Origin of the sequence: Cryobacterium fucosi (genome assembly GCF_004403515.1) — a bacterium.
In the GTDB taxonomy this organism is placed as follows: Bacteria; Actinomycetota; Actinomycetes; order Actinomycetales; family Microbacteriaceae; genus Cryobacterium; species Cryobacterium fucosi.
Genome location: NZ_SOHH01000038.1, coordinates 1 through 57292, shown reverse-complemented (window position 1 = coordinate 57292; position 57292 = coordinate 1). Strand labels below are relative to the sequence as shown.

Below are 57292 nucleotides of genomic sequence, written 5' to 3'. Positions count from 1 at the left end.
CTGCGTGTGGTGACCGCGCCGACCTTGTCCGCGATGTGGCTCGCGCCGAACGTGACGGGATCCTCGGCCCAGGCGAGGGTGGGAACGGCCAGGGCGGGAACGGAGACGGCGAACAGGGCCGCCACTGCGACAGGGATCAACCACCGTGACCGCATGGGCACACATCCTCACAAGACCGTCGATACGCTGGTGTTTCTCGTGCCGAGCATAGAACGGTCAGGTGCGACGCGTCCAGGAACCGGCGGCCCCACTTTCGGCGGGCAGGGCAGGCGGCCGATGCGCCGCCGGCGGGCACCCCGGTCCGCACTGTTTCGCACTGTTACGGGTCCGCTGGCGGGATCTCGGTCCAGTCTCCAGACTGGGGAAACCACAACAACCGGGGCGGAGGCGAACATGACCAGGCACTTCTCACCGCCGCAGCTCGCCGCCACGACCCCTGTGGCCTTCGCGCCCGAGCATGGCTCCACCGCGGACCTGCCCCGCCTCGCCGTCGTCGAGGTGACCCGCCACCGCCCGGACCGCCCGGCGTACCACGCCAAGGTCCAGGTGCTCAATGCCTCCGCGGTCTCCGCCGGTGAGCGGGGCGGCTGGCGAGTCACGCGTCTCGCGGCCGCCGACATGACCCCGGCCGAATTGCTCGAGGCGACGGATGACTGCGACGCCATCCTGATCATGGGCGGCGAGGACATCACGCCCCGGTTCTACGGCGGCGCAGACGGCTACGAGGGTGAAACCCGCCACTACGACGCCGCCGACGAGGGGCAGATCGCCCTCGTGCACCGCGCCGTGGCGAGGGACACCCCGCTCCTCGGAATCTGCCGCGGACTGCAGGTCATCAACGTCGCCCTCGGCGGCGGCATCGTGCAGCACATCGAAGACGGCATCCACCGCACTGTGGACGTTCCGGTCGACCAGACCCTGCGCGAGCACCCCGTCGAGCTCCTCGACGGCACCGGGCTGCTCGACAGCCTCGGCTCCGTCGCCGTCTCGGTGCAGAGCGCCCACCACCAGAGCGTCGGCCGGCTCGGCGCCGGTCTGGTTCCCGCGGCTATCGCCCCGGACGGCCTGGTCGAGGCGGTCGAACACGAGTCGGCGCCGATCACCGGAGTGCAGTGGCACCCCGAGGCGCCGGATGCCCCGGCCGAGCAGTTGCCGCTCCTCCTCTCGGCGTTGCAGCGTCAGGTCGCCGACGCACGCGTCGCCGACCTCGTCGCGGCCTGACCGCAGACTCGCATCGAGCGCACCGGCCCGAACCCGGACGAGTTCAACTACATCCCGTAACGGCTCCCGATCCCGTATCGGCTCACGGGAACGTCGCGGCGAGGGCGGCGGAGAGGTCGGCGACGAGGTCGTCGGCGTCTTCCAGCCCCACCGAGAGCCGCAGGTGCCCGAACTCCCGGAACGCCGGCGGGTAGGCCGCCACCCGCGGGCCGGAGGCGTCGACGTGCACGATCAGGGTCTCGTCGTGCCCGAGCGACACGGCGGAGGTGATCACCCGCAGGTTCGACACGAACCGGTTCTGGGTGGCCGCGTCGCCGGCGACCGCGAACGCCATCATGCCGCCGAACCCCTGGCCGAACTGGCGCGCCGCGACGGCGTGCTGCGGATGCGACTCCAGCCCCGGGTAGGCGACGTAGGCCACCCGCGGGTCGGCCTCGAGGAACTCCGCGATCGCCTGCGCCGAGGCGCAGTGCTGGCGCAGGCGAAGGGGCAGGGTGACCGAGCCGCGCATGATCAGCCAGGCGTTGAAGGGGCTGATCACTCCGCCGACATCCACCATGGCGTCGAGCTTGATCCGACGGATCAGGTCGGCGCGGCCGATGACGGCGCCGCCCATCGCGTCGCCGTGCCCGTTGATGTACTTCGTCAGGGAGTGCACGACCAGGTCGGCGCCCAGCGCGAGAGGGCGGAACAGCGGCGGGGGAGTGAAGGTGTTGTCGATCGAGAGAAGGGCTCCGGCCTCGTGGGCGATGCGGGCGATCGCCGCGACATCCGTCACCTTGGTGGTCGGGTTGCCGACCGACTCGATGTGCACCAGCCGGGTTTCCGGGCGGATGGCTGCCCGCACGGCGTCCGGGTCGGTCGGGTCGACGAAGCTGGCCTGGATGCCGTATTTCTCCGGCAGCAGCTCGGTGAAGAGCCGGAAGACCGCCTCGTAGGTCACATCCGCGACGACGACGTGGTCACCGGTTCGCAGGAGCGTGAAGAAGACCGCGTGCAGGGCAGCGACGCCGCTCGCGAGGGCGACGGCATCCTCACCGCCCTCGAGCACGGCGAGCTTGCGCTGCAGTCCCAGCTGATTGGACCCGCTGTTGCGGGTGTACAGGGGAACGTCGGTGCCCGACCAGCTCAAGGCCGCCGGGTCGTCGGGGAGCGCGTAGGAATTCGCCATCACGATGGGCGTGCGGAGCGCACCGGACCCGGCGTCGACCTGATTCCCGGCGTGCACCGACTGGGTGGCGAACCCGAGGCTCTGCGGGTCGTGCTTGTCGGGTCTGGGCAGGGTGCGCGGCGAGGTCATGCTTCCAACCTACGGTCGGATGCCGCGGCGCGCCGGAACGTTACGCTCGTCTACATGGGCCAGGGCAGATCACGCAGCACACCGGGGCGCCGGAACCAGAGCCGCCGGTCGGCCTCGCCGGGGTCGGGCTCAGGCGCGGGCGCGTACCTGGCGATTCCGGCGTTTGTCGCTCTCTGCCTGGTGCTGAACGCGATCCGGCCGCTGTCGGTCTGGGTCGCGGCCGTCTATCTGGCCGCGAGTGCGTGCTGCTTCGTGGCCTACGCGGTGGACAAGTCGGCGGCGACAGCGGGCCGCTGGCGAGTACCGGAGAGCACCCTGCTCGTCTGGGGTGCCGTGGGTGGCTGGCCCGGTGCCATCGTCGCCCAGCAGACTCTTCGTCACAAGACGAAGAAGGCGAGCTTTCGTTCGGCCTTCTGGGGGACCGTGGTGCTGAATGTGGTTGCCTTCGTGGGGCTGACCTCGCTGCTGCTGTCCGGAGGGATGGCCGGATAACGGTTCGCGCGTGATTTCGACGGGCTCAATCACCGCCCGGTGGTCGAGCGTGTCTCCGGTGGTCGAGCGTGTCTCCGGTGGTCGAGCTTGTCGAGACCCGGCCGATTTCGACGGGCTCATTCACCGCCCGGTGGTCGAGCGTGTCCCCGGTGGTCGAGCTTGTCGAGACCCGGTGCGCCGGTCAGATCAGCGGGAGCAAGTCCGCGGTGCTGGTGACCGTGGCGAACCCGCCGGCGGCCAGGTTCAGCGCCGTCATGCGCATGACCTCATCGGCCGTGGCCGACAGAGTGGTCCCGTTCCGTGGTGCCACTTCGACCAGTCCGAAGGTGCGGGTGGCGTCCAGGGGAACGATCACGTCGTAGCCGAGGTTGCCGCCCATCCGGGCCGTGGTTTCCACGCACATATTGGTCTGGATGCCGCACATCACGAGCTGACGGATGCCCTGCCGGCCCAGCCACTGGTGCAGGTCCGGGTCGCCGATGAAGGCGGAGTTGACGTTCTTGGTCACCAACAGGCTGGCCGGGAGCGCGGCGACGCTCGGTTTGAGCGCATTGCCGGGCTGCCCCGGATGGAGCGACGATCCCGCATTCTTACTGTCGTGGCGCACGACGACGATCGGTCGGCCGGTCGAGACCCAGGCCGCGGCGAGGGCGTCGATGTTGTCCTCACAGCCGGGATTGGTAGTGGAGCCCCATTCGGATTCGTCGAAACCCTGCTGCACATCGATGATGACGAGTGCCGCGTTCTTGTCAATGCTGGTCATTCCTCAATCAAACCCCCTTTTGCCTGCACCGCGCGCCGTGGCGGGCATCCGTTTTGGACACGGAGGACGCGCAGGCCGATCGATGTCGTGATTGGCTCCCGCTGCCCGCCGGAGTGCACGATGTCCGAACCGTCGACGGTGAGCTGGCTTGCGTGGCAGCGGAGGGCAGCGGTCACGGTGGCCAGGTGCCGGTCGAGGGCGAACCACTCGCCGTCGTCGGCGCGGTCGTGCAGGATCTCCGCGAGGGGCGTGCCGACGATGCCGCACGCGGCGAGGGCGGCCACGTGCGTCCGGACATGGTCTGGGTGGCCGTAGCCCCCGCCGCTGTCGTAGCTGATGACGAGCGCCGGCCGCAGCGCCAGGATGAGGGCGGCGACATCCGCCACCACCTCGTGCAGGGGTGCGATCGCGAGGGCGTCGTCGTCGACGTCGTCCGCCGGTCCGGCCAGGCCCGGGCGGATCCAGGTCATGCCCGAGTCCCGGTAGCGGCGCGGAGCCAGACCGGCTGCCCGCGCGGGGGGCTCGCCGAGCCAGAACCGTTCCGAGACTCCGAGCGCGGCCGCGGCCCGCTGCAACTCTTCTTCCCGCGCCGTGGTGAGCGCGGCGGTGCCCTCGAGGCCCGAGAGCGGCCCGGGAACGACCTCGCCACGCTCGCCGCGGGAGGCGGTGAGCAGCGAAACCCGGATGCCTCGCTCGATCATTTCCGCGATCAGCGCCCCCGTTGAGATCGTCTCATCGTCGGGGTGGGCGTGCACGAGGAGCACGGATGCGCCCAAGTCGAGCAGGCTCACGCGATCGCGAGGTGCTGGTGGTGGTCGGCGCCGGGGCCGGCGAGAGCACGGTAGACGACCAGCAGGCCGGCCGCTGACCGGGGCCAGTCCAGGTCTTCCGCATGCTCGCGCCCCGCGACGGACAGGCGCCTGGCCAGTCCGGGGTTCGACAGGATCGTCGTGATGGCTCCGGCCCAGGCCGCCGGGTCGCGCGACTCGAGCACCACGCCGGTGTCGCCGTGCAGCACGGCCTCGCGCAGGCCGCCGGATGCCGCGGCGACCACGGGCACGCCGCTCGCCGCGCCCTCGAGGGCGACCAGGCCGAAGGTCTCCGAGTGGGAGGGGATGAGCACCACGCGTGCCCCGCGCAGCAGGGCGGCCAGGGCGACCCGGGACTGCGGTCCGACGAACCGCACCCCGGCTTCGATCCCGTGCCGGGACGCGAGTGCCTTCAGCTCGTCGACGTAGCCGTCGAAGTCGGCCGAGGCATCCCCCGCGATGACCAGGTCGGGGCGCACCGCTTCCGGCACCGCCGCGATGGCCTCGATCGCCAGGTCCAGGCCCTTCAGCGGCTGCAGGCGCGCGGCCACGATCGCATAGCCGCGGCCAGCGCCGGGTTCCGGCGTGGTCGGACGGAAGAGGCTCCCGTCGACGCCGGGCGGCACGATCGCGACGCGATCCGGTGAACCGCCGAGGCGCTCCACCACGGTGTCGGCCTCGGCCGCGCTGATCGCCACGACGGCGTCGGATTCGCGGGCCAGCCAGGCCTCGCCGGCCATTCGACCCGGGGATTCCGGGCGTTCACCGGCCGACAGCGGGGTGGACTCGTCGGCCGCGATGCTGTGGAAGCTCTGCACGTGCGGCACCCCGCGGAGACGGGCGAGAGGCAGGGCGGCCATCCCGGAGAACCAGTGGTGGGAGTGGTAGACGTCGTACGGGCCGAGGGCGCTCATCCGCAGCCGGAACTCGTCGATGAAAGCCTCGTGGTCGCCCTTCGCCACGGGCTCCGCCGGGCCGGCGTCGAGGAACCGCAGGGTGACCCCCGGGGTGAGCTGCACGTTGCCGGCCAGCTCGAACGACGAGCGCCGGGTCAGGATGTCGACGGTGTGGCCTGCCGCCGCCAGGGCTTCCGCCTGCTGGCGGACCACGACATTCATGCCTCCGGCGTCACCCGAACCTGGCTCCGCGCCCGGCGAGGTGTGCAGGCAGACGAGGGCGATGTGGAGGGGAGGCAACGGGTGAGGCACCAGAAGAGCGTAGCCCAGCAGATTCGGCGTTCTCTGGGAGGCCTGCCCGGCGAGCGCGCCAACTTCGCCGCTGCGCGCCAGGCACGCCGGGCGCGCAGCGGCGCTTCGGGCGCGCTCGAGGCGAGCGGGCCCCGAAAAAAGGTCAGGTCATTGGCCAGTTGCCCGGCCTACGGCCTCGTCGCGCAGGTCCGGGAAGCGGGCGCACGTTCTGCCGTGCGCCCGCTTCTCAAACCTGCGCCGCGAGCCGGGTCCAGCCGCCGCGAACTCGATGACAAGCCGCCTCACCGTCGGCATCGAGCGCAAGGACGGCCACTGGGCCCGGGTCTATGCCGCGGCAGCAAGCCCTGCCGCGAGCGGAGTCGTCGGCCTGCCGATGAGGCGGGCAAGGTCACCGCTGGTCTCGGCGAGCAGGCCGTCACGGATGTTGGCGTCGAGCCCGACGATGAAGCCCACCGTGCCCTCGTCCAGCCCGAAGCCCGCGAGCATATTCGAATGCTCCGACGGTGTGAGGTTGCGGAAGGTCACGTCCCTGCCGATCAGCGTTCCGATCGTCGCCGCGAGTTCGTCGAAGTCCCAGGCGTGGTCGCCCGAGAGCTCGAGAGTGCGGCCCGCGAGGGAGTCGTCCAGGAGGGCGATCGCCGCGGCATCCGCATAGTCGGCCCGGCTGGCGCTGGCGACCCTGCCGGAACCGACGCTCGCGACGATCTCCCCTGACTGGCGCGCCTTCTCGATCTCCCCGGTGTAGTTCTCGGTGTACCAGCCGTTGCGCAGGATCGTGAACGGAACCCCGGACGCCACCAGGAACTCCTCGGTCGCCTTGTGCTCGGGGGCCAGCAGCAGGCCTGAGGTGGTGGCCTTGGGCGCGCTGGTGTAGACGATGCGGCTCGCGCCGGCGTCTGTGGCCGCCGTGATCACGGTGGAGTGTTGGAGGAAGCGCCGGCCGAGCTCGGAGCCCGACACCAGGGCGATCACGTCGCCGGGCGTGACGACCGTGGTCACCGTCTCGGGCCTCGCGTAGTCGAGCACGGCCGTCCTCACGCCGAGTTCGGCCAGAGCCGGGAGCTTGTTCGCATTGCGGGCCGTGGCGATGATGTCGGCGGGAGCCGCGCCGCGTGCGAGCAGGGACTCGACGATGAGACGGCCGAGGTGGCCGGTGGTGGCCGTGACGATGTATGACATGTGATGCCCTTTCGGTTGCTTGCCGGTGTCAACGACAGGCCAGCGCCATTACTTCCCCAACGCAGGTACCCACTTTTTGGTAAGCTACCCCCATGAAGGTAAGTTTCGAGGTTTCCCGCGCGCGGCCCGGCGCGGTCGGCGGCCTGTATCCGGCGAAGTGCGCCACCCGAACGGTGCTTGACCATGTGACCAGCAAGTGGGGCGTGCTGGTGCTGCTGGCGCTCGAGCAGGAGTCCCTGCGCTGGGGCGAGCTGCGGCGGTCCATCGAGGGAATCAGTGAGAAGATGCTCGCGTCGACCTTGCGCACGCTCGAGGCGGACGGTTTCGTCAACCGGGAGGCGCAGGCATCCATCCCGCCGCGTGTCGACTATGAGCTGACGGAGCGGGGCCGCGAACTCACCCGCCGCCTGTTACCCCTGATGGACTGGATCGCCGACAACGCGGATGAGATCGTGGCGCCGTGACAGCGAAGCGACTCAGCGGGTCGTGACGGTGCCGCCGAGTGAGGCGACGGCGCGCAGCAGGCGGGGGCCGGCGGCGAACCAGGCCACGACCATCACGGCCAGCGACGCGGCGAAGATCCAGAACCCGGTCCAGCCGTCGCCGCTCGTCGCCGCGTACATGTGGTTCAGATTGCGGAGGGCGCCGGTCGCGAGGACCAGCGTGACGTGCACCGCGATGAAGACAAGGAAGAAGACCATCACGCCGACATGAACGACCCTGGTCGGGGCGAGCGGGATCAGTTTGCTGAGTCTGCGCGAGGTCCAGAGCGGAGACAGCCGGATGCCGGTGGCCAGGGCGAGGGGGGCGGCCACGAACACGATGCTGAAGTAACTCAGCGTCTGCAAGGCGTTGTAGTTCACCCAGCCGTCGCCGACGGGCCAGCCCAGTGACGCGTACTGGATCGCGGCGGAGACGGCGTTCGGGACGATGTCCCAGCTGACCGGCACGATTCGCACCCACTGGCCGGTGGCGAAGAGCAGCACGTAGAAGACCAGCCCGTTGAGCACCCAGAGGAGGTCGACGGTGAGGTGCAGCCAGAGATTGATTCCCATCCGGGTCGGTGCCCGCCTGGTGCGCAGGGCGCCGGTGTTCCGCCGGGTCCAGAACGTGGTCGGCCGCCCGGCCGTGCGAACCTGCCAGCCCGAGCGCACGATGAACAGGATGAAGAAGACATTGAGGCCGTGCTGCCAGGCGAGCCAGGCGGGAAACCCGACGGGCGCCCAGGCCGGCAGCGGTGAGGCGCCCGGATAGTCGACCAGGAAGGACTCGACCGCGGGCAGGGCGCGAATGCCCTTCGCGGCGAGCACGGCCCCGGCAAGGGCAAGGACCGCGACTGGGACGGCCCAGGCCAGCGTGAACCAGATGCTCCGGCCCGGGCCGAAGAGCCGGGAGCTCTCCGCGGTCACCGTTCACCCCGCCGGGCGATCGCGTTGTGCGGCATGAGGTTGGGTCTTCCTGGTCAGGCGGAAACGCTCGGCAGGCCGGCGCGGAGTGCCGACTATGCCATCATCGACCATTTCGCCATCGCTGGTGCGGTGCGCCGTAAAGCAACGAAACCTCGTGCCAGCCGGGCCATGCCGCGCCCGGTGTAGATCACCTGCACCTGGCGGGAGTCTTCGCCACTCAGGGCGCCAGTCGTCGTCCCGGCAGGCGACGATTTCGGTCGGCCGGAACTCGGAGGCCAGCCGGGTGATGATGTCGAGCAGCCCGCGGACGGCGTTCACGGTGATCGGTCACGCGGGCATGCTCCCACAACAGGGTCGGAACGCCGAGCTCCGGTGATCGAGCCTGTCGAGATCGCGTCCCGGTGATCGAGCCTGTCGAGATCGCGCCCCGGTGATCGAGCCTGTCGAGATCCCCGCGTCTCGACAGGCTCGACGACCGGTCCGGGCTCGGCACCGTCGGTGATCGAGCCTGTCGAGATCCCCGTCTCGCCCTCCAAGATTTCGCACAGCGCGGCATACATCGCTGCTAGCTTGACGACGTGGGCACAGTACCCGCGGCCACCCTGGGGCGGCACGGAGTCGGGCAGGGCTCAACAGACAGAGGGGAATCGACGATGTCACGTATGTTGACGCCGGTGCGGGGATTCTGGGTCGGGGCGGTTCTCACCGTCCTCGGCCTGGCCGTCGGAACGTTCCTCATCACCGTGATGTTCGGCCTCGGCGGCGGGCAGGAGCTGGCATCGAATGAAGCTGTCCGATTCGTGGTCTATTTCTTCGCCGGTGCACTGCTGCCACTGGGGCTGACGTTGATGGCCTTGTCCCTGGTTGCCAGGGCACTCGTCCACCCGCCCAGTATCAGCGAGACGGGCCTCACCGAGGATCGTGAGGATGCGCCGTCGGTTCCCCCGCGAGTCAACTCTCGAATCGCCGTGGCGATCGGGCTGGCGCTTTTGGTCCTGGGCCTGGCGAGCCAGCTCTATTTGGAGCAATGGACGTTCGCAATCCAGGGCGATGCGACCTTCTTCAGAGATTTCGTGGTCTATCTCGCACCGTTGTTGAACGCGGTCATGCTTCCGCTTGGCGTGCTGCTGATTGCCTGCGCGTGGATTCTCCGGATCGTGGAGGAGCGTCGAATCTTCAACGCGTAGGGACGCAAGTCCGGGCCGGTTCTGCGCCTCAGTGTCGGTCGGCGACGACGTCCTCGAGGATGCGGGCTGCGATTTCGGCCGGCGTGCGCCCGGATGTGTCGATCACGGTGGTTTCCGTCGCAAGCCACGGCAGCGCGTCCTGAAAGGCCGGGATTCGGGCGAGACGCCAGTCCACCGCGCTGGGCTCCTTGGCGTCCCGAGCGATGCGTTTCTCGAGTTCCTCGGGTTGCGCGGTGAGAGTGAATGCGCGCATTTCGACGTCGGCGGAGGCGAATCCGGTGGTCAATTCGTGCCAATAGGCGTGTGTGAACACGGATTGAGGGATCACGAGATCGCACTCGAGGCATGCCACCAACTCGATGGCAGTGGCAACGACCAGGGCGCGCCATGCAGGCCAATCCTGGAAGTCGGTGACTGGGCGCTTGGCGTTGAGCGCGTGACGCAGCATCTGGCCGACTTCTTCGGTATCGAAGAGGACCCTGGACTCATCACGCTCACACAGCGATCGAGCGACAGCCGTCTTGCCTCCGCCGAACGGTCCGTTGAGCCAGATGATCACGTTCAGACTCTATAGCTGGAAGAGCCTGTCGCCGGGAGCGGGGCATCCGTCGGGAACCTGTATCGACTGTGGGTCGAGGCGTGCGCCGCCCGCGGTCGCCGGAGTGGCCGAGCGGGCTCGGCCGAAGTTCGACCGTGCAGAATGCTGGATCACTGCCGAGGATCCGGCCACCGGGATCCTCGGGTTCGTGCTGGCGACGAGACCACGCAGCGGGTGGGCTCTCGACGGGCTCGACCACCGGCGGGTGGGGTCTCGACGGGCTCGACCACCGGCGGGTGGGGTCTCGACGGGCTCGACCACCGGCGGGTGGGGTCTCGACGGGCTCGACCACCGGCGGGTGGGCTCTCGACGGGCTCGACCACCGGTTGACCGCCTCGGCCACCGGGTGAGCGGCTCGACCACCGGCTGACGGACTCGACCACCGGCTTGCGGGCTCAAACGCCGCCCGTTCGCTCGACCACCGGCGGACCGGCAGACTCATCAGGTGCCCCCAGGCAGATTCGAACTGCCGCCCCTGCCTCCGGAGGGCAGTGCTCTATCCCCTGAGCTATGGGGGCCAAGGAAAACACTAGGTTATCAGCATCCTGGGGCCCGGTGGTTCGCTTCGACCGCGATCTGCCGGTCGCACGTCGCCGCAGAGGGGCGGCGACGGCGACCTTCCGGCTACTGGAGGTGCGAGAGTGCAGCCGACATGAGCTGCTCGGCGTCGCCCGGCTCGCCGAAAACGGGGGAGCTGAAGGTGACCCAGTACTTCTCGGTGAAGACCTGAGCCTCGCCGTTCCCGCCCTTGGTGGTGAAGAACCCGGAGACGGGCGTGGCGCCGTAGGTGGGAACGGGGTTGCTGGAGGCGATGGCCTTGTCGGTCAGCGTGGTCATCAGAACCGGGTTGGGCAGGGCCACCGAGATCTCGATGATCTCGCCGCTGGTCTGGTTGAGCAGACCGCAGGCGAGGCCCTGGTAGGACAGCGCCGTCTTGGCGGTCGCCGACGTTGCCGTGAAGCCGGGCGCGGTGCCGTAGTTCGGGTTGAACGCGTAAACGTCGTCCGGGGTGAGCAACTGGTCGCAGGTCAGCGTGACCGCGGCTCCGGCCGGGGTGGGCGTGGGCGTCGGAGTCGCGGTGGGGCTCGCGCTCGCCGAGGCGCTCGGCGTGCTGCTGCCCGAGGCCGACGGCGTTGCCGCGGGGGAGCATCCGGTGAGCGCGGCGAGGGCGAGGCTGGCGGTCGCGAGGACAAGGCCGGCACGCAGGCGCCGGCTGCGGAGGAGGGAGCGCGAGAAGGAGTCAGTCACGGGTTGACCCTACCAAGCAGGGGGCCGATAACCGGGCCGGTAAGCTTGGTTTCCGTGACTCCCGCCGAGCTTTCCGAATCCCTGTTCGCCCTGATCCAGCAGTTGGGCGAGCGCCGACGCCAGTCGGGAAGCGAAACCACCCTCGATCTGACCCCCGCCGACGTCACCCTCGAGCGCCCGCGCAACCGCGACCACGGCGACTGGTCCTCCAGCATCGCGATGAAGATCGCCAAGCCGCTCGGCTCGACGCCCCGGGCGGTCGCCGCGCAACTCGCCGAGGGGCTCGAGGCCCTCCCCGACGTCGCCTCCGTCGAAATCGCCGGCCCCGGCTTCGTCAACATCCGCCTCGAGGCCGCCGCCGCCGGCGCGCTCGCGAAGACCATCGTCGACGCCGGGCCGGGCTACGGCACCGGCCACCTCTATGACGGCATCAAGATCAACCTCGAGTTCGTCTCGGCCAACCCCACCGGCCCGATCCACATGGGCGGGGTGCGCTGGGCGGCCGTCGGTGACAGCCTGGCCCGGGTGCTCAAGGCCGAGGGCGCGGATGTCACGCGCGAGTATTACTTCAACGACCACGGATCTCAGATCGACCGGTTCGCCCGCAGCGTGCTGGCCGCCTACCTCGGCGAGCCCACCCCGGAAGACGGCTACGGCGGCGCCTACATCGGCGACATCGCCGACCAGGTCGTCGCGGAATTCGACGGCGACATCGCGTCGCTGCCCAGGGACGAGCAGCAGGAGGTCTTCCGGCAGATCGGCGTGGACCTCATGTTCACCGAGATCAAGGACAAGCTGCACGGCTTCGGCGTGGACTTCGACGTGTACTTCCACGAGGACTCCCTGCACGAGTCCGGCGCCGTCAACCGCGCCATCGCGCGGCTCCGCGAGCAGGGCCACATCTTCGAATCGGACGGCGCCATCTGGCTGCGCACGACAACGTTCGGCGACGACCGCGACCGGGTCATCATCCGTTCCAACGGCGAACCGGCCTACATCTCCGGCGACCTCGGCTACTACCTCGACAAGCGCGAACGCGGCTTCGACCAGAACCTGATCATGCTCGGCGCCGACCACCACGGCTATATCGGCCGGATGATGGCCATGGTCGAGGCGTTCGGCGACGTGCCAGGGGTCAACCTACAGATCCTGATCGGCCAGATGGTCAACCTCGTCAAAGACGGCGAACCGATGCGGATGTCGAAGCGCAACGGCACCATCGTGACCCTCGACGACCTGGTCGACGCCGTCGGCGTGGACGCCGGCCGCTACTCCCTCGTGCGCTCGAGCAGCGACTCGCAGCTGGACATCGACCTCGACCTGCTCGGCAAGCGCACCAACGAGAACCCCGTCTTCTACGTGCAGTACGCGCACGCCCGCACCCGGTCCGTCGCCCGCAACGCGGTCGCCGCCGGCGTGGACCGCTCGGCGTTCTCCCCGGAGCTGCTCACGCATGACAGCGAGTCGGCCCTGCTCGGCGTGCTCCAGGAGTATCCGCGCGTCGTCGGCCAGGCCGCCGAACTGCGGGAGCCCCATCGCATCGCCCGCTACATCGAAGAGGTCGCCGGCTACTACCACCGCTGGTACGACAACTGCCGGGTCATCCCGCTCGGCGACGAACCGGTGACCGACCTGCACCGCACCCGGCTGTGGCTGAACGACGCCACCGGCCAGGTCATCCGCAACGGCCTCGACCTGCTCGGCGTCTCCGCCCCGGAGCGCATGTAATGGCGGACAGGGCAGCACGAACCCGCCGTCGCCGCGGGATGAGCGCGATCGTCATCGCCAGCCTCACGGTGCTGGGACTCATCGCCGCGTTCTTCATCGTCGACGCGGGAGCCCGTAGCTACGCCGAAGGGCGGGTCAAGCAGGAAATCGCCGACAACCTCCCCGACACCGTCACCGGTGACGTCGGCGTGTCCATCGGCGGCATCTCGGTGATCGCCCAATACCTGGCCGGCAGCTTCGACCGGGTCGCACTGACCGCGCCGGCCCTCACCGTCGACGGCGTGGCGGCATCCGTGCGGGTCGTGGCCACCCAGGTCCCCGTCGACCAGGGCAAGCCCGTCGGCGACGTTCGCGGCCTGGTCGACCTGGACCAGACTGCGCTGAACACCCTGCTGCGCAGCTCGCTGGCGGCGGATGCCCCCGACGCCCAACTCGTGCTGGGCGCCGGTGAGGTGAGCTACGCCGGCAGCGTCTCCGTGCTCGGGTTCCCCATCGGCTACGAGGCCACCGCCACCCCGACCGCCGTCGCCGATTCGCTGCTGTTCGCGCCGAAAAGCGCCAAGGTCACCACCGGCTCCGGAAGCATCGACGCGGACCAGCTCCTGCCGCTGATCGTCGGCCAGCAACCGGTCAGGGTGTGCGTGGCGAAGTACCTGCCGGAGGGCGTCAGCCTGGCCGGAGTGAACGTCACGCCGGAGCGGGCGCGGATCACGCTCGAGTCCAGCAGCCTGCTGCTCACCCGCAAGTCGCTCACCACGCTCGGCACCTGCGACGCCGGCTGAGCCGGCACCGCTCGCCGGCACCGCTCGCCGGTTCCGGCTCTGGGCAAGCGGCACGAGGGCGCCGAATCGCGGCGTAACACCGATTCGGCGCATCCCGCACCCGGTCGCTAGAATTGCCGCAGGTCCCCGCTCTCCCAGCGGCGGCATCTTCACTGGCTTCAGGGACCAACCCGGGTTCGCTCGCCACTCAGTGAGACACCCACTCGACTTTCCCGTGAGGTTTTCACCCGTGGCCACCAACCCGCTCGCCCCCGACTGGCTCGGCCTGCCCGGCGACGCCAACGCGCTCGCCGCAGGCCTCTGGCCCGTCTCCGCCACTCGCGACGGCAACGGCGAACTCGTCATCGGCGGCTGCAGCGCCGGCTCCCTAGCCGCACGGTTCGGCACTCCGCTCTACGTCGTCGACGAAACGGATGCCCGCACCCGCGCGGCCGAGCTCCGCACCGCCTTCGAGGCCGAGTTCGCCCGCATCGGCACCAGCGTGCGCATCTACTACGCGGGCAAGGCGTTCCTCTCCACCGAGTTCGCCCGCTGGATGGTCGGCGAGGGGCTGAACATCGACATCTGCAGCGGCGGCGAACTCGCCGTGGCGCTCGCGGCCGGTACCCCGCCGCACCGGCTCGGCTTCCACGGCAACAACAAGTCCCCCGCCGAGATCGACGACGCCTGCCGGCTCGGCGTCGGCACGATCGTGATCGACTCGCCGCTCGAAATCGGCCGGGTCGCCGAGGCCGCGGCCCGGCACGGCATCGTGCAGGCGGTGCGCCTCCGGGTCAACAGCGGAGTGCACGCGCACACCCACGAGTTCCTGGCCACCTCCCACGAGGACCAGAAATTCGGCGTCGTGCTCGAGGACGCCTCCGCGCTGGTCGCCCGCATCCGTGCGGAGGCGAGCCTTCGTTTCGTCGGCCTGCACTGCCACATCGGCTCGCAGATCTTCGGCGCCGACGGTTTCGCCGAGTCCGCGTCCCGCCTGCTGGCCGTGCACGCCGCCCTGCTCGCCGGCGGCCCGGTGCCCGAGCTCAACCTCGGCGGCGGCTTCGGGATCGCCTACACCTCCGCCGACCGGCCCACCCCGGTGGCCGAGCTGGCCGCCCGCCTGGCCGACATCGTCGCCGCGGAGTGCGCCGATCGCGGCATCCCCGTTCCCGTGGTCGCGTTCGAGCCGGGCCGCTACATCGCCGGCCCCGCCGGGATCACCCTGTACGAGGTGGGCACCGTCAAGGCCGTCGACGTGTCGGGCAGCACCCGCTTTTACGTGAGCGTCGACGGCGGGATGAGCGACAACGCCCGCTTCGCCCTCTACGGCGCCGACTACTCCGTGCGGCTGGCCGGCCGTGCCTCCACCGCCGAACCCGTGCTCGTGCGCATCGCCGGCAAGCACTGCGAGAGCGGCGACATCGTCGTGGACGCCGACTACCTTCCCGGCGACGTCGCACCGGGCGACCTGGTCGCCGTGGCCGCGACCGGCGCCTATTGCTGGTCGCTGGCCAGCAACTACAACTTCGTCGGCCGACCGGCGGTGGTCGCCGTGCGTGACGGCGAGGCGCGGATTCTCGTGCGCGGCGAGAGCATCGCCGACCTCCTGGCGCGCGATGGCGGGGTCTCGACAGGCTCGGTCTCGACAGGCTCGACCACCGGCGGCGGGGTCTCGACGGGCTCGGTCTCGACAGGCTCGACCACCGGGGGCTCGACCACTGGCGGCTCGACCAGCGGGGGCGGGGTCTCGACAGGCCCGACCACCGATCAACCGAAGGAATCCATCCGATGATCGAATACCGCAATCTGCGCGTCGCCCTGCTGGGCGGCGGCTCCGTCGGCGCGCAGGTGGCCCGACTCCTTCTCGAACAGAAGGAGGAGCTTGCGAACCGGGTGGGAGCGAGCCTCGAACTGGTCGGCATCCTCGTGCGCGACGTCGATGCGGAGCGCACCGTCGACCTGCCGCGCGAACTGTTCACCACCGACGCCGAGTCGCTGATCCTCGGCGCCGACGTCGTGATCGAGCTGATGGGCGGCCTGGAACCGGCCCGCAGCTACATCCTGATGGCGATCAACTCCGGCGCGGATGTCGTCACCGCCAACAAGGCACTGTTGGCCACGCACGGCCCCGAACTGTTCGCGGCCGCCGACCAGGTCGGCGCCCAGCTGAACTATGAGGCCGCCGTCGCCGGCGCCATCCCGATCGTGCGCCCGCTGCGGGACAGCCTCGGCGGCGACCAGGTCAACCGCATCCTCGGCATCGTGAACGGCACCACCAACTTCATCCTCGACCGGATGGACACCGACGGGGACACCCTGGAGGAAGCCCTCCGGCTCGCCACAGACCTCGGCTACGCCGAGGCCGACCCGACCGCCGACATCGGCGGCTATGACGCCGCGCAGAAGGCGGCCATCCTGGCCAGCCTCGCGTTCCACACCAACGTGCCGCTCGAATCCGTGTATCGCGAGGGAATCACCTCCGTCACCCCGGCCCAGATCGAATCGGCCCGGAAGGCCGGCTACGTCGTGAAACTGCTCGCGATCTGTGAGCGGCTCGTCGACGCCGCGACCGGCAGGGAGGGCGTCTCCGCCCGGGTCTACCCGGCCATGGTGCACCGCAGCCACCCGCTCGCGTCGGTGCACGGCGCCAACAACGCGGTCTTCGTCGAGGCGGAGGCGGCCGGCAGCCTGATGTTCTACGGGGCAGGCGCGGGGGGAGTGGAGACGGCCTCCGCCGTGCTCGGCGACCTCGTTTCGCTGGCCAGGCGCCACATCGCCGGCGGCCCCGGGGTTGCCGCGTCCAGCCACGCCGATCTGCCCGTGTTCTCGATCGACAGCATCACCACCCGGTATGCGGTCACGCTCGAGGTCACCGACGAACCAGGCGTGCTCGCCACGCTCGCCGGGGTGTTCAGCGACCACGGCGTCTCGCTCGCCTTGGTCGAGCAGTCGATGACCCCCGCCCAGCCGGGCACGGCCAGTAACGCGGCCGTGTCGTCCACGGCTACCCTTGTCATCGGAACGCACGAGGCAACGGAAGCGGCACTCGCCGCCACCGTGAAAGACCTCGCCGGGAACAAATTCGTCACCAATGTCGCATCCGTTTTGAGAGTTGAAGGAGTCTGATGTCCAGCGAACGAGAGTCCCTGCTGCAGCCGGCCGTGAAGACACTGTCCCGGCAGTGGCGCGGAGTGCTGCGCGAATACGCGGACCGCCTGAACATCACGTCTGAAACGCCCATCATCACCCTCGGCGAGGGTGGCACCCCGCTCATCCCCGCCCCCGCGCTGTCCGCCCGCACGGGTGCGCAGGTCTGGGTCAAGTACGAGGGCATGAACCCCACCGGGTCCTTCAAGGACCGCGGCATGACCATGGCCATCTCCAAGGCCATGGAAGACGGCGCCAAGGCCGTCATCTGCGCGTCCACCGGCAACACCTCCGCCTCGGCCGCCGCGTATGCGACCCACGCCGGCATCCAGGCAGTCGTGCTCGTGCCGGAGGGCAAGATCGCCATGGGCAAGCTCAGCCAGGCCATCGCGCACAACGCGCAGCTCCTGCAGGTGCAGGGCAACTTCGACGACTGCCTCGACATCGCCCGCGATCTGTCGGCGAACTATCCCGTTCACCTCGTGAACTCGGTCAATCCCGACCGCATCGAGGGCCAGAAGACGGCGGCGTTCGAGGTCGTCGAGGTTCTCGGCGACGCCCCTGACATTCACATCGTCCCGGTCGGAAACGCCGGGAACTACACCGCGTACACCCGCGGCTACACGGAAGAACTCGAACGCGGCGCCACCACGAGGATGCCCCGGATGTTCGGCTTCCAGGCCGCAGGCAGCGCCCCGATCGTGCTCGGCCACCGCGTCGACCACCCCGAGACCATCGCCAGCGCGATCCGGATCGGCAACCCGGCGTCGTGGGACCTCGCCCTCGCGGCGCAGAAGTTCACGAACGGGTACTTCGGCGCCATCACCGACGAGAAGATCCTCGAGGCGTACCGCATCCTCTCCGCCGAGGTTGGCATCTTCGTCGAGCCCGCCTCCGCGATCAGCGTCGCGGGCCTGCTCGAGCGCGCCGAAGCCGGGCTCATTCCCGCCGGCGCCACCGTCGTTCTCACGGTGACCGGCCACGGCCTGAAAGACCCGCAGTGGGCCCTCCGCACCGCTGACGGCTCCGACGTGAAGCCGACCATCGTGCCGGTCGACACCGCCGAGGTCGCCAGCGTGCTCGGGCTGGTCCACAAGTGACCATCGCCGAGGCCCTCTCCGGCCGCTCGGTGCTCTCCGGGCGCTCCGTCACGGTCCAGGTCCCCGCGACGACGGCGAATCTCGGCCCCGGCTTCGACACCCTCGGCCTCGCGCTCGCCCACTACGACCACCTCGACGTTGCCGTTCGCGACGGATCAGGGGTCACGGTCGAGGTGCACGGCGTGGGCGAGGGAGAGGTGCCGACCGACGAGTCCAACCTCGTCGTGCGCGCCATCATCCACACCTTCGCCGCCTACGGCCAGCCGCTTCCCGGTCTGGAGCTCGTTGCGCACAACGTCATCCCGCACGGTCGGGGCATGGGCTCCTCCGGTGCCGCCATCGTTTCCGGCATCATGGCCGCGAAGGGCCTGCTCGAAGGCGTCGTCGACATCGACGCCGAGGCTCTCCTCTCCCTCGCCACGGAGATGGAAGGGCACCCGGACAACGTGGCGCCCGCCCTGTTCGGCGGTCTGACGATCGCCTGGATGACGCCGGAGGGTCCCCGGCACAAGAAGCTGATGGTGCACCGCGGCGTGAAGCCGCTCGTCTTCGTGCCGGACCACGCCATGTCGACCGCGCTCGCCCGCAGCCTTCAGCCGGAGTCGGTGCCGCACGAAGACGCCGTCTTCAACGTGTCCCGCTCCGCCCTGCTCATCGCCGCGTTGATCCAAAGCCCCGAACTGCTGCTGGCCGCCACCGAGGACAAACTGCACCAGAGCTACCGCGCCGCCGCCATGCCGGAGACCAACCGGCTGATCACCCTGCTTCGGGAGCACGGCTTCGCGGCCGTTGTCTCCGGCGCCGGCCCGTCGATCCTCGTGCTCGCCAGCGACCCCGGCCAGCGGCTCGTCGCCGCCGAGCTCGTTGCCGCGGAGTCCGAGACTCCCTGGCAGGCGCTCATGCTCGCCGTCGACTTCATGGGAGCGACGGTCACCCGCACCGACGTCTGACCGTGGCGGCCGGACCGCCGCCGAGGCGACCCGGCCTCTGGGGCCCGCCGGCCCAGCGGCGGATGTGCCCCGGGTGGGGGCGTCTTCAGCGTCCGAACGTTCTGCTAGGGTTGAGGCGTACCCGATGGAACCGCCTAACGAACGGATCCCTTCTCCGGTGCATTCCCTGTAACTCACTGCTATCGCCTCATCTGTGCGTAGCTGTGTGTGTTCACTCCAGTCCACATCACTTCAGGACTGGACCACCCGCAGCGCGTGAGACGCTGCACACAGCTTCCCTGGCCCACCTTTTTCACGCCAGGGGAAAGGACAATTTTTCGTGACTGACGTCAACCTCCGCACCACTGCTGCGGATTCATCGCACCTGGCCACCCTCCGCGTCGCCGAGCTTCAGGCTCTGGCGCTCGAGCTGGGCATCCCGGGCGCATCCAAACTACGCAAGGGGGAACTCGTGGAGGCAATCACCGCGGACCAGGCCAGGACCAACTCCACGGGTGACACCGCGGACAACGCTCCCGCCGCCGCGGAGACCCTCGAGGTCCCGGCAGCCGAGGCCCCCGTCGCCGACACCGCCGTCGCCCCGGCCACAGCACCCCGCAAGCGCGCTCCGCGCCGTGCCACCACCGCGACCGCGGCTCCCGCGCTCGCCCACGTCAACGCTGACGGCGACGTCGGACTGGGCATCATCCTTCCGGATGCCGCCCCGACCACCCGCAGGACCACCGCCCCGGCCACGTACGCCGGCGCATCCGCCGACGGCACGACCTCCGAGACCGTCGCGGCCCTCGATAAGCCGGTTCGCCAGGCCCGCAAGCGCGCCACCTCGGTCACCGTGAAGGCGGCGGCAGCCCTTGAGGCCGCCGCGGCCGAAGCGACCGTCGAGCTGCCCACCGCCGAGGTGTCCGTTGCCGAGGCCGCCCCCGTCTCCGCCGAGGCCACAAACCCCGACGCCGAAGCCGACGCGATCGTCGAGCCCACCTCCGGACGCTCCCGCCGCGGAAGTGCCCGCGGCAACGCCCGCAACGGCACCGCCCGCAACAGCATCGACGCCCGCAGCAGCATCGACGCGCGCAACAACGCCGACGCCCAGGCCGACGCGGATGCCGCGACCATCCCGGTACCGACGTCCGAAAGCCCGGACGCCGAGGCCGAGACCACGGTCGAGCCCGCCGAGCAGGGCGACGCCGAGCAGGCCGAGCAGGCCGAGCAGACCGAGCAGGCGGAGCAGGCCGAGCAGCCTCGCCAGGGCCGCAACCGCAACCGCAGCCGCGGCGGCGACCGCAACCAGGCCGGCGACGACACCTCGCGCCAGCAGAACCAGCGCCAGGCCGGTCGCAACCAGAACCAGAACCAGAACCAGAACCAGAACCAGAACCAGAACCAGAACCAGAACCAGAACCAGAACCAGAANAACCAGAACCAGAACCAGAACCAGAACCAGAACCAGAACCAGAACCAGAACCAGAACCAGAACCAGAACCAGAACCAGAACCAGAACCAGAACCAGAACCAGGACGCCCAGGGTGACCGCGGTCAGGACCGTCAGGCCCAGGACCGCAACCAGGGTCAGGACCGCAACCAGGGCCAGGACCGTCAGGACCGCAACCAGGACCGCCAGGCCCAGGACCGCCAGGCTCAGGACCGCAACCTCGGCCAGGACCGCAACGGGCCGGACGACGACCTCGGCAGCCGCAGCAACCGCAACCGTTTCCGTGACCGCAAGCGTCGCGGCGTCACCGCCGGCGACGACTTCGAGCCGGAGCTGGGCGACGACGACGTGCTGATCCCGGTTGCCGGCATCCTCGACGTTCTCGACAACTATGCCTTCGTGCGCACCTCCGGCTACCTGCCGGGACCGAGCGACGTGTATGTCTCGCTCGGCCAGGTCAAGAAGTACAACCTGCGCAAGGGCGACGCCGTCGTCGGCTCGATCCGCCAGCCGCACGAGGGCGACCAGAACGGCCGCCAGAAGTACAACGCCATCGTCAAGGTCGACTCGATCAACGGCCTGACCGTCGAGGAAGCCGCCACCCGGGTCGAATTCCAGAAGCTCACCCCGCTCTACCCGCAGGAACGCCTCCGCCTCGAGACCGAGCCCGGCAAGCTGACCCAGCGCATCATCGATCTCGTCGCCCCGATCGGCAAGGGTCAGCGCGGCCTGATCGTCGCACCGCCGAAGGCCGGCAAGACCATCGTCATGCAGCAGATCGCGAACGCCATCGCCACCAACAACCCCGAGGTCCACCTCATGGTCGTGCTGGTCGACGAGCGTCCGGAAGAGGTCACCGACATGCAGCGCACGGTGAAGGGCGAGGTCATCGCCTCCACCTTCGACCGTCCGGCCGAAGACCACACCACGGTCGCCGAACTGGCCATCGAGCGGGCCAAACGTCTCGTCGAGCTCGGCCACGACGTCGTCGTGCTGCTCGACTCGATCACCCGCCTCGGCCGCGCCTACAACCTGACTGCGCCGCCGTCGGGCCGCATCCTCTCCGGTGGTGTCGACGCCTCGGCGCTCTACCCGCCGAAGCGCTTCTTCGGTGCGGCACGCAACATCGAGAACGGTGGCTCGCTCACCATCCTCGCCTCGGCGCTCGTCGAGACCGGATCCAAAATGGACGAGGTCATCTTCGAAGAGTTCAAGGGCACCGGCAACATGGAACTGCGCCTGTCACGCCAGCTGGCCGACAAGCGCATCTTCCCGGCGGTCGACGTGAACGCATCCGGCACCCGCCGTGAAGAAATGCTGATGAGCGCCGATGAGGTCAAGATCACCTGGAAGCTGCGCCGCGCCCTCGCCGGCCTCGAGCAGCAGCAGGCCCTCGAGGTCATCCTCGGCCGTCTCAAGGAGACGTCCTCCAACGTCGAATTCCTGATGCAGGTCCAGAAGTCGATGCCGACCCTGAACGGGTCAGACAAGGACCACTGATGTTCGAGTCCGTTCTGACTCTGCTGGCTGAGCACGATGAGCTGCAGTCCCAGCTGGCGGATCCGGAACTGCACGCGAATCCGGCCCGCTCGAAGAAGGTGAACCGGCGCTACGCCGAGCTCAGCCGCATCATCGCGGCCTGGAACGAGTGGAAGGAGATTGGCGACAACCTCGAGGCCGCCCAAGAACTCGCCGACGAAGACGCCGACTTCGCCGCGGAGATCCCCGGGTTGACGGAACAGCTGGAAACCGCGGCCGAAAAGCTGCGGCGCCTGCTGATCCCACGCGACCCGCTCGACGCGCGCGACGTGATCATGGAGATCAAGATGGGGGAGGGCGGTGCGGAGTCCGCGCTGTTCGCCGCCGACCTGCTCCGGATGTACCTGCACTACGCCGAGTCGAAGCGCTGGAAGACCGAGATCATCGAGCAGACCACGAGCGACCTCGGCGGGATCAAGGACATCCAGCTTGCGATCAAGGGCTCGTCGAGCGACCCCGCCGAGGGCGTCTGGGCGCACCTGAAGTACGAGGGTGGAGTGCACCGCGTTCAGCGTGTGCCCGCGACCGAGTCCCAGGGCCGCATCCACACCTCGGCGGCCGGCGTGCTGGTCTTCCCCGAGGTTGACGAGCCCGAAGAAGTCGAGATCAACGCCAACGACCTCAAGATCGACGTGTACCGGTCCAGTGGGCCCGGAGGGCAGTCGGTCAACACCACCGACTCCGCCGTGCGGATCACCCACCTCCCGACCGGCATCGTCGTGGCCATGCAGAACGAGAAGAGCCAGCTCCAGAACAAGGAAGCGGGCATGCGAGTGCTGCGCGCCCGGGTGCTCGCCCGCCAGCAGGAAGAGATCGACGCGGCCGCGTCGCTCGTGCGCAAGGGCCAGATCCGCACCATGGACCGGTCCGAGCGCATCCGCACCTATAACTTCCCGGAGAACCGGATCGCCGACCATCGCACCGGCTACAAGGCCTACAACCTGGACACCGTCATGAACGGCGCCCTCGACGCCGTGATCGACTCCTGCATCACCGCCGACGAGGCAACCCGCCTGGCCGAGATCGGCGACCACGACTAGCAGCCCCTCGAGTTCGACCCTTCCGGTCGAGGTCGCCCGGTGCGCGGGTCGACCTCGACCGGAAAGGTCTATCTCGGCGAGGGATGCCGTGGGGCGGCTCAGTCGCCGGTGAGGGGGAGGCCGCGGGCGGCCTCGATCGTTTCCGTTTTGACGTGTTGGATCACTGCGGGGATGCCCAGGAGCAGCGACTTGGCCGGGGCATCCTTCGTGACGACGGCGTTGGCGCCGATCGTGCTCCATGCCCCGATCGTGACGGGCCCCAGGATCTTCGCGCCGGCGCCGACGGTCACGCCGTCCCGCAGGGTCGGATGGCGTTTCTCGCCGCGCACCACGCCGTGGCGGGTCTTTCCGCCGAGGGTGACACCGTGGTAGAGCATGACGTCGTCGCCGATTTCGGCCGTCTCGCCGATCACGACGCCCATGCCGTGGTCGATGAACAGGCGTCGGCCGATCGTGGCGCCCGGGTGGATCTCAATCCCCGTCAAAAACCGGGTGAATTGGGAAACCAGCCGGGCAGGCAGCCGGAGGCCCGACGTCCAGAGCCGGTGCGAGAGACGGTACGACCAGACCGCGTGCAGGCCGCTGTAGGCGAGGAAGACCTCGATGTTGCTGCGCGCGGCCGGGTCGTGGGCGCGCGCCATCGCAATGTCCTCGCGGATGGTGGAGATGACGCCCATTGTCGGCTTCGGCCTGCCCTGTTTCCCGGCCTAGTCCAGCAGGTCTTCGTAGAGAACGGTGGAGAGGTACCGTTCGCCGAAGCTCGGCAGGATCGCCACGATGACCTTGCCGGCGTTCTCCGGCCGCTTCGCCTGTTCGATCGCGGCCCAGACCGCCGATCCGCCGGAGATGCCGGAGAGGATGCCCTCGTCGGTGGCGAGGCTGCGTGCCGTGGCGAGCGAGTCGGCGAGGGTCACATCCGTCACCTCGTCGTAGACGTGGGTGTCGAGGACCGCGGGCACGAAGTTGGGGCCGATGCCCTGGATCTTGTGCGGGCCAGGCTTGCCGCCGGTGAGGATGGGGGAGTCGATCGGTTCGACGGCGATCACCCGCACGGAGCTCTTGCGCTCCTTGAGCAGTTGTCCGGCGCCCGTGATGGTGCCGCCGGTCCCGATGCCCGCGACGAGGATGTCGACGGCGCCGTCGGTGTCGTCCCAGATCTCCACGCCGGTGGTCGCGCGGTGGATGGCGGGGTTGGCGGGGTTGTCGAACTGGCGGGCGAGGACGGCGCCCGGCGTGTTCGCGGCGATTTCCTCCGCCTTCGTGACGGCGCCGCGCATGCCCTCGGCGCCGGGGGTCAGCACGATCTCGGCGCCGTAGGCGCGGAGCAGCAGGCGACGCTCCTTGCTCATGGTGTCCGGCATGGCCAGGATGACCTTGTAGCCGCGGGCCGCGCCGACCATCGCGAGGGCGATGCCGGTGTTGCCGCTGGTGCCTTCGACGATGGTTCCGCCGGGGGCCAGCTCTCCCGAGGCCTCGGCCGCGTCGACGATCGCGATCCCGATCCGGTCCTTCACACTGCCCGAGGGATTGTAGAATTCGAGCTTCACCAGCACGGTCGCGTCGAGGCCGACGGTGAGGCGGTTCAGCTTGACCAGCGGCGTCCCGCCAACAGCAGCGGTAATGTCGGAGTGGATCTTTGCGGGCATCGGGGAGCCTTTCAATCGGGGTCTGGGACCTCGCCTAGCCTACGGCCACGGCATTGGGCGTGCGAGTGCATTACATTCCAAAGAGTGACAACTCCGCCGAGCGACCATTCCATTCCCGCCACCGTCGACGAAATCCGGCAGTGGGCGATCGAAACACTCGGCCGGGCCGGTATCGGCGACCCGCACGTCGACGCCGACCTGCTGATCGGACACGTGCTCGGCCAGAGCCGCGGCCAGGTGCAGGCCGCCGGCATCCTGCGCACCGGCCTGACCGAGACGGATGCCTCCGCCATCCTGGCGCTCGTGCGGCGCCGTGCGTTGCGCGAACCGCTCCAGCACATCACCGGCCGGGCGCCGTTCCGCGGGATCGAACTGCTGGTCGGCCCCGGGGTCTTCGTGCCCCGGCCGGAGACCGAACAGGTGGCCCAGTTCGCGATCGACGCGCTGCGGGCGATGCCCGACCCGGAGCCGATCGCGGTGGACCTCGGCACCGGCAGTGGCGCCATCGCGCTGGCGATGGCCGTCGAGGTGCCGCACGCGCGGGTCTTCGCGGTGGAGAACTCGCCGGAGGCGTTCCCGTGGACCACCCGCAACTTCGCCCAGGTCGGAGCGGGCAATGCCACCCTCGTCTTCGGAGACCTGGCCGACGCCTTCGCCGAGCTCGACGGCATGGTCGCCGTTGTCATCTCCAACCCGCCGTACATCCCGGCCGACGCGATCCCGCGCGACCCGGAGGTGCGCCTCTTCGACCCGGCCCACGCCCTGTTCGGCGGGCCGGACGGTCTCGACGTGGTGCGCCGCGTCTCCCGCACCGCGCTGCGCCTGCTCCGGCCCGGCGGGGTACTCGTGATCGAGCACGGCGAGTTGCAGGGGACGGAGATCAGGGCGCTCCTCGGCGCCGACGGCTGGCGTTCCCCGGCCACCCACCGCGACTACACCACGCGCGACCGCGCGACCACCGCCCTCGCCCCTGCCTCCCTCACACCTGCCGCCCTCGCCCCTGCCGCGCCCCACTGACCGCCGCGCGGGAGGACGGCCGCGCCGCTCATCGACGGGGCCCAAGCCAGCGACGGTGGCCGACGCATCCGTGGCCAACTCAGGAGATCCGTCCGGGGTTCCCGAGCGGGCCGCACTGGTCCGCGGAGTTGGCGGAGCCTCCGCGGGAAATCTCCTGAATTAGCCACGTCGGCGGGCGGGCAGCCCGGGTGGGAGACGGATGCGGCGCCGGGCTTCCGCCTGGGCGCCCACAGCGTCGCACAGCCGGAGATTTTCGCAACACGCCGCGAGCGCCGCCCGCAGGGTCGGTGTGTCGCGAAAATCTCCGCCACGGCGGAAGCGATGGATCGAATCAGACGACGTCAACCGACTGATTCCGCGGCGTCGCAATGGCGGCCGCACACCTGGTTCGGCGGATGCCGGGCGAGGGCGGACAGGGCGGGCTGCCAGCCCTCGGGAGGGCGGCTGCGCTAGAATCGGTCGAAATGACACGCATCTACGACTGCTCGGTCGACACTGAATACGCGGCCGGCATGAGACTCGCACGCTCGGCCATCGGTCGCGGCGCGCTCGTCGTCATCCCCACCGACACGGTCTACGGTGTCGCGGCGGACGCCTTCAGCCCCGAGGCGGTGCAACGCCTGCTGGACGCCAAGGGCCGCGACCGCACATCGCCGCCGCCCGTGCTCATCCCCGGCATCCCCACGCTCGACGCGCTCGCCCAGGACGTGCCCCCACCGGTGCGGGACCTCGTGGCGGCCTTCTGGCCGGGCGGCCTCACCGTCGTGCTCAACGCCCAGCCGTCGCTGGTCTGGGACCTCGGCGACACCAAGGGCACCGTGGCACTGCGGATGCCGCGCAACAAGGTCGCCCTCGACCTGCTGGCCGAGACCGGGCCGCTGGCCGTGTCCTCCGCCAACTCCAGCGGCCTCCCGTCGGCGATCGACGCGATCGGCGCGGAAGACATGCTCGGTTCCAGCGTCGCCGTGTACCTCGACGGGGGAGTGGCCGGCAGCGACTACGAGCCGATCGGCGACCGCCCGGGCGACACCTCGTCGACGATCGTGGATGCCACCAGGTTCGCTACGAACGGCGGCAAGCTCGTCATCGTGCGCAATGGCGTCATCTCCCGCGAGGCCATCGCCGGAGTGATCGGCGACGCCCTCGCGCCGGCCGGTTTCATCGCCGAGGAGCCGGAGCCTGAGCCTGAGCCTGAGCCTGAGCCTGAGCAGGCAGAACCCGGGCCGGCCGATACCGCGACGGATGCCGACCGGCCATGACCATATTCGTCATCCTGGCCTTCGTCTCCGCCATCGTCACCTTCGGATGCTCCTTCGTCGTGCTCCGGCTCAGCCACCGCTACCGGCTCTACCCGAAGATCCGGGACCGCGATGTGCACACCCGCCCGACGCCCCGGCTCGGCGGGATCGCCATCTTCGTCGGCGTCGTCGCGGCCTTCGGCGTCTCGTACCTGATCGCGGGGCAGTTCGCACCGCTCCGGCTGATCTTCTCCGACCCCCAGCAGATCCTCGCGATCCTCGGGGCGGCCCTCCTGATCGTGCTGCTCGGTGTGGCCGACGACCTCTGGGACCTGGACTGGATGACCAAGCTGGCCGGGCAGTTCATCGCCGCCGGCCTGGTGGCCTGGCAGGGGGTGCAGGTGTTGTCGCTGCCGATCGGCGGCCTCACCGTCGGGTCGTCCTGGATGTCGATCCTGATCACGGTGATCACGATCGTGATCGTGATGAACATGATCAACTTCATCGACGGTCTCGACGGGCTGGTCGCCGGGGTGGCCCTCATCGCCAACGGCGTGTTCTTCCTCTACAGCTACCTCCTCGTGCGGGACACCTCCCCGAGCAACTACTTCAACCTGGCCTCGCTGATCGCGGCCATCCTCGTCGGCGCCTGCCTCGGCTTCCTGCCGCTGAACTGGCGCCCGGCGAAGCTCTTCATGGGCGACGCCGGGGCTCTCCTGGTCGGCCTGCTGATGGCGACCTCCGCGATCGCCATCACCGGCCAGGTCGACCCGACCGCCGTGAACCGGTCCCAGCTTTTCCCCGCGTTCATCCCGATCATCCTGCCGGTCGCGATCCTGATCATCCCGCTGCTCGACTTCGGGCTGGCCGTGTTCCGCCGGGTGCGGGCAGGCAAGTCACCGTTCAGCGCCGACCGCAAGCACCTGCATCACCGCCTCCTGGACATGGGCCACTCCCACCTCCACGCCGTGCTCATCTTCTACGGCTGGACCGCGGCCGCGGCCGTCGGCTGCCTGCTCTACTTCGTGCTGCCCGTCTACTTCGGGCTGCCGACCTGGTACGCCACGATCTTCCTGGTCGTCGCACTGATCGTGTGCGCGCTGGTGACGCTCGCGCCGCTGAGCCGCCGCAAGGCCGTCGAGGCCGCCAGCCAGCTCGCCCGCCCGATCGACCAACCCGAAATCGCCAGGCTGGACCCTCTCGACGAGGCGTCGGCCACGGCAGAGGAGAACGCATGAGCATCACGCCGCCCCGGTCCACCCAGCCGACCTCGGTCCCCGTTTTCCGGCGCATCCTCGTGCTCGGCGGGTTCCTCGCCGGCGGCATCGGCGTGGTCGGGGCCGTGGTCGGCGGTCTCGTCGCCGGCGGCACCGGTGTCGTGAGCGCCCTGATCGGCACCGGGATGTCCGTGGTCTTCATGGGCATCACGGCCGGCAGCATCCTGCTCGCCAACCGCTTCGCCGGCAGCCAGGGGGCCATCGGCGCGTTCTTCGCGATCGTCCTCGGGGGCTGGCTGGTGAAGTTCGTCGTCTTCCTCGTGCTCGTGGTGCTGCTCAAGGATCAGCCCTGGATCCAGCCCGTGGTGCTGTTCCTCAGCATCATCGCCGGGGTGATCGGTTCCCTCGTCGTCGACGCGATCGTGGTTCTGAAGAGCCGGATGAGCTATGTGAGCGACGTGACCCTGCCCGGCGCGTCCACCGAGGACTGAAATGTCACTTCACGATTCGCCCGCCGGGCCCATTCCTTGGTAGGGTAATGACCGGTTCGCCCCGCGTTGCTCGTGCCTTCGTGCCGGGCAGCCCAGCCCACTATTCGTCATCGCGAGAGCAGAGCTCCCCGCCCCGAACCAGGAGAAAGCGCTGCTAGAAACCGCCGTAAGCCTGATGCTCCCGTCTGCCACCGAGGACGGCCAGTTCAAGGGTCCGTCGATCAACGAATTCTTCCCTGAAGCTATTCTCTTCGCGGGCTCACCGTTCGAAATCAACCGCATCATGCTCATCCGCTTTCTCGCGGTGGCCGTGCTGCTGCTCGTCTTCTGGCTCGGCACCCGCCGGATGCAGGTCATCCCGACTCGCTTCCAGAGCATCGTGGAACTGGGGCTCAACTTCGCCCGGGTCAACATCGCCGAAGACATCCTCGGCAAGAAGGACGGCAAGCGATTCCTGCCGTTGATCACGACGATCTTCTTCATGGTGCTGTTCCTGAACATCACCGGCCCGCTGCCGTTCCTGAACATCGCCGGAACCAGCGTGATCGGCGTGCCGCTCGTGCTCGCCGTCATCGCCTACGTCGCGTTCATCTACGCCGGCGTCAAGAAGAACCCGGGCAACTTCTTCCGCAACGCCCTCTTCCCCCCAGGCGTGCCCCCATTCCTGTACATCATCGTGACCCCGATCGAGTTCATCTCGACCTTCCTGGTCCGCCCGGTCACACTGACCCTGCGACTGCTGATGAACATGATCGTCGGCCACCTCCTTCTGGTGCTCTTCTTCAGCGCCACCCAGTTCTTCTTTTTCACCGCAGACGGCGGCTTCAAGCTCTTCGGAGCCGGCACCCTTGTCTTCGGGTTCGCGTTCACGCTCTTCGAAGTGCTGATCGCCCTCCTCCAGGCTTACATTTTCGCCCTGCTCACCGCTGTCTACATCCAGCTCGCGCTGGCTGAGGAACACTAAACCCGAATTCGGCACTCGCTGTCTTTGGCACTACGGAAGGAAAAATACGTGGACGCAACATCCGTTCTCGCGGCAATCAACGGAAACATCGCGACCGTCGGTTATGGCCTCGCGGCCATCGGCCCGGCAATCGGCGTCGGCATCGTCGTCGGCAAGACCATCGAGGGTGTCGCTCGTCAGCCCGAACTGGCCGGCCAGCTTCAGGTCCTGATGTACATCGGTATCGCCTTCACCGAGGCGCTTGCCTTCATCGGTATCGCGACCTACTTCATCTTCGTTTAGTCCTCTTTTCTCTCTAGTCAGGAGGCACGATGTTTAACGCAGTGATTGCAGCTGCAGCGGAGGGCGAGGCCCGCAACCCGCTCCTGCCGGAAATCTACGACATTGTCTGGTCGTCGGTCATTTTCGTGGTCATTCTGTTCTTCTTCTGGAAGCTCGTGCTTCCGAGAATGCAGAAGCTCCTCGACGAGCGCGCCGAAGCCATCGAAGGCAACATCGCCAAGGCCGACGACGCCCAGCGAAAGGCCGAAGCCGCTCTCGAGCAGTACACGGCCCAGCTTGCCGACGCCCGCGCCGAGGCAGGCAAGATCCGCGAGGTCGCCCGAGCGGACGGCCAGAAGATCGTCGCCGAGCACCGGGAACAGGCCGTTGCCGAAGCCGCCCGCGTCACCGCGAGCGCCAAGGTCCAGATCGAAGCAGAGCGTCAGGCGGCCGTCGTGTCCCTGCGCTCCGAAGTCGGCACCCTGGCCATCGACCTTGCATCGGGTGTCATCGGCGAGAGCCTGACCGACGATGCGAAGGCCAGCGCCATTGTCGACCGTTTCCTGGCCGACCTTGAGGCCTCGGAGAAAGCAGCTAAGTAATGGGAAGCGCCACCAGAGAAGCTTTGGCCTCGTCGCGAGCGGCACTGGCCGCCCACGGCGGCACGGCCGATCTGGCGACCGGGGAAAGCCTGCTCAGCGCGGGCCGGGTGATCGGCGAGTCCTCGCAGCTCCTGTCGGCCCTCGTCGACCCGGCAGCGGATGCCGCACCCAAGGCGGTCCTCATCGCCAAGGTGTTCGGCCCCGCCGTCACGCCCTTCGCACTCGACCTGCTGCAGGCAGTGACCGCGGCGCGCTGGTCGAGCCACACCGACCTGCTCGCGGGGATCGAAGACCTGGGCCTGCGTTGTGCCGCATCCTCGGCCGCCGTTGCCGGAGTGGTCGAGGCCGAACTCTTCTCGTTCGGTGCGACCGTCGCCGGGAACGCGGAACTCGAGCTGGCTCTCGCGAGCAAGCTCGGCTTGCCCCAGGCCAAGGTCGGACTCGTCGACGCCATCCTCACCGGCAAGGTGACCGACCAGACCCTCGTGATCGTGCGGCACCTCGTGCAGCAGCCGCGCGGGCGCCGGATCGGTGAATTGTTGCGCTACGCGGCATCCGTGGTGGCCGACCAATCGGGCACCAGGGTCGCGACCGTCACATCGGCGTCGTCGCTGGCGCCGGCCCAGCTCGATCGGCTGCGTACCAACCTGTCCGCGCGTTACGGGCGCAGGCTCACGATCAACCTGGTCGTTGACCCGTCGCTCGTCGGCGGAGTGCGCGTGCAGATCGGCGACGATGTCATCGACGGCAGCATCGCCACCCGCCTCAAGGATTTGAGACTCCAGCTTGCCGGCTGACCTACGGTCAACCGGAACGACAACCTCGAAGCGGCAACGTTTCGTTTCAGACAGAACCTGTACACCCCGTACGGGAAAGGGAAGATGATGGCAGAACTAACGATCAGCCCCGATGAGATCCGCGACGCTCTCCAGGACTTCGTCAAGTCCTACGAGCCGAGCAAGACCGCAACCACCGAGGTCGGCTACGTCACCACGGCGGGCGACGGCATCGCCCACGTCGAGGGTCTTCCCAGCGTGATGGCGAACGAGCTCATCAAGTTCGCCGACGGCACCCTGGGCCTGGCCCAGAACCTCGACGAAGACGAGATCGGCGTCGTCGTGCTCGGCGAGTTCGCCGGCATCGTGGAGGGCATGGAGGTGCACCGCACCGGCGAGGTGCTGTCCGTGCCCGTCGGTGACGGCTATCTCGGCCGTGTCGTCGACCCGCTCGGCGCCCCGATCGACGGCCTCGGCCCGATCGAGACCGAAGGCCGCCGCGCCCTCGAACTGCAGGCTCCCGGCGTCATGAGCCGCAAGTCCGTTCACGAGCCGATGCAGACCGGCATCAAGGCCATCGACGCCATGATCCCGATCGGCCGCGGCCAGCGCCAGCTGATCATCGGTGACCGCCAGACCGGCAAGACCGCCATCGCGATCGACACCATCATCAACCAGAAGGCCAACTGGGCCTCCGGCGACGTGAACAAGCAGGTGCGCTGCATCTACGTCGCCATCGGTCAGAAGGGCTCCACGATCGCCGCCGTCAAGGGTGCGCTCGAGGACGCCGGAGTCATGGAGTACACGACCATCGTCGCGTCCCCGGCCTCCGACCCGGCCGGCTTCAAGTACCTCGCCCCGTACACCGGTTCGGCCATCGGCCAGCACTGGATGTACGCCGGCAAGCACGTCCTCATCATCTTTGACGACCTGTCCAAGCAGGCCGAGGCCTACCGTGCCGTGTCGCTGCTGCTGCGCCGCCCGCCGGGACGCGAGGCCTACCCCGGCGACGTGTTCTACCTGCACTCCCGCCTGCTCGAGCGTTGTGCCAAGCTCTCCGACGAGCTCGGCGCCGGATCGATGACCGGCCTGCCGATCATCGAGACCAAGGCCAACGACGTCTCCGCGTACATCCCGACCAACGTGATCTCGATCACGGACGGCCAGATCTTCCTGCAGTCCGACCTCTTCAACTCCAACCAGCGCCCCGCGGTCGACGTGGGTATCTCGGTCTCGCGAGTCGGCGGCGACGCCCAGGTGAAGTCGATCAAGAAGGTCTCCGGAACCCTGAAGCTCGAGCTGGCGCAGTACCGGTCGCTCGAGGCCTTTGCGATGTTCGCCTCCGACCTCGACGCGACCAGCCGTCGCCAGCTCGCCCGTGGCGCCCGGCTGACCGAGCTGCTCAAGCAGCCGCAGTACTCGCCGTACCCGGTCGAGGACCAGGTCGTCTCGATCTGGGCCGGCACCAACGGCAAGTTCGACGAGGTCCCCGTGGAAGACGTGCTCCGGTTCGAGCGCGGTCTGCTCGACCACCTCGGCCGCGGCACCGACGTCCTCAAGACGCTGCGCGAGACGAATGTGCTCGACGACGCCACCATCGCGACCCTCGAGCTCGAGGTCGACAAGTTCAAGCGTGAATTCCAGACCGGCGAGGGCAAGCCGCTCGCCTCGGTCGGCAAGGAAGAGTTCGTGGCGATCGCCGCCGAAGACGTCAACCAGGAAAAGATCGTGAAGCACCGGCGCTAAGGTCTCGACAGGCTCGACCACCGGTGGTTGAGCCTGTCGAAACCACGCCGCAGGCTCGACCACCGGGTCTCGACAGGCTCGACCACCGGGTCTCGACAGGCTCCACCACCGACAACACTGACAAGGAAGCACAGGAGACACATGGGAGCGCAACTTCGGGTCTACCGGCAGAAGATCAAGGCTGCCCAGACGACCAAGAAGATCACTCGGGCCATGGAGTTGATCTCCGCCTCGCGCATCCAGAAGGCCAAGGCGCGCGTTGCGGCGTCGACCCCGTTCGCCCGGTCGATCACCCAGGCGGTGTCGGCCGTCGCGACGTATTCGAATGTCGCGCACGTGCTCACCACGGAGCCGGAAAAGATCGAACGGGCCGCGGTTGTCATCTTCACGTCCGACCGTGGCCTCGCGGGTGCGTTCAGCTCCCAGGCGCTGCGTGAGGCCGAGTCCCTGACCCAGCTTCTGCGGGCCCAGGGCAAGGATGTCGTCTACTTCCTGGTCGGACGAAAGGCGGCGGCGTACTTCAACTTCCGTCGGCGCCCGTCCGAACGGGTCTGGACCGGTTCCACAGACCAGCCGCAGTTCGAGACGGCTCGCGAGATCAGCGACGCCCTGCTCGAGGCATTCCTCCGGGACGCCGACGACGGCGGAGTCGATGAGATCCACGTGGTCTTCAACCGCTTCGTGAGCATGGTCACCCAGACCCCCCAGGTCGTGCGCCTGCTGCCGCTCGAGGTCGTCGAAGGAGTCGAAGAACCCGGTGAAAGGCAGATTCTGCCGTTGTACGAGTTCGAACCCGACGTGGAAACGGTGCTCGACGCGCTGCTGCCCGTCTACATCGAGAGCCGAATCTTCAACTCCATGCTGCAGTCGGCCGCCGCAGAGCACGCCGCACGTCAGAAGGCCATGCAGTCGGCCTCCGACAACGCGGACAAGCTCATCAAGGACTTCACCCGGTTGTCGAACAACGCCAGGCAGGCCGAGATCACCTCGCAGATTTCCGAGATCGTGGGTGGAGCCGACGCGCTCTCATCCGCCAAGAACTAAACCAGAGAAGAGAGAGCAATGACTGACACCGCAACTGCGCCAGTCCACGCACCGGTTGAAACCGCCGCCGTCGGCCGGATCGCCCGCGTCACGGGCCCGGTCGTCGACATCGAGTTCCCCCACGACTCGATCCCGGGCATGTACAACGCGCTGAAGACCACGATCGTCATCGGGGATGTGTCGACCGTGATCACCCTCGAGGTCGCCCAGCACCTCGGCGACGACCTGATCCGCGCCATCGCGCTGAACCCCACCGACGGTCTCGTCCGCGGCCAGGAGGTTCGGGACACCGGATCTCCCATCACCGTCCCGGTCGGTGACGTCACCAAGGGTCGCGTCTTCAACGCCATCGGTGAAGTGCTCAACGCTGAGCCGGGCGAGAAGATCGAGATCACGGAGCGCTGGCCCATCCACCGCAAGCCGCCGCCCTTCGACCAGCTCGAGTCCAAGACCCAGCTGTTCGAGACCGGCATCAAGGTCATCGACCTTCTCACCCCGTACGTCCTGGGTGGAAAGATCGGGCTCTTCGGTGGAGCCGGCGTCGGCAAGACCGTGCTGATCCAGGAAATGATCCAGCGCGTCGCGCAGGACCACGGTGGAGTGTCGGTGTTCGCCGGTGTCGGCGAGCGCACCCGTGAGGGCAACGACCTCATCCACGAAATGGAGGAGGCGGGGGTCTTCGACAAGACCGCCCTCGTCTTCGGCCAGATGGACGAGCCGCCGGGAACGCGTCTCCGCGTGGCGCTCTCCGCGCTGACGATGGCGGAGTACTTCCGTGACGTCGCCAAGCAGGACGTGTTGCTCTTCATCGACAACATCTTCCGCTTCACCCAGGCCGGCTCCGAGGTTTCCACGCTTCTCGGCCGCATGCCGAGCGCCGTGGGCTACCAGCCGACCCTGGCCGACGAGATGGGCATCCTCCAGGAGCGCATCACGTCCACGCGTGGCCACTCGATCACGTCGCTCCAGGCCATCTACGTGCCTGCCGACGACTACACCGACCCGGCCCCGGCGACCACGTTCGCCCACCTCGACGCGACGACCGAGCTGTCCCGCGAGATCGCGTCGAAGGGCCTCTACCCGGCCGTCGACCCGCTTACCTCGACCAGCCGTATCCTCGACCCCCGCTATCTGGGTGCCGACCACTACACCACGGCCGTCCGGGTCAAGGCGATCCTGCAGAAGAACAAGGAACTCCAGGAGATCATCGCGATCCTCGGTGTCGACGAGCTCTCCGAGGAGGACAAGGTCACGGTTTCCCGTGCCCGCCGGATCCAGCAGTTCCTGTCGCAGAACACCTACATGGCGAAGAAGTTCACGGGTGTCGAGGGGTCGACGGTTCCGCTCAAGGACACCATCGAATCCTTCACCGCCATCGCCAACGGTGACTTCGACCACGTGGCCGAGCAGGCCTTCTTCAACGTCGGCGGCATCGCCGACGTCGAAGAGAAGTGGGCGAAGATTCAGAAGGAGAACGACTAACCATGGCTGCGGCCCTCAACGTCAGCGTCGTCTCGGCGGACCAGGAAGTCTGGTCCGGCGAGGCAACCATGGTCGTTGCCCGCACCGTGGAAGGCGAGATCGGCATCCTCGCCGGTCACGAGCCGATGCTCGCGATCCTGGCCAGCGGTGAGGTTCGCCTCACCCTGCCCGACGGGAAGAAGATCGTCGCCGAGGCGGCGGACGGATTCCTCTCGGTGGCCAACAACCTGGTCACCATCGTCGCCCGCAAGGCGGGGCTCGTCTAACCGATTGCTAGTCCTGCTGCCGCCGTCCGAGACCAAGCGTCTCGGCGGCACCGGCGAACCGCTTGACCTGCGCACCCTCACGTACCCGTCGTTGCACTCCAGCCGGCGGGTACTGGTGCGTGCGCTGGTGGGTCTGGCCAAGCATCCGGATGCCATGATGGCCGCCCTCAAGCTCGGCCGCACCCAGGCTGGGGAGATCGGTCGCAACCGCACCCTGGCGACGTCGGCGACGATGCCGGTGCTGGACCGCTACACCGGCGTGCTCTACGACGCCCTCGACGCCGCGACCCTGACCTCGGCCGGGCGTGCCTGGGCCGGTGAGCACGTGCGGGTGCACTCCGCGCTCTTCGGCCCGGTCGGCGCGCTCGACCTGATCCCGGCCTACCGGCTGTCCCACGATTCCCGGCTGCCGGACCTCCCCCTGAAGAAGCACTGGAGCGGCCCGGTCGAGAAGGCCCTGCGCGGAACAGACGGGCTCCTGCTGGACCTCCGCTCGGCCGGCTACGCGGCCCTCGGGCCCGCCCCGGTGCGGGCGGACTCCCTCTTCCTGCGGGTCGTCACCCAGGCATCCGACGGCCGCACCCGGGCGCTCAACCATTTCAACAAGACTGCCAAGGGTGCCTTCAGCCGCGCCCTGATCGAGCACGCAGAGTCGTTCGACGGCGTGATCGCCCTGCTTGACTGGGCCGAGTCGGCTGGGTTCACACTGCGCCCCGGGGCGGCCGGGGAAGTCGACCTGGTCGTCGACCAGCTGGTCGGCGCGTCTCAGGCCTGACGTGGCCGCCCTCCGGCCATAAGCTGGCATCGTGCCCATACCAGCGATGAATGTCACCGTGACCGGCGCAGCCGGCCAGATCGGCTACGCCCTGCTCTTCCGCATCGCGTCCGGCCAGTTGCTCGGGCCGACGACCCCGGTCAACCTGACCATGCTGGAGATCCCGGAGGGGCTCGCCGCAGCGGAGGGCACCGCCCTGGAGTTGCAGGACTGCGCGTTCCCCCTGCTGCGCGCCGTCACCGTCACCGCCGACCCCGTGCGGGCGTTCGACGGGGTCAACATCGCGCTGCTGGTCGGCTCCCGGCCGCGGGCGGTCGGGATGGAACGGGTCGGCCTGCTCGAAAGCAACGGGCGCATCTTCGGTCCACAGGGAGCCGCACTGAACGCCGGCGCGGCCGCAGACGTGCGGGTGCTGGTCGTCGGCAACCCCGCCAACACGAACGCGCTCGTCGCGAGCGCGTTCGCCCCCGACATCCCCGCCGCGCGCTTCACCGCGATGACCCGCCTCGACCACAACCGCGGCGTCGCACAGCTCGCGGCAAAACTGGGCGTGCACGTCGACCAGGTGCGCGGGCTCAGTGTCTGGGGCAATCACTCCGCGCTGCAGTACCCGGATGTCAACCACGCCACCGTCGGCGGCATACCGGTCACGGACCTCGTCGACGAGGGCTGGCTGGTGGACGAGTTCATCCCGCGCGTCGCGGGGCGCGGCTACGAGATCATCACGGCGCGCGGGGCGTCGTCGGCGGCCAGCGCCGCCAGTGCCGCCATCGACCACGTCCACGACTGGGTGAACGGCACAGGGGACCAATGGACCTCCGCCGCCATCGTCTCGGACGGTTCCTACGGCGTGCCCGCGGGGCTGTTCTCCTCGTTCCCCGTGCGCGGCGTCGACGGTCGCTGGGAGATCGTGCAGGGCCTCTCGATCAACGCATTCGCTCGGGCCCGGATCGACGCGTCCGTCGCGGAGCTGACCGAGGAACGCGAACACGTGCGGGCGCTCGGCCTGCTGCCCTGACGGCCGACCGCGCCACTTCCGCCGCTGCGCTCCAGGTGTGCCTGGTGCGTAGCGGCGGAAGTGGCGCCCTCGCGGGTGGGCGGATGCTGACGCGTGCCCTCGCGGGTGGGCGGATGCTGACGGGTGCCGCTGACGGGTGCCGCTGACGGGTGCCGCTGACCGCGCCAATTCCGCCGCCGCGCTGCCGGTGCGCCTGGTGCGTAGCGGCGGAAGTGGCGCGTTCGCGAAGGACTGCGCCGCCGAGCTCGCGCCGTCGACTGCGCGCCGGCCGAGCACGCGCCGCCCATTGGATGCCGCGGCCGGCCGCTCAGCGCCGAGCGAGGACGATCCGAAGTTCAGTCGGCGGCACGGTGGCAGCCGACGACGTGGTCGTCGACCAGCCCGGCCGACTGCATCAGCGCGTACACGGTCGTCGGCCCGACGAAACGGTAGCCGCGGGCGCGCAGTTCCCGGCTGAGCGCCGTGGACTCCGGCGTCACCGCGGGGATGTCGCCGAGCCCGGACAGCCGCGCAGTGCGGGGCTCTGGCGCAAAACTCCAGATCAGCTCGGCGAGGCTCCCGCCGAGATTCCGGGTGACCCTGGCGTTCCCGATGGTCGCCTCGATCTTGCCGCGGTGACGGATGATGCTCGCATCGGTGACGAGACGGGCGACATCCGTTTCGTCCATGGCGGCCACCCGATCGACGTCGAAGTCTAAGAACGCGGCGCGGAAAGCAGGGCGACGCCGCAGGATGGTGAGCCAGGACAGGCCGGCCTGGAACCCCTCCAGGCACAGCTTCTCGAACAGGAGCCGGTCGTCCCGGAGCGGGCGGCCCCATTCCTCGTCGTGGTACCGGCGGTATTCCGGGTCCGAGCCGGCCCAGCCGCACCGGGGGAGCCCATCGTCGACGACGGCCGGGACTGGTACCGAGGCAGTCACGCGACGGGCTCCATGGCCACAGGCCCGGTTTCCACAGGCCCGGTTTCCACAGGCCCGGCGTCCACAGGCCCGGTTCCCCCGTGCTCGATGCCCTCGTGGTCGAGCAGCCAGGCCTTGGTGGGGATGCCGTCGCCGCCACTGTACCCGGTGATCCGCCCGTTGGCGGCGAGCACCCGATGGCAGCCGATCAGGATCGGCACCGGATTGGCGCCGACCGCGCCGCCGATGGCCCGGCCGGAGCCCGGCCGTCCGATCGACGCGCCCAGGTCGCCGTAGGAGATGACCTCGCCGAACCCGAGTCCGGCGAGCCCCTGCCACACGCTCCGTTGGAAGGCGGTGCCGCCGGTGAGGCGGATGGGGAGGTCGAAGCCGGTGCGGGTGCCGGCGAAATACTCCGCGAGCTCGGTTGCCGCGCGCTCGAGCAGTGGAGACGGCGACTCCGGCGATTGCTCGAGCGGAAGGTGGCCGGCGCGTTCGATCGAGAGCGAGAGGATGCTCTCCGAATCGGCGGTGAGTTCGAGCCGGCCGATCGGGCTGGGCAGACGAATCAACGAGGGTGCGATGCTGGTCATGTCTCGACTGTAGTCGGCGGCGCGGCCCTGATCTGGCGGGTTTCGGACACGGCGTGAACGCGTCCGGGCCTGGCCTGGGGAGGGATGGCCGTCGCAGGCGCGTCAGGCCAGACGCGGATGCGGGTAGTCACCCGAGCGCTGCTGGAAGGCGAGAATGTCGGGGTTCTGGATGACCCCCTCGCGGATCTCGATCGCCCGCCGGAGAGTCTCGTTCGCGTCCCAGGCCGCGGGCCCGCCGAGGAGCTCCGGCAGGTACGGGAGCAACGCCTCGCTGATCTCCCAGGTGGCGGAGTTCCACAGGTAGGAGGGGCTGTGGTCGACCGCGTAGTAGGTCACGTTGTCGGCGACCGGGAAGGTCGGGTGGTCGAACGAGGTGGGCTTCGCCCAGGTGAAGCCCATGCCGGAGTCGCAGGAGACGTCGATGATCAGGGAGCCGGGCATGATCAGCGGCAGGTCGTCGCCGGCCAGGAAGACGAGCGGGGCGTTCGGGTCCTGGAGCACGCAGTTGACGATAATGTCATGGCCGGCGAGGTAATGGGGCAGGGGCACCCGCCCGCCGTCGGGGAGGGCGAAGTTCTCGTGCGGGCTCGACCCGTGTTCGAGTCGCACGATCAGGGCGGAGTGGATCGGGGAACTGACCGCGGTGACGTCGCGACTGGTCAGCACCGTCACGTCGTAGACTCCGAGGGCGTTCAGCGCCGTCACCGCGCCCCTGGCCGTCGCGCCGAAGCCGATCACCGCGGCCCGGAGCCTGCGGCCGTAGTCACCCGTCGAGCCGGTCAGCGCCAGGGCGTGCAGCACCGAAGAGTAGCCGGCCAACTCGTTGTTCTTGTGCAGCACGTGCAGATGGAAGTCGCCGCCGCCGGTCCAGTGGTTCATTGCCTCGAACGCGATCAGGGTCAGTCGTTTGTCGATCGCGAGCTGGGTGAGCGCGGCATCCTGCACGCAGTGGGGCCACCCCCAGAGCACCTGACCGTCGCGCAGCTCGGCGACGTCCCGCAGCAGCGGCTTGGCCAGGAGGATGACGTCGCAGTCCCGGATGAGCTCTTCCCTCGGGCGCAGCCCGCCCACCAGCGGCGCGAGGTGGGCGTCAGGCACGCCGAACTGCTCGCCGTAGCCTGCCTCGAGGAAGATCTGCTTCCGCACGGCGGGGTCGATCCGGTCCAGGTGCTGCGGATGAATGGGCAGCCGACGTTCGTTCGGCTTGCCGGAACGAGACATTATTCCGAGCGTGAGTCGACTCACGGGCACCCCTTTGATTGTTTCCTGTCTAGCACAGGCGTGCGGCCCTAGTCTGGGGTGATGGCAGAGATCGAGTACCGCTCACTCGGCAAGTCCGGACTCATGGTGTCCACGATCGGACTCGGCTGCAACAACTTCGGCCGAGCCGGAACCGCCACGGCCGATCAGGCCGGCACCACCGCGGTGATCGAGGCCGCCATCGCGGCGGGCGTCACCCTGTTCGACACGGCCGACATCTACGGCGCCGAGCGGGGCCTCAGCGAGACACTGATGGGGCACGCGCTGCGCGGCAACCGGGACAAGATTGTGCTCGCCACCAAGTTCGGCATGGACATGAACGGCCTGAACGGGCCGGACTGGAACGCGAGGGGCTCCCGCCGCTACATCCGCCGTGCCGTGGAGGGGTCGCTCCGGCGCCTGCAGACGGACTGGATCGACCTGTACCAGCTGCACCAGCCCGACCCCAACACGCCGATCGAGGAGACGCTCGACGCCCTCGACGACCTGATCGGCGAGGGCAAGATCCGTTACATCGGCCACTCCAACCTGGCCGGCTGGCAGGTGGCCGAGGCCGAGTTCACGGCCAGGCTCGCGTCGCATCCGCGGTTCATCTCCGCTCAGAACGAATACAGCCTGCTCGTGCGCGACGCGGAAGACGAGGTGCTGCCCGCCGTCAACGCGTACGGCCTGGGCTTCCTGCCGTTCTTCCCGCTCTACAACGGCCTGTTCACCGGCAAGTTCTCCCGTGACGGCGGCCCAACCGACAGCCGGATCATGATGCTCAGGCGCCACCTCGTGGAGGACGCGCCCTGGGATCTGCTGGAGGCCTACCAGGACTGGTGCGACGAGCGGGACGTGACCATGCTCGCGGCCACGCTCGCCTGGCTGCTCGCGCAGCCCGGACTGACCAGCGTCATCGCCGGTGCGACCACTCCGGAGCAGATCAGGCAGAACGCGGATGCCGCCACCGCCTGGCGACCCAGCGCGGTTGAGGTCGCCTGGATCTCCGACCTGTTCGCCCCGACCTGAACCCCAACCCCGCGCCGCCGCCCGCACTTACTCCCGTCGAATTCGACGGACATTTTGGCGTTATCGCGCCCTGTAGCCAGGTTTTCGGCCGATTCGGGCAGAATCTCCGTCGAATTCGACGGGCGGGCGTGGCGCAGAAGCTTGTGAGTGAGCGCTCACTCATTTAGAGTGTAGGCATGGCCCACAAACCCGCACGAGCGAAGGCACTGTCCGTCGAGGACCGCCAGGCCATGCTGATCGATGCCGTCACGCCGCTCCTGCTCGAGCACGGACAGGCCGTCACCACCCGGCAGATCGCGGACTGCGCCGGAATCGCCGAGGGCACGATCTTCCGCGCCTTCGGCAGCAAGGACGAGCTGATCCAGGCCGCCGTGGCCCGCCACCTCGACCCGGAGCCGTTCCGGCAGCAGTTGCGGGGAATCGACCCGCTCCTGCCGCTCGAGGATCGGATCCGCGCGATCGTCGCCCTGATGCGCGCCCGGTTCACGACGATGTTCACCCTGATGACCGCGCTCGGCCGGCACGGCCCTCCGCCCGGGCACGAGAAGGGTCACAACGGGGCCGGCGAGTTCGCCGGGATCATGTCCGTCATCCTCGCCGAGGACCTCGAGCGGTTCCTCGTTCCGGCCGAACGGGTCGGCCAGATCATCCGACTGGTGACGCTCGCGGCATCCGTGCCCCAGATCCGCAACGGCCCCGACTTCGACGACGCAGAAATCACAGCCCTGATCCTGCACGGCATCATGGCCCCGCCCGCCCCGCAACCCGTCACCTCGACCCCGCACCCCGTCACCTAGGAGAACCCGTTGTTGTGGAAACTGCTCGTGCACTACCTGCGGCCCTACCGGCGCCTTCTGGCGGCGGTCGTCGTCTTCCAGCTGGCGCAGTCGATCGCGTCGCTCTACCTGCCCACCCTCAACGCGGACATCATCGACGAGGGCGTCGCCAGGGGCGACACCGGCTACATCCTCCGCGTCGGCGGGATGATGCTGCTGATCACCTTCGCGCAGATCGTCTGCTCGGTCATCGCGGTCTACTTCGGCGCGAAGGCGGCCATGGCGTTCGGGCGTGACCTGCGCGGCGCGGTCTTCTCGCGGGTCGGCGTGTTCTCCGAGCAGGAGGTCACCCGCTTCGGCGCCCCATCACTGATCACCCGCTCCACCAACGACGTGCAGCAGGTGCAGATGCTCGTGCTGATGACCTCCACCCTGATGGTCTCCGCGCCGATCCTCTCCATCGGCGGCGTGATCATGGCCATTCGCCAGGACCTGGAACTGTCCTGGCTGATCGCGGTGAGCGTGCCGGTGCTGCTCGTCGCCGTCGGCCTGATCATCGTGCGGATGGTGCCGCTGTTCCGGGTGATGCAGGAGAAGATCGACACGATCAATCGGGTGCTGCGCGAACAGCTCACCGGCATCCGGGTCATCCGCGCGTTCGTGCGCGAGGACCGTGAGCAGACCCGCTTCGCCGCGGCCAACGAGGACGTCACCGACTACGCGCTGCGCGCCGGCCGGCTGATGGCCCTGATGTTCCCGATCGTGATGCTCGTGCTCAACGTCTCCAGCGTGGCCGTGATCTGGTTCGGGGCGTTCCGGATCCAGGACGGCTCGATGCAGGTCGGCACCCTGATCGCCTTCCTCTCCTACCTCATGCAGATCCTGATGGCCGTGATGATGGCCACCTTCATGGCCGTGATGATCCCGCGCGCGACCGTCTCGGCCGACCGGATCGGCGAGGTGCTCGGCACAGCCTCGAGCGTGGTGCCGCCGGCCAACCCGGTGAACACGACCGTCGGCCACGGTGAGCTCGAATTGCTCGACGTGGGCTTCGCCTACCCGGGCGCCGAGCAGCCGGTGCTCAGCAATGTGAGCTTCCTGGCCCGCTCCGGCCAGACCACCGCGATCATCGGCAGCACCGGCTCCGGCAAGACCACCCTGGTCAACCTGTTGCCCCGGCTCTTCGACGCAACGAGCGGCGGGGTGCTCGTCGACGGGGTCGACGTGCGCGAGCTGAACCCCGACCTGCTCTGGGGGCAGATCGGCCTCGTGCCGCAGAAGCCCTACCTGTTCTCCGGCACCGTGCGCAGCAATCTGCAGTACGGCAAGCCGGATGCCACGGAGGAGGAACTCTGGCGGGCGCTCACCATCGCCCAGGCCAGGGACTTCGTCTCGGAGATGCCCGAGGGACTCGACTCCCCGATCGCCCAGGGCGGCACCAACGTGTCGGGCGGCCAGCGACAGCGGCTCGCGATCGCGCGCGCCCTGGTGAAGCGCCCCGAGATCTACATCTTCGACGACTCGTTCTCTTCGCTCGACCTAGCCACGGATGCCCGGCTGCGGGCCGCCCTCAAGACCGGCACCGACGGGGCGACGATGATCATCGTGGCTCAGCGGGTGTCGACCATCGTCGACGCCGACCAGATCCTCGTCCTCGAAGACGGCCGCATCGTCGGCGCGGGCACCCACCACGAGCTGCTCGAGAGCAGTGAGACCTACCAGGAAATCGTGTCGTCACAGCTGACGGCGGAGGAAGCGGCATGAGCGGGGCAATCAGGGAGCGGCCCGCGGCGGACCGGCCGCCGGCGCGGGGACCCGGTGGCGGGCACGGCCCGTTCGGCGGAATGAGCGCCCCCGCCGAGAAGGCCATGAACTTCGGCCCGTCAGCCAGGAGGCTGATCGGCACGCTCAGGCCCGAACGGCTCTGGCTCCTGCTCGTGCTGGTCCTCGCCGTGGTCAGTGTCACCTTCTCGGTGATCGGCCCGCGCCTGCTCGGCCAGGGCACGAACCTCATCTTCTCCGGCATCGTCTCGAAGGCGCTTCCGGCCGGAGCCAGCCAGACCGAGGTCATCGCCGGGCTGCGGGCGAGCGGGGATACCACCCGGGCGGACATGCTCAGCGGGATGACCCTCACGCCGGGGCTCGGCATCGACTTCGCCGCGCTGTCCACCGTGCTGCTCTGGGCGATGATCCTCTACGTGCTGTCCTCCGCATTCAGCTGGATCCAGGCCTTCGTGCTCAACGGGGTCGTGCAGCGCACAGTGTTCCGCCTGCGCGACGAGATCGAGGCGAAGATCAACCGCCTGCCGCTGCGCTACTTCGACACCGTGCAGCGGGGCGAGCTGCTCAGCCGGGTCACCAACGACGTCGACAACGTGTCGCAGAGCCTGCAGCAGTCGCTCAGCCAGATCGTCACCTCGCTGTTGACCGTGATCGGCGTCATCGTGATGATGTTCCTTCTCTCGCCGCTGCTCGCCGTGATCGCCCTGGTCACGGTGCCGCTCACCCTGGTGACCACGATGCTGATCGCCAAGCGCTCGCAGAAGCTCTTCGTGGGCCAGTGGAAGAACACGGGCGAGTTGAACGGCCAGATCGAGGAGACGTTCACCGGCCACGCCCTGGTCAAGGTCTTCGGGCGCCAGAGGGAGGTCGAGCAGCGTTTCGCGGCCAAGAACGAGGAGCTCTACCAGGCCAGCTTCGGCGCCCAGTTCATCAGCGGCATGATCATGCCGGCGATGACGTTCATCGGCAACCTTGTCTACGTCGGCATCGCCGTGGTCGGCGGGCTGCAGGTGGCGTCCGGCGCGATGCAGCTCGGCGATGTGCAGGCGTTCATCCAGTACTCCCGGCAGTTCACCCAGCCGCTGGCCCAGCTCGGCTCGATGGCCAACCTGCTCCAGTCCGGCGTCGCATCCGCCGAGCGCGTCTTCGACCTGCTCGACGCCGAGGAGCAGAGCCCCGACCCGGAACCGGCCGAGACCCCGCCCACCGTGCACGGCCGCCTCGCCTTCGAGGACGTCTCGTTCCGCTACGCCGCCGACCAGCCGCTGATCGAGCAGATCAGCCTGATCGCGGAGCCAGGCCAGACGGTCGCGATCGTCGGGCCGACCGGCGCGGGCAAGACCACCCTGGTCAACCTGATGATGCGCTTCTACGAGCTGGACTCCGGCCGGATCACCCTCGACGGCGTCGACGTGGCCAGGATGACCCGCGACGACCTGCGCGGCCGGATGGGCATGGTGCTGCAGGACACCTGGCTGTTCGGCGGCACCATCCGGGAGAACATCGCCTACGGGCGTCCGGATGCCTCGGAGGAGGACATCCAGGCCGCCGCGCGGGCGACCTACGTCGACCGGTTCGTGCACTCGCTGCCGGACGGCTACGACACGGTGCTCGACGACGAGGGCGGAAACGTCAGCGCCGGCGAGAAGCAGCTGCTCACCATCGCTCGCGCCTTCCTGGCCAGGCCCAGTGTGCTCATCCTGGACGAGGCGACCAGTTCCGTCGACACCCGCACCGAGGTGCTCGTGCAGAAGGCCATGAGCGCACTGCGCGCCGACCGCACCAGCTTCGTGATCGCGCACCGTCTTTCCACGATCCGCGACGCCGACCTCATCCTCGTGATGGAGGCCGGCCGGATCGTGGAGCTGGGCACGCACGAGGAGCTGCTCGCGGCGAATGGCGCCTACCACGCGCTTCACAACGCCCAGTTCGCGGCGCCGGTCGCCGACGAGGTGTAGGGCGAACCGGTTCGCCGGTCAGGCGGGCTGGCCGGTCAGGCCCGCAGGCGCGCCTCCGCGTCGCGGGCGCAGTCGATGCACAGCTCGGCGGCGGGCCTGGCCTCGAGCCGTGCCAGCCCGATCGGTTCGCCGCGGCGCACGCACAGCCCGTAGCTGCCGTCGCTGATCCGGGCGAGCGCCCGGTCGATCGTGGCCGCCTTCGCCTCGAATTCGCTGTGTACACCCGAGATCCTCGACCACTCCATCGTGAGCGTCGGACCCTCCGGATCGTGCTCGTCGTCGGCGGTGCCGTTGTTCCTGGCCTCGATCACGTCGTCGAGCGTGTGGGTGATCCGGCCGAGGGCGATGTCGAGGTCGCGGCGTTCCTCCAGCAGCAGGTTCTCGAAGTGCCGCAGGTCGGCGGGGGAGAGCGTTGTCTGGGTGCGCATGGCTGTCCTTTCGAGCGGCTCGCTGCGGGGCCGGAACGCCGCGCCGCGAGGATTGTGCTGTTGAGGATACGCCCGGCGGGCCTGCCTGTCGCGGGGCTGGCGGAGGCCGGTGGAAAACTCAGCCGACGGTCACCGGCACCCGGTGCAGCCCGGTGGCCCCGTCGGGGACCACATCGCGCACGACCGAGGTCTGCACGAGCCCGGCGGCGTCCGTCGCCCGCACCCGGAGGGTGTGCCGGCCGGCGGGGGCCGTCCACTGCCAGCTCCACTGGCGCCACGTGTCGGCCGAGATCGCGTCGGCCAGGGTCGCGTCGTCCCAGGGGCCGTCGTCGACCTGCACCTGCACCGAACGGATGCCCACATGCTGCGACCAGGCGACGCCGGCGACCGTGACCGGCCCGGCCGTCACCCGGGAGCCGGCCCGCGGCACGTCGATCCGGGAAGACAGTTTCACGGGGCCGCGTTCGGTCCAGCCGCGGCTGGTCCAGTATGCGGTCTCCCGGTCGAACCGGGTCACGTCCAGCTCGACCAGCCATTTGGTGGCCGAGACGTAGCCGTAGAGCCCCGGCACGACCATCCGCACCGGGTAGCCATGCTCGAGGGGGAGCGGGACGCCGTTCATGCCGACGGCGAGGATCGCGTTCCGGTCGTCGGTGAGCACCTCCAGCGGGGTGCTCGCGGTCCAGCCGTCCTCGCTGCGGGAGAGCACCATGTCGGCGCCGGGGAGCGGCCTCGCCCGGGCGAGCAGCAGCCGGATCGGGTAGCCCAGCCAGGTGGCGTTGCCGATCAGGTCGCCGCCGACGGGGTTGGACACGCAGGTGAGCGTGGTCGTGCTCTCTTCCAGCGGCAGGGCGAGGAGCTCCGCGAAGGTCAACTCGACCTCGTTCTCGACCATGCCGGTGATCTTCAGAGTCCAGGCGGCCGGATCGATCCGGGGCACCTGCAGCGCCGTGTCGATCCGGTAGAAGCCGAGGTTCGGCGTGATCACGGGGGAGAGGCCGTCGACGGCGAGGTCGGCTCCGGCCGGGATCGGGGCCGACGCGGTGGCCGGGGCGGGCAGGGTGAACCGGGCGCGGGCGGCATCCGTGGCCCGGGTGCCCGCCGACACCAGCTGGCCGCCGATCACGGCCAGGACGCCGAGGCCGGCGCTCGCGCCGGTCCAGGCCAGGAACCGTCTGCGGTCGACGCCGGCGCCGTCCGAGACCGGCACGGTGCGCGGCAGGCGGGTGATCAGCACCGTGAGCAGCACCGCAGAGACCACCATCGCACTGACCGAGGGCAGCGCGTCGAAGGGTGCGGTGCCGGCCCGGGTCAGCACCGCGAGCACGGCCAGGGCACCCGCCGCCACGACGAGCGCGCGCCCGAACGGCGCTCGCAGGAACTCCAGCACGCCGGCGATGGCGGCCAGCACGAGCGTCCCCAGGGCGACGCAGACGATCAGCACGGCCTTGTCGCCCGTGCCGAACAGGCCGATGACCAGCTCCTTGACCCAGGCAGGGACGAGATCGATCACGAGGGCGCCGACGGCCAGGATCGGGCTGCCCGCGGGGGCGAGGATCGCGGCGGCAAGCTCGGCCGCGCCCAGTCCGGCCAGCGCCGCGGCGACACCGGCCGCGGCGGGGCGCGACAGCCGGGACGCGCTCGAGGCGGTGCGGGATCGGGGAAGGGCGTCGGGGCTTGCCATTCGTTCAGCATAGATTCGGCGACGCCGCGCCGCGCCGGGGAAGTCCTTACGATTCGCTGCGCCTTTCGGCAGGCGCAGGACGCCCACGACCGTCAGCAATTCACGAACCGGAAACCTGCCCGACACCTCCGTCCGGCCTGCGGCTCGTAGGGTGAAATCACCGGTACCCCCTCTGGGGTCGTGCCGGCACCGAACGCCAATGACGCCGCCGCGAAGACCCGTGCGGAACGCAGACCACCCGCTGCAGCGTCGTTGGGTCCTTCGGCCGTTCACCGGGCTGCCCTGCCCGCCTTCGACCTGACACCCCGCATCCTCTTCACCCCGAAAGAGAACCCGGATGACTACCCTTCATGTGCGACCCCAAATCCTCGTTCCGCCGCTGGAGATCGAGCCGGAGCCGGCGCCCCGCCCCGCCGAGGCCACGAAGGCGCAATCGCCGTCGCTGGTGATGCTCGTGCTGGTCGCGACGCTCGGAATCCTGGCCTACGCGAACTTCCTCCTGAACCCGGCCAGCCGCGGCGACTGGTTGCCGTACTCGATGGTCATCCTCGCGGAGTCGATCCTGATCGGCCAGGCATTGCTGTCGATGTGGACGATCCTCTCCGGCTCCCAGGACCCTCGCGACTTCGCGTTCCACCAGGCCAAAACGGCCCTGTTCCACTCGCGCGAGATCGCCAGGGACGGGTGGAGCTCGTCACCGGAGCACTGGCCGCTGCACCTGGCCAACTCCCGGGTGTCCGTGGACGTGTTCATCACCACGTACGGGGAAGACCCGGACGTCATCCGCCGCACCGTCGCCGCCGCCCGCAATATTCGGGGCGAGCACACCACCTGGGTGCTCGACGACGGTGATTCGGATGCCGTGCGGAGCGTGGCCGTCGAACTCGGCGCGCGCTACCTGCGCCGCCTCGGCAACGGCGGTGCCAAGGCCGGCAACGTCAACCATGCCCTGAGCCTGACCCGGAGCGACTTCTTCGTCATCTTCGACGCCGACTTCGTGCCGGACCCCGCATTCCTGGTCGAGACCGTGCCGTTTTTCGCCGACGCGAACGTCGCGTTCGTGCAGACCCCGCAGACCTATGGAAACCTGCACACCGTGATCGCCCGTGGTGCGGGCTACATGCAGGCCGTCTTCTACCGGTTCATCCAGCCCGGGCGCAATCGCTTCAACGCCGCGTTCTGTGTCGGCACGAACGTGATCTTCCGCCGCAGCGCCGTGGACGAGGTCGGCGGCATCTACACCGACTCGAAGTCCGAGGACGTCTGGACGTCGCTCATGCTGCACGAGCGCGGCTGGCGCACGATCTACATCCCGCTCTCCCTCGCGATCGGGCAGGCACCGGAGACGGTCGAGGCGTACACCAAACAGCAGCTCCGCTGGGCGACCGGCGGCTTCGAGATTCTCCTCCGGCACAACCCGCTGAGCCCCCGCCGGCGACTGACCCTGGACCAGCGGCTGCAATACCTGGTCACGGCATCCTTCTACCTGACCGGGATCTGCCCGCTCCTGCTGCTCCTGGTGCCGCCGCTGGAGATCTACTTCGACCTGCGCCCGATGAACCTCTCCACCACGGTCGTCACCTGGCTGGTCTACTACGCCGGGTTCTACCTGCTGCAGATCGTGCTCGCCTTCTACACGATGGGCTCGTTCCGCTGGGAGACGCTGATGCTGGCGACCATCTCCTTCCCGATCTACCTGGCCGCGCTGGGCAATGTGATCGTGGGCAAGGAACAGCACTGGCACGCCACCGGGAATCGCACGGCGGCGAGCTCGCCGTTCAACTTCATGGTCCCGCAGGTGCTGTTCTTCGTCTTCCTCTCCCTGACCTCGATGGTCGCGGTCTGGCGCGACCTGGGCAACGGCGCGCCCACCCTCGCGACCGCCTGGAATGTCACCAACACGGTCATCCTCGGCGTCTTCGTCGTGGTGGCGCTGCGGGAGGCGAGCGGGCAGCGGCTCGCCCGGCGTTCGGCCGGGCGCCTCGCCCGGGCCGAGGCACGGGGCGTGCGGGTGCCGGGACACGACCGTCCGGGCCGCGGAATCGCGGTCGCCTCATGACCTGGCGCAACCGGTTCAGGCTCCTGGCCGGGCTTGCGGCCGTGCTCGTCCTGGTGGCCGGTCTCACGATCGTGTTCAACCAGCGGCAGGCCCAGGTGGCGAGCACCTCGGCATCGATCCAGGCCGAACGCTACCCCGTCGGGATCGACTACGGCGGAACGGTGGTCGACCGGTTCGTCGACGCCGGAAACCGGGTCCACGCCGGCCAGGACCTCTTCTCCCTGCAGAGCTCCTCACTCCAGGCCGACCTCGCCGAGGGACTGATCAAGCCGGACACGGTCGCGTACAGCGTGGCCGACGACGGCATCATCACGCTCAAGGCCTCGGTCGACGGCACAATCTCGGACCTCACCACCGAGCGCGGGTCGTTCGTGCAGGCCGGCCAGGTGCTCGCTACGATCGACCGGGCCGGGTCGCTGTTCGTCTCGGCCGACTATGCGCTGCCCCCGCGGGACTATGCCAGGGTCGAAGACGGTGCCACCGTCGACATCCTGTTGCCCAACCAGCGGCAGGTCAGCGGGCGGATCGAGTCGATCGAGGTGCAGACCGCCGACGGCAGGGCCGAGACGACCGTGCGGGTGGCCAGCGACCAGCTGGTCGACGGCGACAACAACGGTCTGGTCGCCCGGGGCACCCCGGTCACCGCCACGATCATGCTCCGCGACGACGGCGTGCTCGCCGGTCTGGGCGACGGCGTGAGCGACTTCCTCCGGAAGATCGGGCTGTAGTGGCGGCGCATCGGCCGGGTGCCGTCGGGCGGCTCGCCGCGGGCCTCGCGCTCGTGCTGCTGGTCCTCTCCGGGTGTTCGGCGGCCGGCGCGAGGCAGGCGGCGACCGGGGACGCCTCCGCCAGTGGGGGAGGCGACATTTTCGCGGGTGACACGATCGCCCCGCTGGTCGCGGGGATGCCGGAACGCACCGTCGCGGCCCTGCCGGCGGCGCGGCTGGCGGAGGGCCTGATCCCGCCGACGAACCGGTGGTTCTCCGGCCTGGTCTTCGGGGAGGTGTCGATGCCGGTCTTCCCGTTGCCGCTGTCGTTCCAGCTGACCGGGGGCGGGTTCGCGTTCGGGGTGCCCACGGTGACGACCACGCCGAAGGCGATCATGGGCGGCTTCACCGCGGCGGTCACGGCGGATGTCGGCGCCCGCCGGCAGGTCGTCACCGGCTATGACGCTGCCTCGGTCACCATCTCGCAGCGGGGTGACGACGGCGAGATCGGCCGCACCGTGATCGCCGAGGGATCCCCGTTCGTGAGTTTCACCGCCACCCGGGATGTCGACGTGCGCCTGGGCGCCGCGATGATCGCAACGGACGACGTCGGCGCGAGCGGCGGACCCTGGACGGCCGAGGTCGCCGGCACCCGGTACGGCCTGGCCGGCGCGGGCACCCTGGACGAGAGCGGAACGACGCTCTCGCTTCGGGCCGGGCAGACCGCCACCTGGTACGCGATCGCCCGGGGAGGGTCGCCGGACCGATTCGCCGAGGCGGCCCGGCATCCGCTCGTGGGAACGAGCCTGGACTACTCGGTGACCGCCGACCGGGCGACGACCAGCCTGCGATACCGTACCGTGGACGGCGGCCAGACCCTCGTCGCGGCGATGCCGCACCAGTCGGATCGCGAGGCCGGCAGCGAGTGCTCGCTCGGCAGCTACCCGAGCGTCTACGGCGAGCTGGTGCTGTGCGCCGGGACGGCCCTGACCTGGTCGGTGCCCCGGCGGGACGCGGCCGGCTCGCTCGACCTGTCCGGGCTGGCCGCCGCCGCGACGGAACGGCTGGCCGCGCAGGTCGGGGCGGATGTCGACGGCACCGGCGCGTTCCCCGAGGACACCTACTTCGGCGGCAAGGCGCTGTACCGGGCGGCGAACCTGCTCCGCGTCGCCGACCAGGTCGGCGCCGACCAGGCGGCGGAGACGATCCGGAAGCGCCTGGTCGACGAGCTCAGCCGGTGGCTGGAGCCGACCGGATGCTCGGTCCGAAGCACCCGCTGCTTCGTGTACGACCCGGCCGCACGTGGCCTGGTCGGCCTGGCCGCGTCGTTCGGGTCCGACTCGTTCAACGACCACCACTTCCACTACGGCTACTTCCTCTACGCGGCCGGGGTCGCCGCCGCGGACGACCCGCAGCTCGCCGCCCGGTGGGCGCCCGTGCTCAACCTGCTCGCCGCCGACCTCGCCACGAGCGGGCCGAGCGACTGGTTCCCCGAACGCCGGGTGTTCGACGCCTACGCCGGCCACTCCTGGGCCAGCGGCACCGCCCCGTTCGGCGACGGCAACAACCAGGAGTCCAGTTCGGAGGCGGTGACGGCCTGGAACGGCCTCGCCCTCTGGGCCGCGGCGAGCGGACAGGCCGGGCTGCGCACCGAGGCGACCTGGCTGCTGTCGGCCGAGGCGGCATCCGCCCGCGCCTACTGGACCGATTTCCCGCGGGACGATCCCGTCTACGCCGGGTTCGGGCACCCGGTCACCTCGCTGGTCTGGGGCGGCAAGCGCGACTACGCGACCTGGTTCAGCCCTGAGCCGAGCGCCATGCTCGGCATCCTCGTGCTGCCGATGAGCCCGGTCGCCGGCTACCTCGGCGGCGACCCGGACCGGGTGCGCGCCAACCTCGCCGACGCGGCTCCGAACGGGTTCGACGTTCTCTTCGGCGACTACCTGCTGATGTACTCGGCGCTCGCCGGGGCGGAGGAGGCCGCCGCCGCGCTGGCCGCCGTCGCGGCGCTGCCGGCCGACCGCATCGACGACGGCAACAGCCGCGCGTACCTGCTCGCCTGGCTCTACAGCCGCGGCTGAGAGCCGACCCGGCAGCGGCCGGAGCGGACGCCCAGTGGAATAGGGCAGGATCGAAGCATCATGGCTACTCTCACCGCGCTCCCGCACGTCACCGACCCGGACATCCTGTTCGAGGCGTTCGAACTCTGGGCCGGGGAGCAGGGCCTGGCGCTCTACCCCGCCCAGGAAGAGGCCGTGATCGAGATCGTGTCCGGGGCGAATCTCATTCTGTCCACGCCCACCGGCACGGGCAAGTCCCTGGTGGCGGTCGGCGCGCACTTCGCCGCCCTGTCCGCCGGCCGGCGCACCTTCTACACCGCCCCGATCAAGGCGCTCGTCAGCGAGAAGTTCTTCGCGCTCGTCGACATCTTCGGCGCCGAGAACGTGGGCATGATGACCGGCGATTCCTCTGTGAACTCCGACGCCCCGATCATCTGCTGCACGGCGGAGATCCTCGCCAACCTGGCCCTGCGCAGCGGCGAGGACACGCAGGTCGACCAGGTCGTGATGGACGAATTCCACTTCTACGGCGACCCCGACCGCGGCTGGGCCTGGCAGGTGCCCCTGCTCCTGCTGCCGCGGGTGCAGTTCATCCTGATGTCGGCGACCCTGGGCGACGTCACCTTCATTGCCGACGACCTGACCCGGCGCACCGGCCGGCCCACCGCGGTCGTCACCGGCGTGGAACGGCCCGTGCCGCTGCACTACTTCTACGAGACCACGCCGGTGCACGAGACCGTGGAGGACCTGCTGAAGACCGGGCAGGCGCCGGTCTACATCGTGCACTTCGCACAGGCCGCCGCCCTGGAACGCGCGCAGGCGCTGAGCAGCGTGAAGGTGGCCAGCAAGGAGCAGAAGGAGGCGATCGCCGAGCTGATCGGCGAGTTCCGCTTCACCACCAGCTTCGGCAAGACTCTGTCCCGGCTGATCCGGATGGGCATCGGCGTGCACCACGCCGGGATGCTGCCCAAGTACCGCCGGCTGGTCGAGCAGCTCGCCCAGCAAGGCCTCCTCCGGGTCATCTGCGGCACCGACACGCTCGGCGTGGGCATCAACGTGCCGATCCGCACCGTGCTGTTCACGGCGCTCACCAAGTACGACGGCGTGAAGATGCGCCAGCTCAACGCCCGCGAATTCCACCAGATCGCCGGCCGGGCCGGCCGGGCCGGCTTCGACACCGCCGGGACGGTCGCGGTGCAGGCGCCCGACCACGAGACCGACAACCTCAAGGCGATCCTGAAGGCCGGCGACGACCCGAAGAAGAAGCGCAAGATCATCCGCAAGAAGGCGCCGGAGGGATTCGTGTCCTGGGGCGAGCCGTCGTTCCAGCGCCTCGTCGCGGCCGAGCCGGAAACCATGCAGTCGAGCATGCAGATGACCGCGGCGATGCTGATCAACGTGATCGGGCGCGGCGGCGACGCGTACGCCCACGTCCACTCGCTGGTCTTCGACAACCACGAGCCGTGGAAGCGCCAGCTCGCGCACGCCCGGCGGGCGCTGGGGATCTACAAGACGCTGCGCGCGGCGGGGATCGTGGAACAGGGTCCCGACACGCCCGACCACCGGCCCCGCATTCGCCTGACCGTCGACCTGCAGCCGAACTTCGCCCTCAACCAGCCCCTGTCGCCGTTCGCGCTCGCCGCGTTCGACCTGCTCGACCCTGACCCGGCGGCCGGAACGGGCACCGGCAACTACGCCCTGGACATGATCTCGGTCGTCGAGGCCACCCTCGACGACCCGCGCCCGGTGCTGATGGGCCAGCAGTTCGCCGCCCGCGGCGAGGCCGTGAACGCGATGAAGCGGGAGGGCATCGAATACGACGAGCGGATGGCGTTGCTCGAGGAGATCACCTGGCCCAAGCCGCTCGAGGAACTGCTCACCTACACGTTCGAGACGTACAGGGAATCGCAGCCGTGGATCGCGGACTTCGAGCTGCGCCCGAAGACGGTCGTGCGTGACATGTACGAGCGGGCCATGTCGTTCGGCGAGTTCATCGCCTTCTACAAGCTCGCCCGCAGTGAGGGCGTCGTGCTGCGCTACCTGTCGGACGCCTACCGGGCGGCCAGGCAGACCATCCCGGACGAGGCGAAGACCGAGGACCTGCTCGACCTGATCGAGTGGCTGGGCGAACTCGTGCGCCAGGTGGACTCCAGCCTGCTCGACGAGTGGGAGGAGCTCATCCACCCCGACCTCGCCGCGCACGAGGCCGGAGCCCATTCCGTGCTGCCGCCCGCTCCGCGCCGCCTGACGACGAACACCCGGGCCTTCCGCATCCTCGTGCGCAACGAACTCTTCCGCCGGGTGCAGTTGGCGGCGCTCGAGCACTACGACGAGCTCGGCGAACTCGACCGCGAACACGGCTTCACCGCGGATGCCTGGGCCGACGCCATGGACGGCTACTTCGCCGAGCACGAGGAGCTGCTCGCCGGACCGAATGCCCGCGGGGCCGGCCTGCTGATCCTCGACGAGGGCGCCACCGTCTGGACCGCCAGGCAGATCTTCGACGACCCGGCCGGCGACCACGACTGGGGCATCAGCGCGACGGTCGACCTGGCCGCCTCCGACGAACTCGGCGCCGCCGTGCTGCGGGTCACCGAGGTCAACCGGCTGTAGCCGAACCGGCCGCGGGTCGACCGTCGGCGGGGCGATCGACCGGGCGGGCCGGCCGGCATCCGCCAGCACCGGAGTACGGTGGATGCATGTCATCGACCCATGTCTCCGACGCCCCGATCCGCACCGGACTGATCGGTTTCGGCACCTCCGGCCGGCTCTTCCACAGCCCGTTCATCGATGCGAACCCCGAGTTCTCCCTCGACCTGATCGTGACAAAAGACCCGGCCCGGCGCGAGCTGGCCGGCGAACGCCACCCGCAGGCCCGCCTGGTGGACGGCCCGGACGATCTCTTCGCGGAGGCCGCGAACCTCGACCTGGTCGTGATCGGTTCGCCGTCGGCCACCCACGTGCCGCTCGCGCACGCGGCACTCGACGCCGGACTGGCCGTCGTCGTCGACAAGCCCTTCGCGGTGACGAGCAGGGACGGCCGCGCACTGATCGAGAAGGCCAACCGGCTGGGCCTCCCGCTGACCGTTTTCCAGAACCGGCGCTGGGACGGCGACTTCCTCACCCTGAAGTCCCTGCTGGACGCCGGGAGGCTCGGCACGGTGCGCCGGTTCGAGTCGCGGTTCGAATGGTGGAAGCCCGAGCAGTCGAAATCCTGGAAGGCCGCCGCGACGATCCGGGAGGGAGGCGGCGTGCTCTTCGACCTCGGAGCGCATCTGATCGACCAGGCCCTGGTGCTGTTCGGCCCAGTCGACGACATCTACGCTGAAACCCTCACCCGGCGCCCGGGCGGAACCGCGGACGACGACACCTTCGTGTCACTGCACCACGGCTCCGGGGTGCGCTCGCACCTCTGGATGAACGGGATCGCGGCGCAGGTCGGCCCGCGGTTCCACGTGCTCGGCTCGGAATCCGGGTACACGAAGTGGGGCCTGGACGGCCAGGAGGAGGCGCTCAAGGCCGGCGCGCGGCCGACCGACCCCGGCTTCGGCGTCGACGACGAGTCGACCTGGGGCGTGCTGGGACTCGACGGTGACCTCACCCCGGTGCCTGCCGAGCGGGGCAGCTACGTCTCGTTCTACACCGGGTTGGCGGATGCCCTGCTCCGGGGTGCGCCGGTGCCGGTCGACCCCGAGGAATCGCTCAAGGTGATCAGCATCATCGAGCGGATCAACCTGCTCACGCACTGAGGGCAGGTTTTCGACGGGCTCAATCGCCGGTGGTCGAGCCTGTCGAGGCCAGGTTTTCGACGGGCTCAATCACCGGACGGACTCAATCATCGGTGGTCGAGCTTGTCGAGACCAGGTTTTCGGCGGGCTCAGTCGCCGGACGGGCTCAATCACCGGTGGTCGAGCTTGTCGAGACCGGGTGTGCGGGTGTCAGCGCTTGGCGGTCCAGTCGAGGTTGATGATGTCCCGGATGTAGATGTCCTCGCCGAGGCCCGAGACCGACGGGTTCATCCGCAGCAGCTGCTGCACGGGCAGGTCGAAGCGCTGGGCGATGGCGAAGAAGTCGTCGTCCTCGACGACCGTGTAGGTGCTCAGGTCACCGGCGGCATCCTGGGCCGGGGCGCCCCGGGCGCCCGCGGTGGCACCCAAGTCGATTGCCGGTCCCTCCGGGAGCGGCACGGCCGGCCCGGCCTCCGCGTTCGGGGTCGTGGCCGGCGCCGGCGGGTTGGGGATGATCACCTCGGGGACCGTGGGGGTCGGCGTCGGCGTGGGTGTCGGCGTCGGCGTCGGCGTGACGAGCACGGTGGCGGTGACCACCGGAGCGGGCGGAGAGGAGCACCCGCCGAGGGCAGGGAGGAGCGTCGCGACGGCGAGGCCGGCCAGCGCGGCCCGGCTGAGCGCTCGCGCGGCGGTGCC

At 69.1% G+C, this 57292-nt stretch carries 52 protein-coding genes, 1 tRNA gene and 1 pseudogene (1 of these 54 cut by a window edge); 35 read left to right on the top strand and 19 right to left on the bottom strand.

What is annotated here, in order from left to right; all coding sequences use genetic code 11:
* A protein-coding gene (locus E3T48_RS03970) for a TPM domain-containing protein (protein WP_134522548.1) crosses the window boundary here: on the bottom strand, positions 1–155 show its start. The gene continues 1951 nt to the left of window position 1, outside the view; 155 of the gene's 2106 nt are visible here — the first part of the coding sequence; its start codon is at positions 153–155; the stop codon falls past the left edge of the window.
* A gap of 238 nt (positions 156–393) precedes the next feature.
* Here E3T48_RS03970 and E3T48_RS03965 point away from each other — a divergent pair, with 238 nt between their 5' ends.
* Positions 394–1221 carry a gamma-glutamyl-gamma-aminobutyrate hydrolase family protein gene (locus tag E3T48_RS03965; RefSeq protein ID WP_134522547.1) on the top strand — a complete coding sequence of 276 codons (828 nt, stop codon included), beginning with the start codon at positions 394–396 and terminating at the stop codon, positions 1219–1221.
* Between the two features lie 82 nt (positions 1222–1303).
* On the opposite strand, the gene E3T48_RS03960 is transcribed toward E3T48_RS03965, so the two are convergent.
* Positions 1304–2521, bottom strand: a complete 1218-nt coding sequence (locus E3T48_RS03960; RefSeq protein WP_134522546.1) for a trans-sulfuration enzyme family protein — start codon at positions 2519–2521, stop codon at positions 1304–1306.
* A 54-nt stretch (positions 2522–2575) separates the two neighbouring features.
* On the opposite strand from E3T48_RS03960, the gene E3T48_RS03955 reads away from it, so the two are divergent.
* Positions 2576–3013, top strand: a complete 438-nt coding sequence (locus E3T48_RS03955; protein WP_134522545.1) for a DUF1294 domain-containing protein — start codon at positions 2576–2578, stop codon at positions 3011–3013.
* 181 nt (positions 3014–3194) lie between these two features.
* Here E3T48_RS03955 and E3T48_RS03950 read toward each other — a convergent pair whose 3' ends face one another.
* The 4 genes from E3T48_RS03950 to E3T48_RS03935 form a co-directional block, all read right to left on the bottom strand.
* The gene (locus E3T48_RS03950; protein WP_134522544.1) at positions 3195–3776 is read right to left on the bottom strand and encodes a cysteine hydrolase family protein; all 582 of its coding nucleotides are present in this window, start codon (positions 3774–3776) and stop codon (positions 3195–3197) included.
* The gene (locus E3T48_RS03945) at positions 3773–4567 is read right to left on the bottom strand and encodes a PIG-L deacetylase family protein (RefSeq protein ID WP_166789621.1); all 795 of its coding nucleotides are present in this window, start codon (positions 4565–4567) and stop codon (positions 3773–3775) included. The genes E3T48_RS03950 and E3T48_RS03945 overlap by 4 nt, the downstream gene beginning before the upstream one ends.
* Positions 4564–5793 carry a glycosyltransferase gene (locus E3T48_RS03940; RefSeq protein ID WP_241986644.1) on the bottom strand — a complete coding sequence of 410 codons (1230 nt, stop codon included), beginning with the start codon at positions 5791–5793 and terminating at the stop codon, positions 4564–4566. Before E3T48_RS03940 ends, E3T48_RS03945 begins: the two co-directional genes overlap by 4 nt.
* 324 nt (positions 5794–6117) lie before the next feature.
* Entirely contained in the window at positions 6118–6972 is an 855-nt protein-coding gene (locus tag E3T48_RS03935) for an NAD(P)H-binding protein (RefSeq protein WP_134522542.1), read from the bottom strand.
* A 92-nt stretch (positions 6973–7064) separates the two neighbouring features.
* Between E3T48_RS03935 and E3T48_RS03930 the strand changes: the two genes are divergently transcribed.
* Entirely contained in the window at positions 7065–7436 is a 372-nt protein-coding gene (locus E3T48_RS03930; protein ID WP_134522541.1) for a winged helix-turn-helix transcriptional regulator, read from the top strand.
* Positions 7437–7448: 12 nt separating this feature from the next.
* Here the strand turns inward: E3T48_RS03930 and E3T48_RS03925 are convergent, their stop codons facing one another.
* Complete coding sequence (locus E3T48_RS03925; RefSeq protein WP_174844128.1) at positions 7449–8381, bottom strand: cytochrome b/b6 domain-containing protein; 933 nt, start codon at positions 8379–8381, stop codon at positions 7449–7451.
* A gap of 210 nt (positions 8382–8591) precedes the next feature.
* Positions 8592–8699 (bottom strand): annotated as a pseudogene (locus tag E3T48_RS17155) (flap endonuclease); the annotation flags it as partial.
* Between the two features lie 344 nt (positions 8700–9043).
* Here E3T48_RS17155 and E3T48_RS03915 point away from each other — a divergent pair.
* A complete protein-coding gene (locus E3T48_RS03915; RefSeq protein WP_134522540.1) occupies positions 9044–9568 on the top strand; it encodes a hypothetical protein in 525 nt (174 codons plus the stop codon).
* Positions 9569–9596: 28 nt separating this feature from the next.
* Here E3T48_RS03915 and E3T48_RS03910 read toward each other — a convergent pair whose 3' ends face one another.
* From E3T48_RS03910 to E3T48_RS03900, 3 genes are all read right to left on the bottom strand, one after another.
* Positions 9597–10127 (bottom strand): AAA family ATPase, encoded by a 531-nt coding sequence (locus E3T48_RS03910; protein ID WP_166789620.1) that lies wholly within the window; start codon positions 10125–10127, stop codon positions 9597–9599.
* A 485-nt stretch (positions 10128–10612) separates the two neighbouring features.
* Positions 10613–10684 (bottom strand) — tRNA-Arg (locus E3T48_RS03905).
* A 106-nt stretch (positions 10685–10790) separates the two neighbouring features.
* Positions 10791–11414, bottom strand: a complete 624-nt coding sequence (locus tag E3T48_RS03900) for an iron ABC transporter ATP-binding protein (protein ID WP_134522538.1) — start codon at positions 11412–11414, stop codon at positions 10791–10793.
* A gap of 54 nt (positions 11415–11468) precedes the next feature.
* Between E3T48_RS03900 and argS the strand changes: the two genes are divergently transcribed.
* The 8 genes from argS to prfA all read left to right on the top strand — a co-directional run bounded on the left by argS (position 11469) and on the right by prfA (position 23108).
* The gene (gene argS / locus E3T48_RS03895; RefSeq protein WP_134522537.1) at positions 11469–13142 is read left to right on the top strand and encodes an arginine--tRNA ligase; all 1674 of its coding nucleotides are present in this window, start codon (positions 11469–11471) and stop codon (positions 13140–13142) included.
* A complete protein-coding gene (locus E3T48_RS03890) occupies positions 13142–13924 on the top strand; it encodes an LmeA family phospholipid-binding protein (protein WP_134522536.1) in 783 nt (260 codons plus the stop codon). The genes argS and E3T48_RS03890 overlap by 1 nt, the downstream gene beginning before the upstream one ends.
* A 229-nt stretch (positions 13925–14153) precedes the next feature.
* Positions 14154–15695 carry a diaminopimelate decarboxylase gene (lysA, locus tag E3T48_RS03885; protein ID WP_134522588.1) on the top strand — a complete coding sequence of 514 codons (1542 nt, stop codon included), beginning with the start codon at positions 14154–14156 and terminating at the stop codon, positions 15693–15695.
* Positions 15692–17029, top strand: coding sequence for a homoserine dehydrogenase (locus E3T48_RS03880; protein WP_134522535.1), 1338 nt, complete (start codon positions 15692–15694; stop codon positions 17027–17029). Before lysA ends, E3T48_RS03880 begins: the two co-directional genes overlap by 4 nt.
* Positions 17029–18150, top strand: coding sequence for a threonine synthase (gene thrC / locus E3T48_RS03875; protein WP_420898347.1), 1122 nt, complete (start codon positions 17029–17031; stop codon positions 18148–18150). The genes E3T48_RS03880 and thrC overlap by 1 nt, the downstream gene beginning before the upstream one ends.
* A gap of 2 nt (positions 18151–18152) precedes the next feature.
* The gene (gene thrB / locus E3T48_RS03870; protein ID WP_134522586.1) at positions 18153–19100 is read left to right on the top strand and encodes a homoserine kinase; all 948 of its coding nucleotides are present in this window, start codon (positions 18153–18155) and stop codon (positions 19098–19100) included.
* 319 nt (positions 19101–19419) lie between these two features.
* A complete protein-coding gene (gene rho, locus E3T48_RS03865) occupies positions 19420–22029 on the top strand; it encodes a transcription termination factor Rho (RefSeq protein WP_134522534.1) in 2610 nt (869 codons plus the stop codon).
* Positions 22029–23108 carry a peptide chain release factor 1 gene (gene prfA, locus E3T48_RS03860; RefSeq protein WP_134522533.1) on the top strand — a complete coding sequence of 360 codons (1080 nt, stop codon included), beginning with the start codon at positions 22029–22031 and terminating at the stop codon, positions 23106–23108. Before rho ends, prfA begins: the two co-directional genes overlap by 1 nt.
* 98 nt (positions 23109–23206) lie before the next feature.
* Here the strand turns inward: prfA and epsC are convergent, their stop codons facing one another.
* Complete coding sequence (gene epsC, locus E3T48_RS03855) at positions 23207–23785, bottom strand: serine O-acetyltransferase EpsC (RefSeq protein WP_134522532.1); 579 nt, start codon at positions 23783–23785, stop codon at positions 23207–23209.
* A gap of 30 nt (positions 23786–23815) precedes the next feature.
* The gene (cysK, locus tag E3T48_RS03850; RefSeq protein WP_134522531.1) at positions 23816–24754 is read right to left on the bottom strand and encodes a cysteine synthase A; all 939 of its coding nucleotides are present in this window, start codon (positions 24752–24754) and stop codon (positions 23816–23818) included.
* 84 nt (positions 24755–24838) lie between these two features.
* Here cysK and prmC point away from each other — a divergent pair, with 84 nt between their 5' ends.
* The 14 genes from prmC to E3T48_RS03780 all read left to right on the top strand — a co-directional run bounded on the left by prmC (position 24839) and on the right by E3T48_RS03780 (position 37651).
* The gene (gene prmC / locus E3T48_RS03845) at positions 24839–25771 is read left to right on the top strand and encodes a peptide chain release factor N(5)-glutamine methyltransferase (RefSeq protein ID WP_420898346.1); all 933 of its coding nucleotides are present in this window, start codon (positions 24839–24841) and stop codon (positions 25769–25771) included.
* A gap of 464 nt (positions 25772–26235) precedes the next feature.
* The gene (locus E3T48_RS03840; protein ID WP_134522530.1) at positions 26236–27030 is read left to right on the top strand and encodes an L-threonylcarbamoyladenylate synthase; all 795 of its coding nucleotides are present in this window, start codon (positions 26236–26238) and stop codon (positions 27028–27030) included.
* On the top strand, positions 27027–28247 hold the full coding sequence (locus E3T48_RS03835; RefSeq protein WP_134522529.1) for an MraY family glycosyltransferase: 1221 nt from the start codon (positions 27027–27029) through the stop codon (positions 28245–28247). The genes E3T48_RS03840 and E3T48_RS03835 overlap by 4 nt, the downstream gene beginning before the upstream one ends.
* A complete protein-coding gene (locus E3T48_RS03830) occupies positions 28244–28717 on the top strand; it encodes a Cg1360 family ATP-synthase-associated protein (RefSeq protein ID WP_134522528.1) in 474 nt (157 codons plus the stop codon). Before E3T48_RS03835 ends, E3T48_RS03830 begins: the two co-directional genes overlap by 4 nt.
* 175 nt (positions 28718–28892) lie before the next feature.
* Positions 28893–29681 carry a F0F1 ATP synthase subunit A gene (atpB, locus tag E3T48_RS03825; protein WP_134522527.1) on the top strand — a complete coding sequence of 263 codons (789 nt, stop codon included), beginning with the start codon at positions 28893–28895 and terminating at the stop codon, positions 29679–29681.
* A gap of 48 nt (positions 29682–29729) precedes the next feature.
* Complete coding sequence (gene atpE / locus E3T48_RS03820; RefSeq protein ID WP_134510799.1) at positions 29730–29963, top strand: ATP synthase F0 subunit C; 234 nt, start codon at positions 29730–29732, stop codon at positions 29961–29963.
* Between the two features lie 29 nt (positions 29964–29992).
* Entirely contained in the window at positions 29993–30544 is a 552-nt protein-coding gene (locus E3T48_RS03815) for a F0F1 ATP synthase subunit B (protein ID WP_134522526.1), read from the top strand.
* Positions 30544–31341 (top strand): F0F1 ATP synthase subunit delta, encoded by a 798-nt coding sequence (locus E3T48_RS03810; RefSeq protein WP_134522525.1) that lies wholly within the window; start codon positions 30544–30546, stop codon positions 31339–31341. The genes E3T48_RS03815 and E3T48_RS03810 overlap by 1 nt, the downstream gene beginning before the upstream one ends.
* Positions 31342–31428: 87 nt before the next feature.
* A complete protein-coding gene (gene atpA / locus E3T48_RS03805; protein WP_134522524.1) occupies positions 31429–33066 on the top strand; it encodes a F0F1 ATP synthase subunit alpha in 1638 nt (545 codons plus the stop codon).
* A gap of 141 nt (positions 33067–33207) precedes the next feature.
* On the top strand, positions 33208–34110 hold the full coding sequence (locus E3T48_RS03800; protein WP_134522523.1) for a F0F1 ATP synthase subunit gamma: 903 nt from the start codon (positions 33208–33210) through the stop codon (positions 34108–34110).
* A gap of 18 nt (positions 34111–34128) precedes the next feature.
* Positions 34129–35592, top strand: a complete 1464-nt coding sequence (gene atpD / locus E3T48_RS03795) for a F0F1 ATP synthase subunit beta (protein WP_134522522.1) — start codon at positions 34129–34131, stop codon at positions 35590–35592.
* 2 nt (positions 35593–35594) lie between these two features.
* Positions 35595–35858, top strand: coding sequence for a F0F1 ATP synthase subunit epsilon (locus E3T48_RS03790; RefSeq protein ID WP_134522521.1), 264 nt, complete (start codon positions 35595–35597; stop codon positions 35856–35858).
* Positions 35859–35862: 4 nt separating this feature from the next.
* Positions 35863–36633: a YaaA family protein gene (locus tag E3T48_RS03785; RefSeq protein ID WP_134522520.1), complete on the top strand. Its 771-nt coding sequence runs from the start codon at positions 35863–35865 to the stop codon at positions 36631–36633.
* A 46-nt stretch (positions 36634–36679) separates the two neighbouring features.
* On the top strand, positions 36680–37651 hold the full coding sequence (locus E3T48_RS03780) for a malate dehydrogenase (protein WP_134522584.1): 972 nt from the start codon (positions 36680–36682) through the stop codon (positions 37649–37651).
* 335 nt (positions 37652–37986) lie between these two features.
* On the opposite strand, the gene E3T48_RS03775 is transcribed toward E3T48_RS03780, so the two are convergent.
* The 3 genes from E3T48_RS03775 to E3T48_RS03765 all read right to left on the bottom strand — a co-directional run bounded on the left by E3T48_RS03775 (position 37987) and on the right by E3T48_RS03765 (position 40364).
* On the bottom strand, positions 37987–38571 hold the full coding sequence (locus E3T48_RS03775) for a DNA-3-methyladenine glycosylase I (RefSeq protein WP_134522519.1): 585 nt from the start codon (positions 38569–38571) through the stop codon (positions 37987–37989).
* On the bottom strand, positions 38568–39143 hold the full coding sequence (locus E3T48_RS03770; RefSeq protein WP_134522518.1) for a methylated-DNA--[protein]-cysteine S-methyltransferase: 576 nt from the start codon (positions 39141–39143) through the stop codon (positions 38568–38570). Before E3T48_RS03770 ends, E3T48_RS03775 begins: the two co-directional genes overlap by 4 nt.
* A gap of 102 nt (positions 39144–39245) precedes the next feature.
* Positions 39246–40364, bottom strand: a complete 1119-nt coding sequence (locus E3T48_RS03765) for a N(5)-(carboxyethyl)ornithine synthase (protein ID WP_166789619.1) — start codon at positions 40362–40364, stop codon at positions 39246–39248.
* Positions 40365–40445: 81 nt separating this feature from the next.
* On the opposite strand from E3T48_RS03765, the gene E3T48_RS03760 reads away from it, so the two are divergent.
* The 4 genes from E3T48_RS03760 (at position 40446) to E3T48_RS03745 (ending at position 45930) form a co-directional block, all read left to right on the top strand.
* Positions 40446–41414, top strand: a complete 969-nt coding sequence (locus E3T48_RS03760; protein WP_134522516.1) for an aldo/keto reductase — start codon at positions 40446–40448, stop codon at positions 41412–41414.
* 176 nt (positions 41415–41590) lie between these two features.
* A complete protein-coding gene (locus E3T48_RS03755; RefSeq protein WP_134522515.1) occupies positions 41591–42211 on the top strand; it encodes a TetR/AcrR family transcriptional regulator in 621 nt (206 codons plus the stop codon).
* Positions 42212–42220: 9 nt separating this feature from the next.
* Positions 42221–43954 (top strand): ABC transporter ATP-binding protein, encoded by a 1734-nt coding sequence (locus E3T48_RS03750; protein ID WP_134522514.1) that lies wholly within the window; start codon positions 42221–42223, stop codon positions 43952–43954.
* A complete protein-coding gene (locus E3T48_RS03745) occupies positions 43951–45930 on the top strand; it encodes an ABC transporter ATP-binding protein (RefSeq protein ID WP_134522513.1) in 1980 nt (659 codons plus the stop codon). The genes E3T48_RS03750 and E3T48_RS03745 overlap by 4 nt, the downstream gene beginning before the upstream one ends.
* Before the next feature lie 35 nt (positions 45931–45965).
* On the opposite strand, the gene E3T48_RS03740 is transcribed toward E3T48_RS03745, so the two are convergent.
* Both E3T48_RS03740 and E3T48_RS03735 read right to left on the bottom strand, forming a co-directional pair.
* Entirely contained in the window at positions 45966–46358 is a 393-nt protein-coding gene (locus E3T48_RS03740) for a TraR/DksA family transcriptional regulator (protein WP_134522512.1), read from the bottom strand.
* 118 nt (positions 46359–46476) lie between these two features.
* Positions 46477–48042, bottom strand: coding sequence for a molybdopterin-dependent oxidoreductase (locus E3T48_RS03735; RefSeq protein ID WP_134522511.1), 1566 nt, complete (start codon positions 48040–48042; stop codon positions 46477–46479).
* Positions 48043–48379: 337 nt separating this feature from the next.
* On the opposite strand from E3T48_RS03735, the gene E3T48_RS03730 reads away from it, so the two are divergent.
* The 5 genes from E3T48_RS03730 (at position 48380) to E3T48_RS03710 (ending at position 56617) form a co-directional block, all read left to right on the top strand.
* The gene (locus tag E3T48_RS03730) at positions 48380–50101 is read left to right on the top strand and encodes a glycosyltransferase family 2 protein (protein ID WP_134522510.1); all 1722 of its coding nucleotides are present in this window, start codon (positions 48380–48382) and stop codon (positions 50099–50101) included.
* On the top strand, positions 50098–50829 hold the full coding sequence (locus tag E3T48_RS03725; RefSeq protein WP_134522509.1) for an efflux RND transporter periplasmic adaptor subunit: 732 nt from the start codon (positions 50098–50100) through the stop codon (positions 50827–50829). Before E3T48_RS03730 ends, E3T48_RS03725 begins: the two co-directional genes overlap by 4 nt.
* Entirely contained in the window at positions 50829–52889 is a 2061-nt protein-coding gene (locus E3T48_RS03720) for a glycosyl hydrolase (protein ID WP_134522508.1), read from the top strand. Before E3T48_RS03725 ends, E3T48_RS03720 begins: the two co-directional genes overlap by 1 nt.
* 60 nt (positions 52890–52949) lie before the next feature.
* Positions 52950–55481, top strand: coding sequence for a DEAD/DEAH box helicase (locus tag E3T48_RS03715; RefSeq protein ID WP_134522507.1), 2532 nt, complete (start codon positions 52950–52952; stop codon positions 55479–55481).
* Positions 55482–55567: 86 nt separating this feature from the next.
* The gene (locus tag E3T48_RS03710; protein WP_134522506.1) at positions 55568–56617 is read left to right on the top strand and encodes a Gfo/Idh/MocA family protein; all 1050 of its coding nucleotides are present in this window, start codon (positions 55568–55570) and stop codon (positions 56615–56617) included.
* Positions 56618–56806: 189 nt separating this feature from the next.
* Here E3T48_RS03710 and E3T48_RS16635 read toward each other — a convergent pair.
* A partial coding sequence (locus E3T48_RS16635) for a LysM peptidoglycan-binding domain-containing protein (RefSeq protein WP_166789618.1) occupies positions 56807–57292 on the bottom strand: 486 nt, incomplete at its 5' end.

Excerpts from the sequence above, each read along its gene's own strand:
- E3T48_RS03965 (WP_134522547.1), top strand. The coding sequence starts at position 394 with ATGACCAGGCACTTCTCACCGCCGCAGCTCGCCGCCACGACCCCTGTG.
- E3T48_RS03960 (WP_134522546.1), bottom strand. The coding sequence starts at position 2,521 with ATGACCTCGCCGCGCACCCTGCCCAGACCCGACAAGCACGACCCGCAG.
- E3T48_RS03955 (WP_134522545.1), top strand. The coding sequence starts at position 2,576 with ATGGGCCAGGGCAGATCACGCAGCACACCGGGGCGCCGGAACCAGAGC.
- E3T48_RS03950 (WP_134522544.1), bottom strand. The coding sequence starts at position 3,776 with ATGACCAGCATTGACAAGAACGCGGCACTCGTCATCATCGATGTGCAG.
- E3T48_RS03935 (WP_134522542.1), bottom strand. The coding sequence starts at position 6,972 with ATGTCATACATCGTCACGGCCACCACCGGCCACCTCGGCCGTCTCATC.
- E3T48_RS03930 (WP_134522541.1), top strand. The coding sequence starts at position 7,065 with ATGAAGGTAAGTTTCGAGGTTTCCCGCGCGCGGCCCGGCGCGGTCGGC.
- E3T48_RS03915 (WP_134522540.1), top strand. The coding sequence starts at position 9,044 with ATGTTGACGCCGGTGCGGGGATTCTGGGTCGGGGCGGTTCTCACCGTC.
- E3T48_RS03890 (WP_134522536.1), top strand. The coding sequence starts at position 13,142 with ATGGCGGACAGGGCAGCACGAACCCGCCGTCGCCGCGGGATGAGCGCG.
- E3T48_RS03880 (WP_134522535.1), top strand. The coding sequence starts at position 15,692 with ATGATCGAATACCGCAATCTGCGCGTCGCCCTGCTGGGCGGCGGCTCC.
- thrC (WP_420898347.1), top strand. The coding sequence starts at position 17,029 with ATGTCCAGCGAACGAGAGTCCCTGCTGCAGCCGGCCGTGAAGACACTG.
- prfA (WP_134522533.1), top strand. The coding sequence starts at position 22,029 with ATGTTCGAGTCCGTTCTGACTCTGCTGGCTGAGCACGATGAGCTGCAG.
- epsC (WP_134522532.1), bottom strand. The coding sequence starts at position 23,785 with ATGGGCGTCATCTCCACCATCCGCGAGGACATTGCGATGGCGCGCGCC.
- cysK (WP_134522531.1), bottom strand. The coding sequence starts at position 24,754 with ATGCCCGCAAAGATCCACTCCGACATTACCGCTGCTGTTGGCGGGACG.
- E3T48_RS03840 (WP_134522530.1), top strand. The coding sequence starts at position 26,236 with ATGACACGCATCTACGACTGCTCGGTCGACACTGAATACGCGGCCGGC.
- E3T48_RS03835 (WP_134522529.1), top strand. The coding sequence starts at position 27,027 with ATGACCATATTCGTCATCCTGGCCTTCGTCTCCGCCATCGTCACCTTC.
- E3T48_RS03830 (WP_134522528.1), top strand. The coding sequence starts at position 28,244 with ATGAGCATCACGCCGCCCCGGTCCACCCAGCCGACCTCGGTCCCCGTT.
- atpB (WP_134522527.1), top strand. The coding sequence starts at position 28,893 with ATGCTCCCGTCTGCCACCGAGGACGGCCAGTTCAAGGGTCCGTCGATC.
- E3T48_RS03815 (WP_134522526.1), top strand. The coding sequence starts at position 29,993 with ATGTTTAACGCAGTGATTGCAGCTGCAGCGGAGGGCGAGGCCCGCAAC.
- E3T48_RS03810 (WP_134522525.1), top strand. The coding sequence starts at position 30,544 with ATGGGAAGCGCCACCAGAGAAGCTTTGGCCTCGTCGCGAGCGGCACTG.
- atpA (WP_134522524.1), top strand. The coding sequence starts at position 31,429 with ATGGCAGAACTAACGATCAGCCCCGATGAGATCCGCGACGCTCTCCAG.
- E3T48_RS03800 (WP_134522523.1), top strand. The coding sequence starts at position 33,208 with ATGGGAGCGCAACTTCGGGTCTACCGGCAGAAGATCAAGGCTGCCCAG.
- atpD (WP_134522522.1), top strand. The coding sequence starts at position 34,129 with ATGACTGACACCGCAACTGCGCCAGTCCACGCACCGGTTGAAACCGCC.
- E3T48_RS03790 (WP_134522521.1), top strand. The coding sequence starts at position 35,595 with ATGGCTGCGGCCCTCAACGTCAGCGTCGTCTCGGCGGACCAGGAAGTC.
- E3T48_RS03780 (WP_134522584.1), top strand. The coding sequence starts at position 36,680 with ATGAATGTCACCGTGACCGGCGCAGCCGGCCAGATCGGCTACGCCCTG.
- E3T48_RS03770 (WP_134522518.1), bottom strand. The coding sequence starts at position 39,143 with ATGACCAGCATCGCACCCTCGTTGATTCGTCTGCCCAGCCCGATCGGC.
- E3T48_RS03765 (WP_166789619.1), bottom strand. The coding sequence starts at position 40,364 with ATGTCTCGTTCCGGCAAGCCGAACGAACGTCGGCTGCCCATTCATCCG.
- E3T48_RS03760 (WP_134522516.1), top strand. The coding sequence starts at position 40,446 with ATGGCAGAGATCGAGTACCGCTCACTCGGCAAGTCCGGACTCATGGTG.
- E3T48_RS03755 (WP_134522515.1), top strand. The coding sequence starts at position 41,591 with ATGGCCCACAAACCCGCACGAGCGAAGGCACTGTCCGTCGAGGACCGC.
- E3T48_RS03745 (WP_134522513.1), top strand. The coding sequence starts at position 43,951 with ATGAGCGGGGCAATCAGGGAGCGGCCCGCGGCGGACCGGCCGCCGGCG.
- E3T48_RS03740 (WP_134522512.1), bottom strand. The coding sequence starts at position 46,358 with ATGCGCACCCAGACAACGCTCTCCCCCGCCGACCTGCGGCACTTCGAG.
- E3T48_RS03735 (WP_134522511.1), bottom strand. The coding sequence starts at position 48,042 with ATGGCAAGCCCCGACGCCCTTCCCCGATCCCGCACCGCCTCGAGCGCG.
- E3T48_RS03730 (WP_134522510.1), top strand. The coding sequence starts at position 48,380 with ATGACTACCCTTCATGTGCGACCCCAAATCCTCGTTCCGCCGCTGGAG.
- E3T48_RS03725 (WP_134522509.1), top strand. The coding sequence starts at position 50,098 with ATGACCTGGCGCAACCGGTTCAGGCTCCTGGCCGGGCTTGCGGCCGTG.
- E3T48_RS03715 (WP_134522507.1), top strand. The coding sequence starts at position 52,950 with ATGGCTACTCTCACCGCGCTCCCGCACGTCACCGACCCGGACATCCTG.
- E3T48_RS03710 (WP_134522506.1), top strand. The coding sequence starts at position 55,568 with ATGTCATCGACCCATGTCTCCGACGCCCCGATCCGCACCGGACTGATC.